The sequence below is a fragment of the Streptomyces sp. NPDC024017 genome, assembly GCF_040638895.1.
Lineage (GTDB): Bacteria > Actinomycetota > Actinomycetes > Streptomycetales > Streptomycetaceae > Streptomyces.
The window spans coordinates 1-55,334 of sequence record NZ_JBEZYZ010000020.1; the positions used below are offsets into that span (position 1 = coordinate 1).

The 55,334-nt window shown below is 72.4% G+C and carries 54 protein-coding genes (2 of these 54 only partly in view); 27 read left to right on the forward strand and 27 right to left on the reverse strand.

Going from position 1 to position 55,334, the window contains the following annotated elements; genetic code table 11:
* Positions 1–120: 120 nt before the first annotated feature.
* A complete protein-coding gene (locus tag AB0G20_RS36545; RefSeq protein ID WP_361310391.1) occupies positions 121–1,125 on the reverse strand; it encodes a DUF3533 domain-containing protein in 1,005 nt (334 codons plus the stop codon).
* A gap of 154 nt (positions 1,126–1,279) precedes the next feature.
* On the opposite strand from AB0G20_RS36545, the gene AB0G20_RS36550 reads away from it, so the two are divergent.
* Positions 1,280–4,789: a DNA polymerase III subunit alpha gene (locus AB0G20_RS36550; RefSeq protein ID WP_361310394.1), complete on the forward strand. Its 3,510-nt coding sequence runs from the start codon at positions 1,280–1,282 to the stop codon at positions 4,787–4,789.
* Positions 4,786–5,784 (forward strand): hypothetical protein, encoded by a 999-nt coding sequence (locus AB0G20_RS36555; protein ID WP_361310397.1) that lies wholly within the window; start codon positions 4,786–4,788, stop codon positions 5,782–5,784. The genes AB0G20_RS36550 and AB0G20_RS36555 overlap by 4 nt, the downstream gene beginning before the upstream one ends.
* Positions 5,785–5,800: 16 nt before the next feature.
* Here the strand turns inward: AB0G20_RS36555 and AB0G20_RS36560 are convergent, their stop codons facing one another.
* Complete coding sequence (locus AB0G20_RS36560) at positions 5,801–6,175, reverse strand: cupin domain-containing protein (RefSeq protein WP_361310399.1); 375 nt, start codon at positions 6,173–6,175, stop codon at positions 5,801–5,803.
* A 79-nt stretch (positions 6,176–6,254) separates the two neighbouring features.
* On the opposite strand from AB0G20_RS36560, the gene AB0G20_RS36565 reads away from it, so the two are divergent.
* Positions 6,255–6,701, forward strand: a complete 447-nt coding sequence (locus tag AB0G20_RS36565; protein ID WP_361310402.1) for a MarR family winged helix-turn-helix transcriptional regulator — start codon at positions 6,255–6,257, stop codon at positions 6,699–6,701.
* 172 nt (positions 6,702–6,873) lie between these two features.
* Positions 6,874–7,734, forward strand: a complete 861-nt coding sequence (locus tag AB0G20_RS36570; RefSeq protein WP_361310404.1) for an alpha/beta fold hydrolase — start codon at positions 6,874–6,876, stop codon at positions 7,732–7,734.
* Between the two features lie 126 nt (positions 7,735–7,860).
* Here AB0G20_RS36570 and AB0G20_RS36575 read toward each other — a convergent pair whose 3' ends face one another.
* On the reverse strand, positions 7,861–8,862 hold the full coding sequence (locus AB0G20_RS36575) for a lytic polysaccharide monooxygenase (protein WP_361310407.1): 1,002 nt from the start codon (positions 8,860–8,862) through the stop codon (positions 7,861–7,863).
* Between the two features lie 180 nt (positions 8,863–9,042).
* Between AB0G20_RS36575 and AB0G20_RS36580 the strand changes: the two genes are divergently transcribed.
* On the forward strand, positions 9,043–9,492 hold the full coding sequence (locus AB0G20_RS36580) for a GNAT family N-acetyltransferase (protein ID WP_361310409.1): 450 nt from the start codon (positions 9,043–9,045) through the stop codon (positions 9,490–9,492).
* Positions 9,493–9,539: 47 nt separating this feature from the next.
* On the opposite strand, the gene AB0G20_RS36585 is transcribed toward AB0G20_RS36580, so the two are convergent.
* Positions 9,540–9,677 carry a hypothetical protein gene (locus AB0G20_RS36585; protein WP_361310411.1) on the reverse strand — a complete coding sequence of 46 codons (138 nt, stop codon included), beginning with the start codon at positions 9,675–9,677 and terminating at the stop codon, positions 9,540–9,542.
* A 138-nt stretch (positions 9,678–9,815) separates the two neighbouring features.
* Here AB0G20_RS36585 and AB0G20_RS36590 point away from each other — a divergent pair, with 138 nt between their 5' ends.
* A complete protein-coding gene (locus AB0G20_RS36590) occupies positions 9,816–10,448 on the forward strand; it encodes a class I SAM-dependent methyltransferase (protein WP_361310414.1) in 633 nt (210 codons plus the stop codon).
* Here the strand turns inward: AB0G20_RS36590 and AB0G20_RS36595 are convergent.
* A complete protein-coding gene (locus AB0G20_RS36595) occupies positions 10,407–10,907 on the reverse strand; it encodes a DUF402 domain-containing protein (RefSeq protein ID WP_248507598.1) in 501 nt (166 codons plus the stop codon). The genes AB0G20_RS36590 and AB0G20_RS36595 overlap by 42 nt on opposite strands.
* On the reverse strand, positions 10,888–11,817 hold the full coding sequence (locus tag AB0G20_RS36600) for a GNAT family N-acetyltransferase (RefSeq protein WP_361310417.1): 930 nt from the start codon (positions 11,815–11,817) through the stop codon (positions 10,888–10,890). Before AB0G20_RS36600 ends, AB0G20_RS36595 begins: the two co-directional genes overlap by 20 nt.
* Before the next feature lie 71 nt (positions 11,818–11,888).
* Here AB0G20_RS36600 and AB0G20_RS36605 point away from each other — a divergent pair, with 71 nt between their 5' ends.
* Positions 11,889–12,257, forward strand: coding sequence for a GntR family transcriptional regulator (locus tag AB0G20_RS36605; protein WP_361310420.1), 369 nt, complete (start codon positions 11,889–11,891; stop codon positions 12,255–12,257).
* Between the two features lie 6 nt (positions 12,258–12,263).
* On the opposite strand, the gene AB0G20_RS36610 is transcribed toward AB0G20_RS36605, so the two are convergent.
* From AB0G20_RS36610 to AB0G20_RS36635, 6 genes are all read right to left on the reverse strand, one after another.
* Positions 12,264–13,040, reverse strand: a complete 777-nt coding sequence (locus AB0G20_RS36610) for a DUF72 domain-containing protein (RefSeq protein WP_361310423.1) — start codon at positions 13,038–13,040, stop codon at positions 12,264–12,266.
* A gap of 33 nt (positions 13,041–13,073) precedes the next feature.
* Positions 13,074–14,168, reverse strand: coding sequence for a DUF5925 domain-containing protein (locus tag AB0G20_RS36615; RefSeq protein WP_361310425.1), 1,095 nt, complete (start codon positions 14,166–14,168; stop codon positions 13,074–13,076).
* A gap of 75 nt (positions 14,169–14,243) precedes the next feature.
* Positions 14,244–15,017, reverse strand: coding sequence for a polysaccharide deacetylase family protein (locus tag AB0G20_RS36620; protein ID WP_361310582.1), 774 nt, complete (start codon positions 15,015–15,017; stop codon positions 14,244–14,246).
* Between the two features lie 23 nt (positions 15,018–15,040).
* Positions 15,041–16,075, reverse strand: a complete 1,035-nt coding sequence (locus AB0G20_RS36625) for a glycosyltransferase family 2 protein (protein WP_361310428.1) — start codon at positions 16,073–16,075, stop codon at positions 15,041–15,043.
* Entirely contained in the window at positions 16,072–16,893 is an 822-nt protein-coding gene (locus AB0G20_RS36630; RefSeq protein WP_361310431.1) for a glycosyltransferase family 2 protein, read from the reverse strand. The genes AB0G20_RS36625 and AB0G20_RS36630 overlap by 4 nt, the downstream gene beginning before the upstream one ends.
* Before the next feature lie 479 nt (positions 16,894–17,372).
* Positions 17,373–18,578, reverse strand: coding sequence for a S8 family peptidase (locus AB0G20_RS36635; protein WP_361310433.1), 1,206 nt, complete (start codon positions 18,576–18,578; stop codon positions 17,373–17,375).
* A gap of 338 nt (positions 18,579–18,916) precedes the next feature.
* On the opposite strand from AB0G20_RS36635, the gene AB0G20_RS36640 reads away from it, so the two are divergent.
* Complete coding sequence (locus AB0G20_RS36640; protein ID WP_361310436.1) at positions 18,917–19,723, forward strand: SGNH/GDSL hydrolase family protein; 807 nt, start codon at positions 18,917–18,919, stop codon at positions 19,721–19,723.
* Positions 19,724–19,727: 4 nt separating this feature from the next.
* Here the strand turns inward: AB0G20_RS36640 and AB0G20_RS36645 are convergent, their stop codons facing one another.
* The 4 genes from AB0G20_RS36645 to AB0G20_RS36660 all read right to left on the reverse strand — a co-directional run bounded on the left by AB0G20_RS36645 (position 19,728) and on the right by AB0G20_RS36660 (position 26,222).
* Positions 19,728–21,377 carry a serine/threonine-protein kinase gene (locus tag AB0G20_RS36645; RefSeq protein WP_361310439.1) on the reverse strand — a complete coding sequence of 550 codons (1,650 nt, stop codon included), beginning with the start codon at positions 21,375–21,377 and terminating at the stop codon, positions 19,728–19,730.
* 114 nt (positions 21,378–21,491) lie between these two features.
* A complete protein-coding gene (locus AB0G20_RS36650; RefSeq protein WP_361310442.1) occupies positions 21,492–23,081 on the reverse strand; it encodes a nickel transporter in 1,590 nt (529 codons plus the stop codon).
* Positions 23,078–24,586, reverse strand: coding sequence for a tetratricopeptide repeat protein (locus AB0G20_RS36655; protein WP_361310446.1), 1,509 nt, complete (start codon positions 24,584–24,586; stop codon positions 23,078–23,080). The genes AB0G20_RS36650 and AB0G20_RS36655 overlap by 4 nt, the downstream gene beginning before the upstream one ends.
* Positions 24,587–24,689: 103 nt before the next feature.
* The gene (locus AB0G20_RS36660) at positions 24,690–26,222 is read right to left on the reverse strand and encodes a DUF4331 domain-containing protein (RefSeq protein ID WP_361310449.1); all 1,533 of its coding nucleotides are present in this window, start codon (positions 26,220–26,222) and stop codon (positions 24,690–24,692) included.
* A 227-nt stretch (positions 26,223–26,449) separates the two neighbouring features.
* Between AB0G20_RS36660 and AB0G20_RS36665 the strand changes: the two genes are divergently transcribed.
* From AB0G20_RS36665 to AB0G20_RS36675, 3 genes are all read left to right on the forward strand, one after another.
* Positions 26,450–26,992: a sigma-70 family RNA polymerase sigma factor gene (locus tag AB0G20_RS36665; protein ID WP_030850800.1), complete on the forward strand. Its 543-nt coding sequence runs from the start codon at positions 26,450–26,452 to the stop codon at positions 26,990–26,992.
* Positions 26,989–27,807 (forward strand): anti-sigma factor, encoded by an 819-nt coding sequence (locus tag AB0G20_RS36670; protein ID WP_361310453.1) that lies wholly within the window; start codon positions 26,989–26,991, stop codon positions 27,805–27,807. Before AB0G20_RS36665 ends, AB0G20_RS36670 begins: the two co-directional genes overlap by 4 nt.
* A gap of 126 nt (positions 27,808–27,933) precedes the next feature.
* A complete protein-coding gene (locus tag AB0G20_RS36675; RefSeq protein ID WP_184844402.1) occupies positions 27,934–28,200 on the forward strand; it encodes a hypothetical protein in 267 nt (88 codons plus the stop codon).
* Between the two features lie 178 nt (positions 28,201–28,378).
* Here AB0G20_RS36675 and AB0G20_RS36680 read toward each other — a convergent pair whose 3' ends face one another.
* Entirely contained in the window at positions 28,379–29,161 is a 783-nt protein-coding gene (locus AB0G20_RS36680) for an ABC transporter permease (protein ID WP_361310456.1), read from the reverse strand.
* The gene (locus AB0G20_RS36685; protein WP_361310458.1) at positions 29,158–30,123 is read right to left on the reverse strand and encodes an ATP-binding cassette domain-containing protein; all 966 of its coding nucleotides are present in this window, start codon (positions 30,121–30,123) and stop codon (positions 29,158–29,160) included. The genes AB0G20_RS36680 and AB0G20_RS36685 overlap by 4 nt, the downstream gene beginning before the upstream one ends.
* A 63-nt stretch (positions 30,124–30,186) precedes the next feature.
* On the opposite strand from AB0G20_RS36685, the gene AB0G20_RS36690 reads away from it, so the two are divergent.
* Positions 30,187–30,903 carry a TetR/AcrR family transcriptional regulator gene (locus AB0G20_RS36690; protein ID WP_361310461.1) on the forward strand — a complete coding sequence of 239 codons (717 nt, stop codon included), beginning with the start codon at positions 30,187–30,189 and terminating at the stop codon, positions 30,901–30,903.
* Here the strand turns inward: AB0G20_RS36690 and AB0G20_RS36695 are convergent.
* From AB0G20_RS36695 to hmgA, 3 genes are read right to left on the reverse strand one after another with little or no spacing between them, the layout of a single operon-like run.
* Positions 30,900–32,057, reverse strand: coding sequence for a type ISP restriction/modification enzyme (locus tag AB0G20_RS36695; RefSeq protein WP_184844390.1), 1,158 nt, complete (start codon positions 32,055–32,057; stop codon positions 30,900–30,902). The genes AB0G20_RS36690 and AB0G20_RS36695 overlap by 4 nt on opposite strands.
* A gap of 26 nt (positions 32,058–32,083) precedes the next feature.
* Entirely contained in the window at positions 32,084–32,833 is a 750-nt protein-coding gene (locus tag AB0G20_RS36700) for a GntR family transcriptional regulator (RefSeq protein ID WP_361310463.1), read from the reverse strand.
* A 26-nt stretch (positions 32,834–32,859) separates the two neighbouring features.
* The gene (gene hmgA, locus AB0G20_RS36705; protein WP_361310466.1) at positions 32,860–34,212 is read right to left on the reverse strand and encodes a homogentisate 1,2-dioxygenase; all 1,353 of its coding nucleotides are present in this window, start codon (positions 34,210–34,212) and stop codon (positions 32,860–32,862) included.
* Between the two features lie 153 nt (positions 34,213–34,365).
* On the opposite strand from hmgA, the gene AB0G20_RS36710 reads away from it, so the two are divergent.
* The 11 genes from AB0G20_RS36710 to AB0G20_RS36760 all read left to right on the forward strand — a co-directional run bounded on the left by AB0G20_RS36710 (position 34,366) and on the right by AB0G20_RS36760 (position 48,783).
* The gene (locus AB0G20_RS36710; RefSeq protein ID WP_361310468.1) at positions 34,366–34,959 is read left to right on the forward strand and encodes a hypothetical protein; all 594 of its coding nucleotides are present in this window, start codon (positions 34,366–34,368) and stop codon (positions 34,957–34,959) included.
* On the forward strand, positions 34,956–35,576 hold the full coding sequence (locus AB0G20_RS36715) for a TetR/AcrR family transcriptional regulator (RefSeq protein WP_361310470.1): 621 nt from the start codon (positions 34,956–34,958) through the stop codon (positions 35,574–35,576). Before AB0G20_RS36710 ends, AB0G20_RS36715 begins: the two co-directional genes overlap by 4 nt.
* A gap of 93 nt (positions 35,577–35,669) precedes the next feature.
* Positions 35,670–37,937 (forward strand): molybdopterin oxidoreductase family protein, encoded by a 2,268-nt coding sequence (locus AB0G20_RS36720; RefSeq protein ID WP_361310472.1) that lies wholly within the window; start codon positions 35,670–35,672, stop codon positions 37,935–37,937.
* A gap of 135 nt (positions 37,938–38,072) precedes the next feature.
* Positions 38,073–39,524 carry a CitMHS family transporter gene (locus AB0G20_RS36725; protein ID WP_361310475.1) on the forward strand — a complete coding sequence of 484 codons (1,452 nt, stop codon included), beginning with the start codon at positions 38,073–38,075 and terminating at the stop codon, positions 39,522–39,524.
* 23 nt (positions 39,525–39,547) lie between these two features.
* Positions 39,548–40,888, forward strand: a complete 1,341-nt coding sequence (locus AB0G20_RS36730) for an MFS transporter (protein ID WP_361310478.1) — start codon at positions 39,548–39,550, stop codon at positions 40,886–40,888.
* Between the two features lie 100 nt (positions 40,889–40,988).
* Positions 40,989–41,576, forward strand: a complete 588-nt coding sequence (locus tag AB0G20_RS36735; protein ID WP_361310481.1) for a hypothetical protein — start codon at positions 40,989–40,991, stop codon at positions 41,574–41,576.
* Between the two features lie 529 nt (positions 41,577–42,105).
* The gene (locus AB0G20_RS36740) at positions 42,106–43,047 is read left to right on the forward strand and encodes a class F sortase (protein WP_361310483.1); all 942 of its coding nucleotides are present in this window, start codon (positions 42,106–42,108) and stop codon (positions 43,045–43,047) included.
* 197 nt (positions 43,048–43,244) lie between these two features.
* Entirely contained in the window at positions 43,245–44,585 is a 1,341-nt protein-coding gene (locus AB0G20_RS36745; RefSeq protein ID WP_361310486.1) for an ABC transporter ATP-binding protein, read from the forward strand.
* A 130-nt stretch (positions 44,586–44,715) separates the two neighbouring features.
* The gene (locus tag AB0G20_RS36750; RefSeq protein WP_361310488.1) at positions 44,716–46,104 is read left to right on the forward strand and encodes an aldehyde dehydrogenase family protein; all 1,389 of its coding nucleotides are present in this window, start codon (positions 44,716–44,718) and stop codon (positions 46,102–46,104) included.
* Between the two features lie 22 nt (positions 46,105–46,126).
* Positions 46,127–47,209 (forward strand): Zn-dependent alcohol dehydrogenase, encoded by a 1,083-nt coding sequence (locus tag AB0G20_RS36755; protein WP_361310490.1) that lies wholly within the window; start codon positions 46,127–46,129, stop codon positions 47,207–47,209.
* A gap of 194 nt (positions 47,210–47,403) precedes the next feature.
* The gene (locus tag AB0G20_RS36760) at positions 47,404–48,783 is read left to right on the forward strand and encodes an MFS transporter (protein ID WP_361310493.1); all 1,380 of its coding nucleotides are present in this window, start codon (positions 47,404–47,406) and stop codon (positions 48,781–48,783) included.
* On the opposite strand, the gene AB0G20_RS36765 is transcribed toward AB0G20_RS36760, so the two are convergent.
* The 3 genes from AB0G20_RS36765 to AB0G20_RS36775 form a co-directional block, all read right to left on the reverse strand.
* Positions 48,772–49,740 (reverse strand): DMT family transporter, encoded by a 969-nt coding sequence (locus tag AB0G20_RS36765; RefSeq protein ID WP_361310496.1) that lies wholly within the window; start codon positions 49,738–49,740, stop codon positions 48,772–48,774. The genes AB0G20_RS36760 and AB0G20_RS36765 overlap by 12 nt on opposite strands.
* Positions 49,741–49,978: 238 nt before the next feature.
* Complete coding sequence (locus tag AB0G20_RS36770) at positions 49,979–50,689, reverse strand: winged helix-turn-helix domain-containing protein (protein ID WP_361310498.1); 711 nt, start codon at positions 50,687–50,689, stop codon at positions 49,979–49,981.
* Positions 50,690–50,761: 72 nt separating this feature from the next.
* Positions 50,762–51,412: a TetR/AcrR family transcriptional regulator gene (locus tag AB0G20_RS36775; RefSeq protein ID WP_361310500.1), complete on the reverse strand. Its 651-nt coding sequence runs from the start codon at positions 51,410–51,412 to the stop codon at positions 50,762–50,764.
* Positions 51,413–51,479: 67 nt separating this feature from the next.
* On the opposite strand from AB0G20_RS36775, the gene AB0G20_RS36780 reads away from it, so the two are divergent.
* Entirely contained in the window at positions 51,480–52,631 is a 1,152-nt protein-coding gene (locus AB0G20_RS36780; RefSeq protein WP_361310503.1) for an acyl-CoA dehydrogenase family protein, read from the forward strand.
* A 58-nt stretch (positions 52,632–52,689) separates the two neighbouring features.
* Here AB0G20_RS36780 and AB0G20_RS36785 read toward each other — a convergent pair whose 3' ends face one another.
* Positions 52,690–53,127 (reverse strand): DUF6234 family protein, encoded by a 438-nt coding sequence (locus tag AB0G20_RS36785; protein ID WP_361310506.1) that lies wholly within the window; start codon positions 53,125–53,127, stop codon positions 52,690–52,692.
* Positions 53,128–53,349: 222 nt separating this feature from the next.
* Here AB0G20_RS36785 and AB0G20_RS36790 point away from each other — a divergent pair, with 222 nt between their 5' ends.
* Together AB0G20_RS36790 and AB0G20_RS36795 are read left to right on the forward strand one after the other, a co-directional pair.
* Positions 53,350–53,595, forward strand: a complete 246-nt coding sequence (locus AB0G20_RS36790; RefSeq protein WP_361310509.1) for a YiaA/YiaB family inner membrane protein — start codon at positions 53,350–53,352, stop codon at positions 53,593–53,595.
* 70 nt (positions 53,596–53,665) lie between these two features.
* Positions 53,666–54,301 carry a TetR/AcrR family transcriptional regulator gene (locus tag AB0G20_RS36795; RefSeq protein WP_361310511.1) on the forward strand — a complete coding sequence of 212 codons (636 nt, stop codon included), beginning with the start codon at positions 53,666–53,668 and terminating at the stop codon, positions 54,299–54,301.
* Between the two features lie 18 nt (positions 54,302–54,319).
* Here the strand turns inward: AB0G20_RS36795 and AB0G20_RS36800 are convergent, their stop codons facing one another.
* Positions 54,320–54,781, reverse strand: a complete 462-nt coding sequence (locus AB0G20_RS36800) for a MaoC family dehydratase (protein WP_184913200.1) — start codon at positions 54,779–54,781, stop codon at positions 54,320–54,322.
* A 109-nt stretch (positions 54,782–54,890) separates the two neighbouring features.
* Between AB0G20_RS36800 and soxR the strand changes: the two genes are divergently transcribed.
* A protein-coding gene (soxR, locus tag AB0G20_RS36805) for a redox-sensitive transcriptional activator SoxR (protein WP_361310513.1) crosses the window boundary here: on the forward strand, positions 54,891–55,334 show its 5' portion. 24 nt of this gene lie beyond the right edge of the window; the window shows 444 of its 468 coding nt (coding positions 1–444); it begins with the start codon at positions 54,891–54,893; its stop codon lies off the right edge, out of view.
* Positions 55,315–55,334: the 3' end of a 3-keto-5-aminohexanoate cleavage protein gene (locus AB0G20_RS36810; protein ID WP_361310585.1), read on the reverse strand. 748 nt of this gene lie beyond the right edge of the window; only the last 20 of its 768 coding nucleotides appear in the window; its start codon lies off the right edge, out of view; it ends in the stop codon at positions 55,315–55,317. The two genes, soxR and AB0G20_RS36810, sit on opposite strands and share 44 nt — an antisense overlap.

Genomic DNA, 55,334 nt, shown 5'->3' on the forward strand with positions numbered 1-55,334 from the left:
GGGGTTGCGTGCCGACTGACTGTTCGTTGACGCGCCAACCGCTGCGGGCGGACACCCCCCGACACGGCCCCTTCTCGCCGTGCGCGGGTGCGGGCCCGTGTGCGGGCCCCGTGTACGGGGTTACGTCGCCTTTCGGCGTGCGGCCGCTGCCAGGGTGATCACTGCTCCCGCCACTGCCCATGCCGCCAGGACCAGGAGGGGGCCGGTCATCGCGTTGTTGTCGAAGTAGGCGATGGAGCGCGTGGACCACGTGCCGGCGCCCGGGGGCAGGGCCGGGCCGATGGCCTTCCAGAAGGGTGGGAGGAGGGGCGGGGGGAGGGCGCCGCCCGCGCTGGGGTTGCCGAGGATGACCACCAGCAGGATGACCAGGCCGATGCCGATCGTGCCGAAGACGCCCTGGAGGGCGAGGGTGGCTGCTCCCACGGCGAAGATGATCAGGGTGCCCAGGCCCCAGAGGGCCACGGTGCTGCCCGGCAGGGCGTCCAGGATCGGGCCGGTGATGAGGGCTCCGCCGAGACCGCCGGTGATCGCGACCAGGACCATGACCGCCAGACGGATCGCTGCGCGGGTGGGGTTGGAGGGTTTCGCCCCGGCGCTGATGGCCAGGGCCGCGGCGCCCAGGTAGCCGCCCACGCACCAGCCGATCACCAGGTAGAAGGACGAGAGTCCGTTGGGGTCGTGGGGCGCGGAGGGGATCACGTCGATCGTCCGGATGGTGCGCCGCTCGGACTTCTCCAGGGTGGTGACGAGGGCCGTCAGCGTGGTGGAGAGGACCCTGCCGCCGCCGGAGGCGACCAGGAGGGTGTCGGTGCTGCCCCTGGGGTCGATGATCAGGGCGGCGTCGATGTCGCGGTGGGTGAGCTGGGTCCGGGCCGTGGCCTCGTCGGGCAGGGCGCGGGGGTCCAGGGGGGAGCCGGGAAGGCGTTCCAGCCGGGTGACCGCCTGCTGGGCCGCGGCCTGTGGGGCGACCAGGCCGAAGGGCACGTCCTTGGGCTTCGGGTCGTGCAGCGCTCCCACATAGGAGGCGATGAACAGCAGCTGGAGCGCGATCACGCCGACGATGAGCAGGGTGGCCCGGGGCGTGACGGCGTCTCTCACCTCGGCGAGGAACGAGCTGTGCGGCATGCCTCCACGGTCGGGGGGTGTGCGGTGTTTCCGCAGGTGGGGCGGGGCCGAACGGATGTCGCACATACATTCGAGGTTGGGGGTATGGTGGGGGTGAGGTTACTGGGAACAGATGTTCGAGAGCTGGTGTGGCTCACGAGTGCGGGAGGTGCGTGTGCCGGGGTTCACGCATCTGCACACCGTCTCCGGATTCTCGTTGCGCTATGGAGCCTCGCACCCGGAGCGGCTGGCCGAGCGTGCCTCCGAGCGGGGCATGGACGCCCTGGCGCTGACCGATCGCGACACGCTCGCCGGCGCGGTCCGGTTCTCGAAGGCCTGCCGGAAGGCGGGGGTCCGGCCGCTGTTCGGAGCCGATCTGGCCGTGGCGGCTGCGGAGCCCGGGGCCGGAACCGAGCGGCAGGGGCGGCGCCGGACCCCGGTACGGGGTGGTGCCTTTGTCGACGAGTCGGCTCCTCGCGTGGTCTTCCTCGCCCGGGACGGTGCCCGGGGGTGGGGAGAGCTGTGCCGGCTCGTCTCGGCCGCCCATGAAGGGGAGGGGGCGCCCCTGCTGCCCTGGGAGAGCAATCACGCCGAGGGGCTGACCGTGCTGCTCGGGCCCGCATCGGACGTGGGGCGCGCCCTGGCCGCGGGGCGGCCCGACCGTGCGGCGCGGCTGCTCGTGCCCTGGCGGGACGTCTACGGCGACGACCTGCGACTGGAGGCCGTCTGGCACGGCCGGAACGGCACGGGGCCAGGGTCGCTGCGGCTGGCCGCCCGTACCGTCGGGTTCGCCGCCGAGCAGCGGATCCGGCCCGTGCTCACCAATGCGGTGCGGTACGCCGACCCGGGGCTGGGGCCGGTCGCCGACGTTCTGGACGCCGCCCGGCGGCTGGTGCCCATCGACCCGGCCAAGGGGCTGGACTCCGGTGAGGCCTGGCTCAAGGGCGCCGGGGACATGCTCGGGGCGGCGGAGCGGATCGTGGAGGCCGCGGGGTTCCGGCGGGAGACCGCTCACCGGCTGGTGGGACAGACGGAGGCCACGGCTGCCGAGTGCATGGTCGACCCCGAGGACGATCTCGGGATCGGCACCGTCCACTTTCCCGAGCCGCATCTGGTCGGCGCCGGGCACCGCACCGCCCAGCGGACCCTGGCCTCGCGGGCGGCGGCCGGGATGGTGCTGCGCGGATACGACCGGCGGCGGGAGTACTGGGAGCGGATGCACCACGAGCTGGACATCATCGCCCACCACGGATTCGCCTCCTACTTCCTGACCGTCTCCCAGGTGGTCGAGGACGTGCGGAAGATGGGCGTCCGGGTCGCCGCCCGGGGCTCCGGAGCCGGGTCGCTCGTCAACCATCTGCTCGGTATCGCGCATGCCGATCCGATCGAGCACCGGCTGCTGATGGAGCGGTTCCTGTCGAAGGAGCGGGTCGTGCTGCCCGACATCGACATCGACGTGGAGTCCGCGCGGCGGCTGGAGGTCTACCGCGCGATCATCGACCGGTTCGGCACCGAGCGGGTCGCGACGGTCGCGATGCCGGAGACGTATCGCGTGCGGCATGCGATCCGGGATGTGGGAGCGGCCCTGTCCATGGACCCCGCCGAGATCGACCGCATCGCCAAGTCCTTTCCCCATATCCGGGCACGGGACGCCCGCGCCGCGCTGGAGGAGCTGCCCGAGCTGCGGGCCCTGGCGGGAGAGAAGGAGAAGTACGGGAGGTTGTGGGAGCTGGTCGAGGCACTGGACGCCCTGCCGCGCGGGATGGCCATGCACCCGTGCGGGGTACTGCTGTCCGACGCCTCCCTGCTGGCGCGCACGCCGGTCATGCCGACCAGCGGCGAGGGCTTTCCGATGTCGCAGTTCGACAAGGACGACGTCGAGGACCTCGGGCTGCTGAAGCTCGATGTGCTGGGCGTGCGAATGCAGTCGGCCATGGCGCACGCGGTGGCGGAAGTGGAGCGGGCGACGGGGGCCGGGATCGATCTGGACGGGCTGCCGCCGGGGGATCCGGAGACGTACCGGCTGATCCAGTCCACCGAGACGCTCGGGTGCTTCCAGATCGAGTCGCCCGGGCAGCGGGATCTGGTCGGGCGGCTCCAGCCGGCCACCTTCCACGATCTCGTCGTCGACATCTCGCTGTTCCGGCCCGGGCCGGTCGCCGCCGACATGGTGCGGCCGTTCATCGAGGCACGGCACGGACGGGCGCCGATCCGGTATCCGCACCCGGATCTGGAGGAGCCGCTGAAGGAGACCTACGGGGTCGTCGTCTTCCACGAGCAGATCATCGACATCGTCGACATCATGACCGGCTGCGGGCGCGGCGAGGCCGACCGGGTGCGGCGCGGACTGTCGGACCCGGAGTCGCAGGAGCGCATCAAGGTGTGGTTCGCGCAGCACGCGGCGGCGAACGGCTATGACGCGGAAACGATTCAGCGGACCTGGGAGATCGTCGAGGCCTTCGGGTCGTACGGCTTCTGCAAGGCGCACGCGGTCGCCTTCGCCGTGCCGACGTACCAGTCGGCGTGGCTGAAAACGCATCACCCGGCCGCCTTCTACGCGGGGCTGCTCACGCACGACCCCGGCATGTACCCGAAGCGGCTGCTGCTGGCGGACGCGCGGCGTCGGGGGGTGCCCGTGCTGCCGTTGGATGTGAACACGTCGGGGATCGCACACCGTATCGAACTGGTGTCCGGTAAATGGGGGCTGCGGTTGGCTCTCTCCGATGTGCACGGCATCAGCGGGGCCGAGGCGGCGCGGATCGCCGAGGGGCAGCCGTACGCCTCGCTGGTCGACTTCTGGGAGCGGGGCCGGCCCAGCCGCCCGCTGGCCCAGCGGCTCGCGCAGGTGGGAGCGCTGGACGCGTTCGGCGCCAACCGCCGTGATCTGCAACTGCATCTGACCGAGCTGCACCGGGGTGCCCGGGGCGGGGGCGGTGGCCAGTTGCCGCTGGCCGGGGGACGGAAGACCGCACCGGCCGGGCTGCCCGACCTCACCTCCTCGGAGCGGCTCAGTGCCGAGCTGGGCGTGCTGTCCATGGACGCCTCGCGCAATCTGATGGACGATCACCGGCAGTTCCTCGACGAACTGGGCGTGGTGTCGGCGCGGCGCCTGCGCGAGGCCAGGCACGGGGAGACGGTGCTGGTCGCGGGCGCCAAGGCGGCCACCCAGACGCCACCGATCCGATCCGGCAAGCGCGTCATCTTCTCCACCCTGGACGACGGCACGGGCCTGGTCGACCTCGCCTTCTTCGACGACTCCCACGACGCCTGCGCCCACACCGTCTTCCACTCCTGGCTGCTGCTGGTGCGCGGGGTGGTGCAGCGCCGCGGCCCGCGCAGCCTCAGCGTGGTGGGCGCCGCCGCCTGGAACCTCGCGGACCTGCTGGAAGTGCGCCGGGAGGAAGGGCTGGAGGGGGTCGCGGCCCGGCTGGCCGGCCCCGGCGAAGGCGGTTCCGGCGATGACGGTTCCGGCGGCGACGGCGAGGGGGCCGCGCGGCGGCGGCTCGCCGGGTCGGACGGAGCGCCCGCGCCGACGGGCTCCGCGGCCAAGGATCCGATGGAGCAGCGGAAGATCCGCATGTCCACGGGGTACGAGATGCACCCCTGGGCCGATCTGCGTCCGGCGGGCGAAGGGCCCGCGAACACGAGGAAGTTGTGGCACCAGAGTCCGGGGAGTGCGGGATGACCATCCTCTGCGTACGTTTCCAGCTGCCTCCGACGAGCGAGGCGGATCTGCCCCAGCTGCTCGGGATGCTCGAGGAGTTCACCCCCGTCGTCCAGGCCCTGCCGCCGGACGGGGCGCTGGCCGATCTGCGCGGCGCCGAGCGGTACTTCCGGCGGGACGCCGTCGAGCTGGCCTCGGTGATCCGGGTGCGGTCGCTCGCGCTCCACGGCGTCGACTGTGCGATCGGGGCCGGGCCCGGGCCGATGCTGGCCCGGATGGCGCTGCGCGACGCCGTGCCCGGGGTGACGTGCACGGTGCCCGACGAGCAGGACGCCATCGCGGAGTTCCTCGCGGAGAAGCCCGTCGCCGCGCTGCCCGGTGTGGGCACCGCGACCGCCCGCACGCTGGGCGACTACGGCCTCGACACCCTCGGCCGGGTCGCCGCCGCACCGCTGTCCACGCTGCAGCGGCTGATCGGTGCGAAGGCCGGCCGCGAGCTGCGCGAGAAGGCGAGCGGCATCGACCGCGGCCGTGTCGTACCGAACGCCGTCTCCCGGTCCCTCGCGACGGAACGCCCCTTCGGGCGCGACGAGCTGGACCCGGACCGGCACCGCCGGGCACTGCTGTCGGCCGCCGAGGAGATCGGCGCCCGGCTGCGCGCCCTGGAGAAGGTCTGCCGCACCCTCACCCTCACCGTGCGCTACGCCGACCGGTCCGCCACGACCCGCAGCCGCACCCTGACCGAACCGACCGCGCACTCCCCGGCGCTGACCAGGGCCGCGTACGGCATGTACGAGGCGCTCGGGCTGCAGCGGGCCCGGGTGCGGGCGATCGCCCTGCGCGCCGAGGGGCTCGACCCCGCCGACCAGGCCTCCCACCAGCTGACCTTCGACCCGGTGGACGAGAAGGTCCGCCGTATCGAGGAGGTCGCGGACCGCGCGCGGGCGAAGTTCGGGCCGCGGGCGGTGATGCCCGGGGGGCTAGGGGGTGTCCGCCCGGGAGGGCGGGCGGCGTAGATCCTTCCGTGTGAGGTCAGTTGGCCCACGGCGGCACGATGCGGGTGCCGTCCGCCAGCCGTGCCTCCAGGCCGATCGAGGTGGTGACCCAGGAGTACGCGGTCCGGTCGGTCGGGTTCTCGACGGCCAGGGTGACGCCGGGGTTGATGATCACCGTGTCGCCCGCAGCGATCCGCTCGGTGCGGCCGTCGAGGGTGATCAGCAGTTCGCCGTCGAGCAGATGGAAGATCTCCTCCCGGCTGACCGTGTGCGCGGGCGCCTTGAGGCCGGCCGGGATCTCGCCGCGCCAGGCGCACAGCTCCTTGCTGCCGCTGCTCGGGGTGGCGTACGAGACGAAACGGGCGCCGTGGATCTCGTGGATGACGGCTTCGGACGAGCGGACGATGGGCATGAGGCCTCCAAGTGGTCAAGCAGCTTGACCATATAGTCAAGTAGCTTGACCACTACGTCAAGGGTGTTTCAATGCAGGGGTGCAGAACTCCGAGGCCATGGCCCTGTCCGCCGCCCTGCTCGCCGTCGCCGGCGGGCTCACGCAACGCATCCACGAGGGTGTGATCGCTCGCGGCTTCGAGGGGGTGCGGCCCGCGCACGGGTTCGCCTTCGCCCGGCTCGCCCCGGACGGCGCGACGGTCACCGACCTCGCCGTCCATCTCGGGGTGACCAAGCAGGCCGCGAGCCAGCTCGTCGACGAGATGGTGCGCAAGGGGTACGCCGAGCGGCGGCCGCATCCCGGGGACGCGCGGGCGCGGCTGGTCGTGCTGACCGGGCGGGGCTGGGACTGCACGCGGGCCGCGGAGGAGGCGGCCGCGGAGGCCGTGCGGGAGTGGGGGGACCTGCTGGGGGAGCGGGACGTGCGGTCGCTGGGGGAGCAGTTGTTGCGGATCGCCCCTCACGGGCCCATCCGGCCTGCCTGGTGAGGGAGCGTCAGCCGGAGCCCAGGGCGCCGGTTACGGCTGCAAGTTTTTACTGACGCGTAACTTCCCAGTTCGACTACTCGCTCGTAACTTGACGAGTGAACAGCATCCTCGTGATCCGGATCACAGGGCCTAGTGCCGTCGCACCTCCCTTGAGCCGCAAGGAGATCACCCGATGCTGCCCTGGAAACGAGTGCTCAGACCCCTGGCCGCGCTGCTGCTGACCGCCGCTGCCGTCACCGTCCCCGCCACCACCGCCCAGGCCGCCGGCGCCCCGAGCTCCGGCTGGAACGACTACTCCTGCAAGCCCTCCGCCGCCCATCCCCGACCCGTAGTCCTCGTCCACGGCACCCTCGGGAACTCCGTCGACAACTGGCTGGGCCTCGCCCCCTACCTGAAGGTCCGCGACTACTGCGTCTTCTCCCTCGACTACGGTCAGCTCGAAGGAGTGCCCTTCTTCCACGGCCTCGGACCCGTCGAGAAGTCCGCCGGGCAGCTGAAGGTCTTCGTGGACAAGGTGCTCGCGGCGACCGGTGCCGCCGAGGCCGACGTCGTCGGACACTCGCAGGGCGGCATGATGCCCCGCTACTACCTGAAGTTCCTCGGTGGAGCCGCCAAGGTGAACGCCCTGGTCGGCATCGCGCCCAGCAACCACGGCACCACCCTGAGCGGTTTCACCCACCTGCTGCCGTACTTCCCCGGCGCGGCCGACCTGTTGGCGAAGAACACCCCCGCCCTCGCCGACCAGGTCGCCGGTTCCGCCTTCCTCGCCAAGCTCAACGCGGGCGGCGACACCGTGCCCGGCGTGCGCTACACCGTCATCGCCACCCGCTACGACGAGGTGGTCACGCCGTGGCGCAGCCAGTATCTGAGCGGGCCGGACGTGCGCAACGTCCTGCTCCAGGACCTGTGCCCCGTCGACCTGTCCGAGCACGTGGCCGTCGGGCTGCTGGACCGGGTCGTCTTCCACGAGGTGGCCAACGCCCTTGATCCGGGACGTGCCAGGCCCACCACCTGTGCTTCGGCGTTCGACTGACACGTGTCAGCGAAACGATTCGGGGCCTGTCCGGCCTGAGCCGCCGGACAGGCCCCGGGTCATGGGGCGGTGGTGGACCGGGTCAACGGCCGTGACGCACCGGGCCGTTCTTCACCGGACCAGGGGTCACCGGCCGTCGCGCCCGCCGCTCACCGTCCGGCGCCGGGCCGACATCAACAGGGCCGACGAGCCGAGCGCCAGGGTGGCCGCGCCGCCGATCGCGAGGTACGTGGTGCTGCTGTCGCCGCCGGTCTCGGCGAGGTTCCCGGTGGCACCGGCCGCCTCGGGCCGGTTGGGAGCGGGTGCGGCGGCCTTCGGCCGGTCCGGCGTGCTTTCCTGCGGGGCCGCGGCCGGCTCCGCCGAGGTGCTGGGGTCGTCGTCGCCGTGCCCGTGGTGCTCGACCGTCGACTTGTCGTTGCCCTCCTCGATCTGCTCCTTGGTGGGAGCGGAGGCGGAGGGGGCCGGGGCGGTGCCGCCCGCCGTGCCGCCCCCGCCGCCGAAGCTGACGTCCGAGCAGGAGTAGAACGCCTCCGGGCTGTCCGACCGCTGCCAGACCGCGTACAGCAGGTGCTTGCCGGACCGCTGGGGCAGGGTGCCGGAGAAGGTGTAGAAACCGCCGGTCGCAGCCGGGTCGGTGGACGTCGCGACCGGGTTCGCGAGATCCAGGTCCTTCCAGGCGAGCGGCTTGACCGGGTCGTAGCCGGGCTTGGTGATGTACACCTTGAAGGTGCCCTTGTGCGGGGCCGTCACGCGGTACTTGAAGGTGTGCGAGCCGCTGCTCACGCCGGTCGCCGGCCAGTCGGCACGGGCCAGGTCGAGGCCCTTGAACTCCTCGCTGCCGGCGCTGCACAGCTTGCCGTCCGGTATGAGCTGCTGGTGCCGGCCGCCCGCGTCGCCGATGCGGATGCCGTTCCAGTCGTACAGGGCCTGGGTGCCTCCCGCCGCGACCGCCGCCTTGCACGCGGCCGACTTCGGGCTCTCGGGGCCTTCGGCGTAGCACTGCGAGACCCGGCTGACCGGGTCGCCCATCGAACCGTGCGCGACGGCCGGGGCGGCGGTCAGCGCGGTCAGGGCGAGCGGAAGGCTGCCGAGGGCGGCGACGGTGGCTGCCTTGCGGCGTGCGGGCATGCGGGAACTCCTCGAAACGGTTCATGGGGCAGGTCCGGGCCGACTGGGCCGGATCCCGTGGGGTGGTCCGAAGCTAGCCCCTGAGAACCGTGAAATCGCCTGCTGAGGGCGGGTGGAGGAGATCCTTATGGCCCGCTTAAGGGAGTGTTCGGACTGGCATCAGGTAGGTACCGTCGCGGCATGGCAGACGAGGAGATCCGGCCGGCCGGTGCCGCCGACGTACCGGTCGTCGCGGACGTGATCGACGCGGCCTTCCGCCCCTACATCGAGCGCATCGGGCAGGTGCCGCAGCCCATGGAGGAGGACCACGCGGCGAACGTGGCCGCGGGCAAGGTGTTCGTGACGGGAGAGCCCGTGACCGGGCTCGTCGTGGTCGAGGCGTTCGAGGACCATCTCTTCCTCGACATCATCGCCGTCCACCCCACCGCGCACGGCAGGGGAGTGGGACGGCGGCTGCTCCGGTTCGTGGACGCACACGCGCGTGCGCTCGGCCTGCCCGAGGTCAGGCTCTACACGAACGCGCTGATGTGGGAGAACCGGAAGATCTATCCGAGATACGGCTACGAACTGGTGGAACGCCGTGTGGACGGGCCCTACGACCGCGTGCACTACCGCAAGCGGCTGCTCTGACACCCGCGGCGGCCGTTCCTGCGCGTCTCATGACCGGCACCAGCCGTTCAGGCGTCCGGCCACCAGATGCGTGCGATGTCCTTGCGCACCTCAGGGCGGCCCGCGGGGCACTCGTCGGCCTCTTCGCGGATCCGGCGGCGGACATCCGTCTTCTTCAGGGGCTTCTGCACGGTCACACGGCGCATGGCTGCCTCCTTAAGGGTCTACCGGGTTCCGCGTTCTCACGGAGGTAGACCTTTCGGGGGAGAGTTACTCATCGCTCCTGGTCTGTCAGTGGCGGCAGTCACGATTCGAGTGTCAGTGGCGGGTGTCACTCTTGGGCCATGACGAACGTGGACTGGGACGCCGAGGCCGCCTCCTTCGACGAGGAGCCGGACCACGGCCTGCGCGATCCCGAGGTGCGCCGCGCCTGGGCCGGGCGCCTGCGCGGCTGGCTGCCCGGACGGGCGGGAGACGTCCTCGACCTCGGGTGCGGCACCGGCAGCCTGTCACTCCTCGCGTCCGAGCAGGGGCACCGGGTGACGGGCGTGGACCTCTCCCCGGCGATGGTGACGCTCGCCAGGGAGAAACTCGCCGGGCGTGACGCGGTGTTCCTCGTCGGTGACGCCGCGGCGCCCCCGGTCGGGGAGCAGCGCTTCGACGCCGTGCTCGTCCGGCATGTCCTGTGGGCCCTGCCCGACCCCGGCCGCGCCCTCAGACACTGGTGCGGGCTGCTGCGGCCGGGCGGGCGGCTCGTGCTCGTCGAGGGCATGTGGGGGAGCGCCGAGCCGGTCGGCATACCCGCCGAGCGGCTCACCGGCCTGCTCGCCCCGATCGCCGGGCGGGTGCGCGTGGAGCGGCTCTCGGACGACCCGCTGCTGTGGGGCAAGGCGGTGACGGACGAGCGGTACGCGGTCCTCGCGCAGGCCGGGGCGTCAGGCCAGGAGCGCGGTGAAGCCGTCGCCGCGGGCCAGTGACTCCAGCTCGTCGAGCGCCGCCAGCGCGGCGGACGCCGCCTCCGGGTCCGACTCGCCGAGGCCGCTCGCGGCGAACTCGTCCTCGTCGAGGCGCCGTACGTCCGTGCCGTCCGCGGAGCGCCACAGGTCCAGGTCGAGATCCTCCACGACCAGCTCCGGACCGGAGCGCCGCGCGGGGCGGGTGACGTCGCAGTACCAGCCCTTCAGCGCGCCCGTGGCGGAGCGGACCTCCTTCACGGCGTACCAGCGGTCGCGCCAGTAGTACTCGGTGAAGACGTCCCCGGGCTCGAAGCGGACGAAGCCGAAGTCGCGGACGCCGGAGCCCGCCCACGGCGCGCGGACCGCGACGCGCGTGCCGTCGTCCGTCAGCAGCTCTCCGGTGTAACGGATCTTCGTACGGCCCGCCTTGACGAGCACGACCTCCAGCTGCGGGGGCAGGTCAGCCGAGTTCGCGGACATGACGCACTTCCTTCGCACAGATCTCGTAGCCGAACCACTTGTTGATGGCGATCATCGGCTCGTTGCCGGTGTCGTTGCCGGTGAACGCCTCCGTGTACCCCGCGGCGCGGGCGCGATGCAGGGAGTCGTTCTTGGCGAGCTTCGCCAGGCCCCGGCCGCGGAACGCGCGGGAGGTGCCGGTCATGGCGGTGCCGTAGCGGGAGTCGCCGTCGGTGTACGCCACGCTGAAGGCGGCGGGGCGGCCGTCGACGACCGCGACCGTGGTCAGGTCGAGGTTCAGGAGGGGGTGCTTCCAGTTCTCCTCGATCCAGGCCTCGTAGTCCGTGAACTCGACGTCGATGTCGCTCGGTTCGTCGGACGAGGTCTCCGCGTCCAGTTCGAACATGGGGCGCGGGTCGTCCGCGAAGTCGGCGGCCGTGCGCAGCTCGACGCCCGCCGGGAGGTCCTGGCGGGGCGGCAGGGTGCCGGTCGCCAGGTCCAGGCGCAGGAACCAGGCGGAACGGCTGGCCCGGAAGCCGTGCCGCTCGGCGAAGGCGAGGTTGTCCGGCTCGTCCAGCACCCAGGTGAACAGCTTGGTGACACCCAGACGTCCCAGGCGCTCCTCGGCGGTGCGCAGCAGGAGCGAACCGGCGCCGCGACCCCGGTGGCCCGGGCGCACGTAGATGTTGGCGGAGCCCTGGCCGGGCTCGGCGCTGTCGTGGGCCACGCTGACCTGGGCCGTGCCGATGATCTCGCCGTCCTCCTCGGCGACGAGCTGCCCGAAGTGGGCGTCCGGGTGGGCGTGCGTCAGGGTGTGCACCACGGACTCGGGTGTGGACAGCATGTAGGGGAGGGCGAGGCGGCGGGTGTCGGAGAACCCCTCGGCGTCGGCTCGGACGTCGGGTCGCAGGTCGCGCACGATCACGGTCATGGTGGCGCACGCTACGCGTGGACCCGTCCGGGGTGCCTCTCATTTTCCGCCCGGTGCGCGACAATCGGCCTGTGACCTTGAAGATCGACATCGACGACAGTGCCGCGCCCTACGAGCAGGTGCGGGCGCGGATCTCCGAGCAGGCGCGGTCGGGTGCGCTTCCGGTGGGGTACCGGCTGCCGACCGTGCGGGGGCTGGCCGAGTCGCTGGGGCTCGCCGCGAACACGGTCGCCAAGGCGTACCGGGCGCTGGAGGCGGACGGGGTGATCGAGACGCGGGGCCGCAACGGCACGTTCGTGGCCGCCGCCGGCTCGGCGGCGGACCGCGAGCTGGCCTCGGCCGCGCAGGCCTATGCGGAGCGGGCCAGGAGGCTCGGGCTGGGCGAGGACGCCGCGCACGCCGCGGTCCGGGACGCCCTGCGGGCGGCCTACGGGGAGTAGGGCCTGCTAGCCGGTCTGCTGCGCCAGTCGCTCAGGTGTCCGTGTGATCTCCAGCCCCGCCGATCTCCCCGCCCGTGCGAACGCCATCGCGTCCTCCACCGCCGCGCCGCCCGGGTCGTTGTTGAAGTACGCGTAGACGTCCTCGCCGTCCGGCCAGGTCGTGGCGATGCGGTCGAGCCAGGTGGCGAGGGAGCGGCGGCCGTAGTGGGGCCAGGGCCGGGCGCGGCCCTGGTGGAAGCGGACGTAGCCCCAGTCGGCGGTGCGCCACAGGGGCGTCGCGGGGCGGGCCAGGATGTCGGCCCAGCACAGGGCGGCGCGCCGGGACTCCAGGACGCGGCGGACCTCGGGCGTCCACCAGGAGTCGTGGCGCGGCTCGACCGCGACCCGGGTCGAGGCCGGGAAGCAGGCCAGACAGGCGTCCAGCAGGCCCGGGTCGGCGCGCAGGGTGGGCGGGAGCTGGAGCAGGACCGGGCCGAGGCGGTCGCCGAGGCCCGCCGCGTGGCTCATCAGGCGGTGCACCGGCTCCTCGGGGTCCTTGAGCCGCTTGATGTGGGTCAGATAGCGGCTCGCCTTGACGGCGACGACGAAGTCCCCGGGCACCCGCCCCCGCCAGCCCTCGAAGGTCTCCTGCGCCGGCAGCCGGTAGAAGGCGTTGTTGATCTCGACGGTGGCGAAGTGCCGCGTGTACTCCTCCAGCCAGAGCCGCATCGGCAGCCCGGACGGGTACAGGACGTCCCGCCAGTCCTTGTACTGCCACCCGGACGTGCCGACGAACAGGGTCATACACCCATCAAAACACCGGTGAGCGTGGAGCTCCTACAGATACAGGCCCGCGTCGACGCCCCCGCGCGGCTCCGGCAGGGCCGTCGGGGAGGTGCCCCGGCGCAGGGCGTACAGCTCCGCCAGCGTCGCGCCCTCGCGGCCGACGCCGTCCTCCTGGCCCAGCCAGTTCACCGCCTCGCGGCGGGTCAGCGGACCGACCTCGATCCGGGCGAGGCAGCGGCCGGGCCGGACCACGGCGGGGTGCAGGCGCTCCAGGTCCTCGTTGGTCGTGACGCCGACCAGGACGTTGCGGCCCTGGCCGAGCAGTCCGTCCGTCAGATTCAGCAGCCTCGACAGCGCCTGGCCCGCCGTGTGCTTCGCCTCGCCGCGGATCAGCTCGTCGCAGTCCTCCAGGAGCAGCAGCCGCCAGCGGCCCTTGCCCGTCGCGTCCTCCTCGCCGATGGCGATGTCCATGAGGTAGCCGACGTCGGAGAAGAGCCGCTCGGGGTCCAGGACGCAGTCCACCTGGCACCAGTCGCGCCAGGAACGGGCCAGCGTCCGCAGCGCCGACGTCTTGCCGGTTCCCGGCGGGCCGTGCAGCAGCAGGAGACGGCCCGCGATGTCCTCGGGGGTCGTCTTCATCAGGCGGTCCATGGCGTCCGCCACCGGCGCGGTGTAGTTGGGCCGGACCTCGTCCCAGGTGCCCGCCGCGATCTGGCGGGTGGTGCGGTGCGGGCCGCGGCGCGGGGAGACGTACCAGAAGCCCATCGTGACGTTCTCCGGCTGCGGTTCGGGTTCGTCCGCCGCGCCGTCCGTGGCCTGGTCGAGGACCTTCTTCGCGAGCTCCTCGCTGGTCGCCGTCACCGTGACGTCGGCGCCCCGGTTCCAGCGGGAGACCAGCAGCGTCCAGCCGTCGCCCTCGGCGAGGGTCGCGCTGCGGTCGTCGTCCCGGGCGACGCGCAGCACCCGGGCACCGGACGGCATCAGCGTCGCCCCGGACCGCACCCGGTCGATGTTCACCGCGTGGGAGTACGGCTGCTCGCCCGTCGCGAAGCGGCCGAGGAACAGCGCGTCGACGACGTCGGACGGGGAGTCGGAGTCGTCGACGTTGAGCCGGATCGGCAGCGCCTCGTGCGGGTTTCCAGACATGCCGCCATGATCCGGCACGGGGACGCCGCGTGCACCCGGTTTCCAGGTGCACGCGGCATGTTGCCCCGGTGCAGGTCAGCCCCCGGAGCGGGAGAGCAGCCTGCGTGCCTGCCGGGCCCTGCGGACCACGGCGTACCCCTTGGTCAGAGCACGGTCCCCGGCGAACGTACGGGCGATCGCGCGGCCTTCGACCACCCGCTCGAACTCCTCGACACCCGTGCTGCGGCGCACCGTCACCCGCCGCAGCGCGTACGGCCCCTGCGCGCGGCGCGCGAGGCCGTTGCCGACGGCGAGGGCCTGGGCGTAGCCCGTCTCGCGCACCGTCTGCCGGACCCGGCGGCTGGAGTAGCCGTAGGGGTAGGCGAACGAGGCCGGGAAGGTGCCCAGTTGGTCCCCGATGATCTCCTTGCAGTGGATCAGCTCGAACCGCAGGGTGGCGTCGGAGATCTGGTCGAGCTGCGGGTGACTGTGACTGTGCCCGCCGATCTCGACGCCGCCCGCCGCGAGTTCGCGGACCTGGTCCCAGTCCAGCATGGTGTCCAGGCCGCCCCCGGTGTCGTACGGCCCCCTGAGCCACCCGGTCGAGACGAACAGGGTGGCCGGGAAGCCGTGCTTGGCGAGCGCGGGGAGGGCGTGCCGGTGCACGCCCTCGTAACCGTCGTCGAAGGTGATGAGGACCGGCCGCTCCGGCAGCGCGCGGCCGGAGCGCCAGCACGACGCCAGTTCTGCCGTGGTGACCGGCCTGAGGCCCCGGTCCGCGAGCACCGCCATCTGCTCGGCGAACGCCTCCGGGGTGACCGACAGGGCGCGGGTCGCCTCGTTCGGGTCGGTCGCGACCGCGTGGTACATGAGGATCGGTACGCGGTCGTCGCTCACGGAGTCGCCCCTTCCCTCGCCGCTCCCTCGGCCGCCACGGGCGGAGCCGCCGCCGGCGCGGGCACCGAGAACGTGGTTCCGCCCCGGCGCGCCCGGACGCTGCCGACGACGTAACCGCCCGCCGCCGTCAGCACCCCCGCCACGATCGCGCCGGCCCGTCCCGCACCTCCGGGCCGGGCCAGCAGGGCGTCCCGCAGACCCCGGGCCACCCCGGCCGGCAGGACCCGGGTGGCGTACCGGCGTTCCGACTCCAGGCCCTTCTCGGCGCCGACGCTCCGGGCCACCAGGGCCTTGGACAGGCCCTCGGCGTAGGTGCGGGTGCGGAAGTAGCGGAAGTGCTCGCGGATCTCGGGCACCCGGTGGTGGATCACCGCCCGGTCGTCGATGAGCAGCACCGCGTCGGGCCGGGCGCGGCTGAGGCGGATGCACAGTTCCGTCTCCTCGCAGCCCAGCGGGCGTTTGTCGCCGTCCCGGCCGATGCCGGTGGCGAAGCCGCCCGCCGCGTCGAAGGCGCTGCGGCGGAACGAGGCGTTGCCGCCGAGCACGTTGCGCACCCGGACCAGGCCGCGCGGCAGGCCCAGATATGTGCAGCCCACCACCCAGTCGAACTCCTCCGGGAACCAGTCGGGCCGCCGCCCCGACGCCCAGACCGGCACCGTACGCCCGCCGACCGCCATCACCCGCGGGTCGGCGTACGCCTCGGCGAAGTGCCGCAGCCAGTCGCGCTCGGCCACGGCGTCGTCGTCGAGGAAGGCCACGACCTCGCCGCGCGCGGCGGCGATGCCGGTGTTGCGGCCGGCGGACAGGCCGCGGGGGCCCGCGTTGGCGAGCACCCGCACCACAGCGCCGTCGGAGGACTCCTTGTACTCCTTGGCCAGACGCTCCCGGAGCGTCTCGTTGTGATCGACGACCAGCAGCGTCTCCAGGGCCGGCCGCGACTGCGCGTGGACCGAGGAGACCGCGGCGAGGATGTCCTCCCAGCGGTCCTCGGTGTACGCGCAGATCACGACGGAGATGCCGGGACCGCTCAAGACACCTCTCCCCGCATCGCGTCCAGCATCGGCGACTGGGGCGAACGGCGGCGCAGGGCGCGGCGGTTGGAGCGCTCCTGGAGGATCACCCTCAGGACGCGCAGCCCGTCCCGCACGGCCCGCAGGTTGCTGGTTCCGTGGATGCGCAGGTATTCGTGGCTCGGGATCTCCTGCACCTTGAGCCCGGCCTTGACGACCCGGATGTTCATCAGCGTCTCGACCTCGAAGCCGGTGCAGTCGAGGTCGATCTTGTCGAGGCAGTGCCGCCAGAACGCGTTGTAGCCGTAGCACAGGTCGGTGTAGCGGGCTCCGAACTTGCGGTTGACGACCGTGCACAGCGCCCAGTTGCCGAGCTTGCGGATGAAGGTCATGTCGTCGGTGCCGCCGCCGTTGGCGAAGCGGGAGCCCTTGGCGAAGTCCGCGCCGGAGACCAGGGCGGAGACGTACGACAGGATCTCCCCGCCGTCCGCCGAGCCGTCCGCGTCGACCATCACGATGATGTCGCCGGTGCAGGCCTGGAACCCGGTGATCAGGGCGTCGCCCTTGCCCTTGCCGCGCTGCTCGACGACCTTCACCTCGGGCCACAGCTCGCGGGCCACCTCGACGGTGTTGTCGGTGGAGTTGCCGTCGACCAGGACCACTTCGTGGATCCAGTCGGGCAGGGACTTGAAGACGTACGGAAGGTTCTCCGCCTCGTTCATGGCCGGGATGACCACGCTCACCGGCGGCGCTATGGCCAGGTGCGAGGAGACGGGCCGGTACTTTCCGGCGGTCGGCGGATACGGGTCCGTCGCGGCCGGCTGCAGAACTGAGCTCATGAGTCTGGTCCCTCTCGTCCGGTGGACCGCCCCCCCAGGGCAGTCCGGATCCAGTCCGGTTCGAAAGGGGGGTTCTCACCCGTGGCACGCCGAGATGGAGCTTCGGGCACGCCGGGTGAGCTGGCAAAGCTGGTCGGCGGCGAAAAACGGCAGCCGACCGCGCGGCACGGCCCGGAGACAGTTGCGATCACCGAGCACGGCACCCCCCTACCGCGCCCCGCGCCGGTACGTCGCGGTCCTTGAGCCCTCCCCTAGAGCCGCGTACTGACGGACCGATGCGGGTGAGATGTATGACGGTATTGACGATTGAACCCGTATGGCAAGACCTGGAACGGCCTCTCACGTTTTTGTTGGTTTGTTCGTTGCGAGAGACATCTTGTGCGACGCAAGTTGCGAGTTCCCTTCGCATAAACATGCGTTCCCCGGAGGCGATCAGGGCCTCCGGGGAACGTGTGTTCAGGTGCCGGTGCGGGCGTCGGTCACTGCACGATCTGCAGCAGCCGGTTCGGCGAGCCCGAACCCGCGCTGGTGACCTTGCCGGTGACGGCGCCGTTCACCAGGGCCGTGGCCACCTGGGCCGGGGTGGAGGAGGTGTGGCCCGCCAGGTAGACCGCCGCCGCGCCCGCGACGTGCGGGGTCGCCATCGAGGTGCCGGAGATGGTGTTGGTGGCGGTGTCGCCGGTGTGCCAGCCGGCCGTGATGGAGGAGCCGGGCGCGAAGATGTCCAGGACGGAGCCGTAGTTGGAGTAGCTCGCCTTGGCGTCGGTGCTGGTGGTGGCCCCGACCGTGATCGCCTCGGCGACCCGGGCCGGCGACGAGGAGGAGGCGGTGGTGCTGCTGTTGCCCGCGGCGACGGCGTAGGTGACGCCGCTGGCTATGGAGTTGCGGACCGCCGTGTCCAGGGTCGCGGAGGCGCCGCCGCCCAGCGACATGTTGGCGACCGAGGGGCCGGAGTGGTTCCGCGTCACCCAGTCGATGCCCGCGATCACGCCGGCCGTGGTGCCGGAGCCGCTGTTGTTCAGCACCCGCACGCCCACGACCTTCGCCTTCTTGGCGACGCCGTAGGTCGAGCCCGCGATCGTGGTGGCCACATGGGTGCCGTGGCCGTTGCCGTCGGAGGCGGTGGTGTCGCCGTCGACGGCGTCGTAGCCGTAGGAAGCACGGCCGCTGATCTGCTGGTGGGTGATGCGGACACCGGTGTCGATCACATAGACCGTCACACCGCTGCCCGCGCTGTCCGGGTAGGTGTAGGTGCCGGAGAGCGGGAGCGAGGCCTGGTCGATGCGGTCCAGGCCCCAGGGGGCGCTGGTCTGGGTGGCGGCGAGCGTGACGCGCTGGTTCTGCTCGACGGAGGCCACCGCCGGGTCGGCGGCGAGCTGCCGGGCCTCGGTCGCGGAGAGGGTGGCGGAGTAGCCGTTCAGCGCCTTGCCGAACGTCTTCTCGACCGAGCCGCCGTACTCCTTCACGAGCTCCTTGCCCGCGGCCGAGGACGCCTTCAGGCCCGCGCTCTTCTTGAGCGTGACGAGGTAGCTGTCCTTGATCGCGGTCGGGGAGTCCGCGGCGAGCACCCGGCCCTCGGCGGGTGCGGCCTGGGCGGGAAGGGCAGTGAGCCCGCCCACGAGGGCGGCGGTCGCCAGCGAGGTGAGTGCGGCGAACCCGAGTCTCTTGCTACGCAGTTGTGCCATTACGAGGGAGTCCTCCTCTAGGCGGCGCACGCCTGGGTGGGGCGCGCGCTCTGTGGGGGATGTGCGCGTGCTCGCGCACACGGGCCAGGGAGCGTCGCGTTCCGCTCTCGGCCGGAGTAAAGCGTCGGCCAACTACCGGCGTAGAACAAGGGAGTTGAGCATCAGTCAACAAATTTGTCATGCACGCGCAACAACAGGAGGTGGGCGTGTAACACAACCCGCTGTGAACAAGCCGGGCGCATTCACGAAAGGCCGAAAAGGCTTGGCATGGACACTTCCTGTCAACACGCGTAGCTGCTACGACGGTTGTGGCAGAGATCCTGCTAAAGGGAGGTTCCATGAGACGTTCCCGATTTGTCGTCCTCGTGAGCTCGCTCCTCCTCGCCGTCGGCACCGCCCTCACCGGGGCAGCGACGGCGCAGGCGTCCTCACTCGCCGCAACCGGCGGCTATGTGGCGCTCGGTGACTCCTACTCCTCCGGAGTCGGAGCCGGCAGCTACATCAGCTCCAGCGGCGACTGCAAGCGCAGCACCAAGGCCTACCCCTACCTCTGGGCCGCCGCCCACTCACCCTCGACCTTCGACTTCACGGCCTGCTCGGGCGCCCGAACGGGTGATGTTCTGGCGAGTCAGCTCGCCCCGCTCAGCGCCTCCACCGCCCTCGTCTCGATCAGCGTCGGCGGCAACGACGCCGGATTCGCCGACGTCATGACGACCTGTGTGACCCAGTCGGACAGCGCCTGCGTCTCCCGCATCAACACCGCCCGGGCGTACGTCGACTCCACGCTGCCCGGCAAGCTCGACAGCGTGTACTCGGCCATCCGCTCCAAGGCCCCCACCGCCCGGGTCGTCGTCCTCGGCTACCCCCGCTTCTACAAGCTCGGCGCCACCTGCCTCGGTCTGTCCGAGACCAAGCGCAAGGCCATCAACGACGCCTCAGACCACCTCAACACCGCCCTCGCCAAGCGCGCCGCGAACCACGGCTTCGCCTTCGGCGACGTACGCACCACCTTCACCGGCCACGAGATCTGCTCCGGCGACTCCTGGCTGCACAGCGTCAGCTGGCTCAACATCGGCGACTCGTACCACCCGAAGGCACCCGGCCAGTCGGGCGGCTATCTGCCCGTGCTCAACGCCAACGACTGACCGCTCAGCCGGAGTCCGAGTCCGAGTCCGAGTCCGAATTCGAGCCCGAGCCCGGGTCCGGGTCCGGGTCCGTACCGGAAGGAGAAGGGGAGACCCCGTCCGTCGGGGTCTCCGTCTCGCACGTCACCGAGAACGGCACCGACTCGGACGTCGTCCGCACCGGCTCCCGCACCTCGACGCCGATCTCGTTCTCGAACGTCCCGGACTCCGCCTCGGTCGTCACCCGCACCGAATCCTGCTTCGCACGGCCGCCGCCGTCGGGGAACGACAGTGTCTTCCAGCCCCCGTCGAGCACCTGGCCGTCCTGCGTCACCCAGCGGTAACTCACCTCGGCCGGCAGCCGCCCCACCGTGAGCGTCGCCGTGAACTCGGGCGCCTGAGCGTTCGGCGGCGGACACGTGCCCGAGTAGTCCGTGCGCCGGCCCTCCAGGGCGACCCGCACCGACTGCGGCGGCGGAGTGCTCTCCTTCGTCCTGCTCGGGGACGGCGACGGGCTGGACTTCTCGGTCCCGGTGTTCCGCGGCGGGCTCTTGGTCGCGGTGGGCGTACTGTCCCCGGCCCCCTGGTCGTTGCCGCCCGAGCCGTCGCCGTTGTTCAGCAGCGCGTACGTCAGCCCGCCCACCGCGAGCGCCAGCGCGATCACGCCCGCGACCAGCACCCGTCCGGCCCTGCGGTCCCCGTCCCGGCCCGTGGCCGTCGTGGTCGCGGTCGGACCGGACGCCGCCGACCGGCCCGGGAACGGCATCGGGGGCGTGGGAGCGGGCGCGGGGTGGCCCGCGACCGTCGGAGGGAACGGAACCGCCCGCGTGGTGTCCGCCCGCGGCGCGCCGCCGGCGGCGACGACCCGCAGATCCTCCTCGGCACGCTCGGGCGGCAGCCGCTGCTCGGGATCCTTGCGCAGCAGCCCCTCGATCACCGGGGCGAGCGGACCGGCCCGGTACGGCGGCGGCAGCTCCTCGTCGACGATCGCCCGCAGCGTGCTCAGCGGGGTGTCGTGACGGAAGGGGGAGTGGCCCTCGACCGCCGCGTAGAGCAGCACCCCGAGCGACCACAGGTCCGACTCCGGGCCCGGCCTACGGCCGAGCGCCCGCTCCGGGGCGAGGAACTCGGGCGAGCCGATGACCTCCCCGGTCATGGTCAGCGCGGAGCTGCCCTCGACCATGGCGATGCCGAAGTCGGTGAGCACGATCCGGCCGTCGTTCGAGATCAGCACGTTGGCCGGCTTCACGTCGCGGTGCAGTACCCCGGCCTCGTGGGCGGACCGCAGCGCGGCCAGCACCTCGGCGCCGATGTGCGCGGCACGCTGCGGTGTCATCGGGCCCTCGGCGTCCAGGACCTCCGCCAGGGAGAGGCCGCGGACGAGTTCCATGACGATCCACGGCCGGCCGTCGTCCGTCGCCACGTCGTACACCGTCACCACGTTGCGGTTGGAGACCCGGGCCGCCGCCCACGCCTCCCGCTCCAGCCGCGCGTACATCCGCTGCACGTCGTCGCCCGCCAGTCCGGCCGGGGCGCGCACCTCCTTGACGGCGACCTCGCGGTGCAGCACCTCGTCGCGGGCGCGCCACACCGTCCCCATGCCGCCCTCGCCGAGCGGTGCCAGGAGCCGGTAGCGGCCCGCGATCACACGCTCATGGCCCGGTTCTTCGAACACGGCGCCCCCATTCGCAGCCGGGCGAAATCTCCATGGGGTGTGTTTTCCCCATGAGGTCGGTTTTCCTCACGACGTCCGCTTTTCTCCTGACGTCCGATGTCTGTCGAACGTAACTCAGCCGAGTGCGGATGCCGCCCCCTTGAACACCAGTCCGGCCCCGAGAACCACCACGGCGAAGGCCGAGCCGAGCGGGGCGGTCCGGCGCACCAGGGCCGCCATCGGGCCCGCCGTCCAGCGGGGGCGCCGGTCCAGGAGCCGGGTCATGCCGCTGCCCGCCTTGACGACGGCGTACCCGGCGGCCGTGAGGGTGAGCGCCAGGCCGACGCCGTAGGCGACGACGAGCAGCAGGCCGAACCAGGCCTGCCCCAGTGCGGCGGCGCCGACCAGCACCACCACGGCGGACGGACTGGGCACGAGCCCGCCCGCGAAGCCCATGAGGATCGTGCCGCGCAGGGTGGGGGCGACGGCGTGGCTGTGGGTGAAACCGCCGTGGGTGTGCTCGATCGCGTGGGGGTGACCGTGATCGTGATCGTGGGTGTGGTCGTGCGGGTGGTCGTGATCGTGATCGTGGGTGTGCGCGTGGTCGTGATCGTGGTCGTGGGTGTGGCCGTCGTGGGTGTGGGTGTGGCTGCCGTGGTCGTGATGAGGGCCGTGCGGGTGGGTGTGCGCGCGGTGGCGCAGGGCGCGTCGGACCAGGCTTGCGCCCGCCAGGGTCACCAGGATGCCGCTGGCGACACCGAGCCAGGCGATCACCGAGGGCGCCGCCGCCGAGCCGGCCGTGACCAGCAGACCCAGGGCGACCACGCCCAAGGTGTGCGTGACGGTCACCGAGGCGGCCATGGGCAGGACGTCCTTCATCCGGGCCTGGCCGCCCCGGGCCGCCGCCGTCGCGGCCATGATGGTCTTGCCGTGGCCCGGGGCGAGCGCGTGCATCGCACCCAGGACGACGGCGATGAGGAGGGCCAGCGCGGCGAAGCCGGCGGTGAGGTCCTGCCGGGCCACCAGGTCGTCCAGGGCACGTGTCCAGCGGTCCGCGCCGCGCGGGAGCACGGAGGCCGCGGGGGCGTCCGAGTCCCCCTCGGCCAGGGCCGCGCCGCCGGGGCGCACCCGCAGGGCGGCCGACGCGGTGTCGGCCGGGGAGGACAGCAACTCCTCGGGATAGCTGGTCAGTTCGGCCGATATCGACTTCTCCGGCACGTCCGAGGCAGCGAGCGTCATACGGTCGCCCCGTGCCGTGATCTCCCGCCAGCCCGGGCCGCTGGAGGCGCCCGCACCGCGGAAGCCGAGGGCCAGGGTCTTCTCGCCCGACGGGAGAGGAGCGGTCAGCTCGCACTCCACACGGAGGGTGTCGAGCCCCGCCTGCCCGGGCCGCACGCGCGCGCGGCTGCGCTCGGCAGTGAGGGCGACCCCGCGTCCGTCGACGGTCGCCTGGCTGTCCTCGGCGGCCGTGGCGCACCGCTCCCGGGCCCACATGGCGATGCCCAGCCGCTCGATGTCCGGCGCCGCCTGGGTCGCTGGGATCTCGGCGAGGTCCTCGACGTGGTGGACCCGCAGTTCGCCGGGGGCGGCGACCAGGCCGTCGTAGCGGTTGACGGTGAAGTTGCCCAGCGGGTGGGCGCTCGCCGTGGCGGCGGGCAGCAGGGTGAGCGCGCAGGCGGCCGTGAGGACGGCGGCGCCGGACGCGAACAGCCGGCGCAGGGTCACCGGTTCCCCTCCAGGTCCTTGAGTGCGGTACGGGCCTCGCGCGCGCCCAGGGGCGAGAAGCCGGGGTTCAGGTCCAGCGCGGCCTTCAGATGCGCGCGGGCCCCGCGCTCGTCGCCGGTGGCGCGCTCGATGACACCGCGGTGGTAGAGGAAGACGGCGTTGCGGTAACCGGTGGCGGTCGCCCGGCGGGCGTACGGCAGGGCTTCCTCGTCACGGCCGTTGACGTGCAGGGCCCAGGCGAGGGCGTCGGCGGTGTGCACGCTGTGGCGGCGGTCCCACTCGGCGCGGGCTGCGCGCAGGGCCTCCTTCTCGTCGCCGTGATCGGCGGCGGCCATGGCCGAGTCGAGGTCGGCGTTGACGCCGCCGGCGCGGGCGAGGGCCGTCCAGGCGTCGACGAGGGCGTACTGGTCGCCGGCCTTCGCCCGGTCGCCGTCGGCACCGCGGTCCTCGTACAGCTCGCCGAGGGCGACGAGCGGGCCGGGCAGCGGGAACCGGGCGACGACCTGCTCCAGCCCCTTCACGGCGGCCGCCCGGTCACCGCTCGCGGCCTGGGCGCGGGCGCGGCCCTCCAGGGCGGGCAGGTACTCGTCGTCGGCGGCGAGGGCACGGGCGTAGTGGCCGAGGGCCGTCTTGTACTCACCCTGGTTCCAGGCGAGTTGCCCGAGGGCGGTGGCGACGTACGCGACGTCCGCGGGCGCGCCGGCCGAGCTCAGGGCGCGCTCCAGCACCTCACGCGCCGTGCGGACGTCGCCGCGCAGCTCGTGCACGTACGCGTACCGCGTGAAGACGGGCACACCGGGGCGCCTGTCGTCGGCGGTCCCGGCGGCCTCGGCCGCGTCGTCGTACCGGCCGAGTTCGACGAGGGCGTCGATACGGGTGCACAGGGCGCGTTCGTTGTAGGGGTTCTGCTTCAGGGCCCGGTCGGCGTGGGCCAGGGCGCCGGGGAAGTCGTGGCGGGCGGCGGCGAGGGCGGCCTGCCCGGCCAGGGCCTGGTCGTTGCCGGGCTCCAGTCCGAGGGACCGCTTCAGGGCGCGCTCGGCCTGCGGGTACCGGGAGGGGTCGCCCTTCGTCCGGGCCTGCTCGACGTAGGCGACCCCGAGGGTGGCCCAACTGCCGAAGTCCCTCGGCTGGGCCCGGAGATGCTTCTGCAGGGACGCGATCCCCGCGTCGAGATCCCCCCGGGCGAGATCGCCGGGCGACAACGCCCCGGGCGCCGACACGGCATCGACACCGGCCCCGCGGTCCTGCACGCCCCCGACCGCGATGGCCCCACCGGTCACCGCGACCGCCAGCAGCACGGCACACCCGGCCAGATGCAGGGTCCGCCACCGACGTCCCCCGTCGGCGGCCCGCCGCACGGCGGCGACCCGTTGGCCGGCGCCGGGCTCAGCCGAACCACCGTCCCGCTCCCCGGCGATCTCGGGCTCCGGGTGCTCCGGGTCCGTCGACGGCGCTCGGTCGTCGTCGCGCCTGGCCGGTGTGCTGTCGGTCGTACGCGGAGGCATGACCTCTCCTCGATCGGGATGTGCTGGTGCGGGAGTCGGCGGCGCGGCCCGCGCCGTGGGGGACGGGGAACGGGCCGCGCCAGTCGGTGGGAGCGGAGCGGGTCTAGTACGCCCGGTTCCGCATGCGGCGCCACCACATCAGCGCCGCGCCGATCAGGACGATGCCGCCCGCCCCGGCCCCGGCGGAGGCGGCCATCAGGCGCATGTTGTCCGAACCCTCCGCGCCGGCCGGCTGGAGCGCGTCGCCCAGCTGGCTGCGGACGTCGTTGCCGCCGTCCACACCCTTGGCGAGCGGGCCGCGCGAACCCTCCGTCGGCAGAGCGACGTACGGGAAGGCCTTCTCGAACTTCTTGTCGTTCTTGTCGACCGCGTCACCGAGGTCGTTCTTCGCGCCCAGCAGCTCGCCCTCGACGACCTGGAGCGAGGCGTCGATCACGTCGTCGGTGAGGCGACGGCCGTTCGGGAAGCCCGCGTTGTCACCGTCCAGCACACCCAGCCGCTTGGGCTTCGCGGCCGGCTTGATCGAGGTGTTGAGCCGCAGCTGCTCCGACGGCGTCACGTGCGGCGGCTGGTTGAGGTCCTTGACGCCCTTGAGGAAGACGTCGACCAGGTCGTTGCGCGGCTCGGCCGGCGCCGGGATCTTGTAGATCGCCTCGATGAGCTTGGGCAGCTCCGGGTTGGTGACGTTCTTCAGGAACTGGGCGTCGTCCCGCGGCGTGGACGCGTTGAACTTGTCCTTGTCCTTCAGCGGGTTGACGACCTCGTTGACCAGCGGGTTGCCGAGGCGCGAGACCTGCGCGAAGTAGCCCTGGGCGTTCTTGCGCTGGGTCGTCGACCAGATGCCGACGACCGGCTGCTCGTGCGACTCGGCGATGAAGCTGTTGGGGACCTGCAGGGCGATCGAGTTGACGTTGTAGCCCTTGAGGGTGTCGTTGCCGACCTCGGAGAGGTTCCCGCCGTACAGCAGGTCGAAGACGCGCAGGTCCAGGAAGAACGGGTCGTCGGCCTGCCCGGCGAACGTCTGGGCGCCGCCGGCGAGTTTGTGGACCGCCTGCTTGCGCAGGGTGTTGTAGTCCGGCATCGACGCCTTGCCGACGTTCGACGGCGCCACCGGCACGTCGTCGGCGACCTTGGTCTTCGACACGGCCTTCAGGTTCCGCAGCTTGATCAGTTCGAGGTCGTACGTCTGCGTGATGTTCAGGTCGGGGTCGTCGAGGCTCTCGACCGGGCCCGTGTTGTACAGGAACGTCTTGTCGTTCTTCGTATGAGTCTTGAACGTGTACCGGAAGACCAGGTCTTCCTTCGCGTCACCGTTGCTGTCGATGCGCAGGTCGTACTGGGCGTCCTCGGCGAACGTGAAGAAGTTGGGCCCGCCGGCCGGTTCCTCGAAGGGGATCCAGTTCGCGACGATGGTCGTCGTGTCCGGCTTGTCCGGGCTGACGAACGCGTACACGTCGGTGTTGTCGTACTGGGGGGTTCCCGAGATCAGCGGGGCCTCGCGGTGGCTGGAGGCGGAGGCCTCCTCAGGTGCCAGCGCGGTCACACCGGCGGCGGCGAGCCCGCCGGTGGCCAGCGCACCACAGATCACAGTCGCGATGCTCCGGCGCCCCGCGCCGGTCCTGAAGGTAGGTGTCATGCCGTCCGTCCTCGGTGCCAACTTGCCTGACACACGCCATTCGGAGTGGTCGGCGAAGCGGATTGGTCGAATCTCAAACGTTCTTACGGCGAGCCGGGGAAGTTGTTTCATCGCCGGGCGACCCGCGTTTTCGGCGCGCTGATCCGTAACACCGTCCGGAGGTGTGTGCGTTGCGAATGCCTCGTGTGAGGGGACAGGCCCGGTGCGGCCTCGGAGAGGGGGACCGAGTGGAGGCGGACGAGCTGCTGCTGCTCGTGGCAGGTGGGGACCAGAAGGCCTTCGAGGAGCTGTACGGAGTGGTGTCCGGTCCCGTGTTCGGTCTCGTACGGCGTGTGGTGCGCGACCCCGCCCAGTCGGAGGAGGTGGCTCAGGAGGTGCTGCTCGAACTGTGGCGGTCCGCGGCGAAGTTCGACCCGGGCCGGGGCAGCGCGATGTCCTGGATCCTCACCCTCGCCCACCGCCGCGCCGTCGACCGGGTCCGCAGCGCCCGGGCGGCCGGGGAACGCGAGCAGCGCGAGGCGCTCCGCGCGAACCAGCCCGCCTTCGACCAGGTCACCGAGGAGGTCGAGGCCGGCCTCGAACGCGAGTGGGTACGCCGCTGCCTCGACCGGCTCACCGTCCTGCAGCGCCAGTCGGTCACCCTCGCCTACTACGAGGGCTACACGTACCGTGAGGTGGCCGAGCAGCTCTCCCTGCCGCTGGGCACCGTCAAGACCCGGATGCGGGACGGACTGACCCGTATGCGCGAGTGCCTGGGAGGTGTGGCATGAGCCTCTTCCGCCGCGAGGACCTGCACTCGCTCGCCGCGCCCTACGCGCTGGACGCCCTGGAGCCCCCGGAGCGGGTCCGCTTCGAGAAGCACCAGAGGGACTGCGACCGCTGCGCCGCCGAGGTGCGCGCCCTGACCGAGGACGCCGTCCGGCTGGCCTGGTCCACGACCGCACCGCCCCCGGCCGCGATGCGCGACCGGGTCATGCTCGCCGTACGGACGACTCCGCAGGACCCGGCACCGCAGGGTGCGGGGCGCGAGCCGGCACGGGCGCGTGCGACGCAGCTGCCGCCGCACGTGTGGGGCGCCCAGCCGCCGCCGCGGCAGCGGCAACGGCGCCGGATCCCGCTGTTCGTGCCCTTCGCGACGGCCACCGCCACCGCGGCCCTCGTCGTCGCCTCGCTGTTCGCCGTGCAGGCGAACCGGACCCAGGACCGTCTGACAGCCGAGCAAGATCGGTCACGTGAGATCGCCCACGTTCTGGCGGCTCCGGACGCCCGTGCGAGCAGTGGCCGGGACGGGCGGGGGCGCACGATCGGAGTGATCGCTTCCGCCACGGAGGGGAGTGCGGTGGTCACCCTCGGCGGATACGGAGCCCCGTCGGGCGGCCGCGTGCACCAGTTGTGGCTCATGCGCCCGGGCGCGCAACCACGCTCCCTCGGGCTCTTCGAGCGCGACACGCCCCTGGTCGCAACGGGTCTGGGCACCTCCGCGACGTCACTGGCCGTGACCGTCGAGCCCGACGGGGGATCGCCGCGGCCCACTACCCAGCCGATCGTCCAACTCGCCCTGAAATCTGTTGGATTCGGAGAGTAATCGGAGATACATCGTCAACCCCCTTATGGGGAAGGTGAATCCTGTGACCGAGATACACGCGTGCCCGGACGGGGCGATAGGGTTAACCTGCCCGGGCCGGGTGGACTCGTACGGGTGGGGAGTGACATGGATCAGATAACAGTGCGCAGCAGGGCCAGGGTCCCTGCGATCACCTGCGGGAGCAGCGCGACCAGTTCGCGCCTCGACCGCCACCTCTCGGTGCTGGGCGGCCCTGCCGTCCCCCAGCGGGAGACGGTCGAGGCGACCTCGTTGATGCGGGAACTGACCGCGCGTCAGCCGCACGACCGCAGTGGCAGGGGTGCGCGCGTGCGTCGCGTCTCGCTCTTCGCGCCGCTGCGCCGGCTGCGCCGCACGCTGTTCGGCAGCAGGTAGGGGACCGCGCTCGGGCGGTCACACCGCCCCCGGCGCCGGCGCTGCGACACCCGTCGTCCGTCATCCCCGCGGCACGCAGCGGCGCCAGGTGTGTTCCCGAGCGCGGCACGCCCCCTGTCGGTGCCACATCCCCGCCCGGCAGTGACCGGGGGCGACGTCCGCGGTTCCGGCCGCCCGTTCACCGCTCCCCGTGCGCGTACTGACGCACGGCGAGCGGCACGAACACCCCGAGCAGTACGGCGCACCACAGGAGCGACCCCGCGACGGGGTGGGCCACCGGCCAGGCCGCCCCGTCGGGCACCGGCGAGTTGCCGAACAGGTCCCGCAGGGCCGTCGCCACCGCGCTGATCGGATTCCACTCGGCGATCGTCCGCAGCCAGTCCGGCAGTCCCCGCGTCGGGATGTAGGCGCTGGACAGCAGCGGCAGCAGGAACGTCGCACCGCCCAACTGGCCGGACGCCTCCTCGTTGCGGGTGAGCAGGCCGAGGTAGATCCCGGCCCACGTGCACGCGAAGCGGAACAGCATCAGCAGCGCGAACGCCCCCACCGCTTCGAGCGGGCTCCCCTCGACCCGCCAGCCCACGGCGAGGCCCACCAGCAGGAACGGCACGGCCCCGGCGGCCGCGGCCACCACATCCGCCGCCGCCTGCCCCAGGGGCACGGCCGCCCGGCTCATCGGCAGCGTACGGAAGCGGTCCGTCACGCCCCGGTGGGTGTCATGGGCCGCCTGGAACATGCCGGTCATGATCCCGCCCGAGGCGGTCGCCACCAGCAGGCCCGGCACGAGGAAGGACCGGTACGCCTCACCCGGCACCGCCAGCGCGCTGCCGAAGACATAGCCGAAGAACAGCAGCATGCTGATCGGCATCGTCTGGGTGAGGATCAGCAGCCCCGGGTTGTTCCGCATCCGCAGCAGCTGGCGGCCCAGCATCGCGGTCCCGTCGTACGCCAGCACGCTCATGCGACACGCTCCTTCTCGTCGGTGGTCCCGGTCGTGGTCTCCGTCAGGCGCAGGAACACGTCGTCGAGGGTCGGCGGGCGCAGGCTCACGTCGAGCAGCGGCACCCCCGCCGTGTCCAGGGCGCGCACCAGCAGCGGGATCGTCAGGGTCGGGTCCTTGCTGACCGCGCCCACGGCGTTGCGCTCGTGGTCGAACGAGGGCTGTGCGCCCGTCAGCCGGTCGAGCACGCCCGCGGCCTTCGCGAGGACGTCCGCGTCCGGCACGACGACCTCGGCGTGCGCCCCGACCAGCGACTTGAGCTGCTCCGGAGACCCGGTGTGCGTGACCCGGCCCCGGTCCACCAGGGCGATGTCGTCGGCCAGTTGGTCGGCCTCCTCCAGGTACTGCGTGGTGAGCAGCACGGTCGTGCCCTCGGCGGTCAGGCCGCGCACCACGTCCCGGATGAGGGTGCGGCTGACCGGGTCGAGGCCGGTCGTCGGCTCGTCCAGGAACAGCACGTCGGGGCGGCGGACCAGGCTCGCCGCGAGGTCCAGGCGGCGGCGCATGCCGCCGGAGTAGGTGGACGCGGGGCGGTCGGCGGCCTCGGTCAGACCGAAGCGGTCGAGGAGTTCCGCGGTCCGGGAGGCCGGACCGCGCACCCGGTGCAGCCGGCCGAACAGCTGGAGGTTCTGGCGTCCGGTGAGGTCACCGTCGATCGAGGTGTCCTGCCCGGTGACGGCGATCCGGCGGCGTACGGCGGCGGCCTCGCGGACGAGGTCGTGCCCCGCGACACGGGCGGAGCCCGCGTCCGGCCGCAGCAGCGTGGTCAACAGCCGTACGGCCGTCGTCTTCCCCGCCCCGTTCGGCCCGAGGACCCCGCAGACCGTCCCCTCGGCGACCGCCAGGTCCAGCCCCCGCAGGGCACGGACCTCCCCGAACCGCTTCTCCAGACCTTCACTAAGTACAGCGTACGTAGAAGTCATGGCATGACCATAGCGCACTACGTACGCTGTACGTAACTAGGATGGTGGCCGAGGTGATGACCGATGGCGGGCCGAGCGGCCGTACCCGAAGTGATCTGGGCGCGCCCCGAGCGCACCGGACGTGGGCCGAAACCGGCGTTCACGCGCGCCGAAATCGCGGCGGCGGCGGTGCGGATCGCCGATGCGCAGGGGCTCGACGGGGTCACCATGCGGAATGTCGCCGCGGAGCTGGGCTGCGGGACGATGTCGCTGTACAACTACGTCCCCCGCAAGGAGGACCTGTACGAGCTGATGATCGACGCCATCGGTGCCGAGCACGAGATGTTCGAGCCCACGGGCGACTGGCGCGCCGACATGCTCCGCAACGCGCAGGAGACGCGCGCCATCATGCACCGCCACACCTGGGTGCCGCGCCTGATGCCGGGGGTGTTCGGCTTCAGCCCGAACACCCTGCGCTACCTGGAGCACTGCCTGGCCTGCCTCGAACCGCTCGACGTGCCGGCCGGCACGAAGACGGAGCTGGTCGCGCTGCTCAACGGCGTCGTGACGACGTACACCGGGAACGACATCGCGACCGCCGAACGCACCCGCTCCATGCCGTGGTCCGCGGACGAGGAGAACGCGGTCCGCATGGCCTACCTGGGCAGCCAGATCGCCACCGGCGCATACCCGCGGCTCACCGCGGCCTTCACGGAGCAGAGCGGGCCGGTCGATCTGGAGGCGGTGTTCAGGCGGGCACTCGAACGCGTCCTGGACGCCTTCGACCCCGAGCTGCGTTAGAGCAGCGCCAGTTGCCCCTCCGGGCCCTCCTCGGGCCCCTCCAGCACGGTGGCCGGCCGGCGGGCCGCGTTCGGCACCGGGAGGACGCCGGCCTCGCGCAGGTCCGTCGCCGTGACCGGGTCGGGGAGTTCCGGCTCTTCCAGGGGGCGCAGCTCGGCCAGGAGCGCGAGGACGGTGATCAGCTCCAGCAGCTCCGACGTCCAGGTCTGGGGCCAGGTGGCGGGACGGATCGCCGCCAGCGTGCCCGGCTCGGGGACGGCGACACGGGTCTCGAACCACTGCTGGAGGACACGGACTCCGCCCACCTCGAAGTCCCAGGCCTCCGGCGGCACGGGCGAGATGCGGCCCTCGTCCAGGAACAGGGCTTCCTCGTCCCGGTCGTAGCGCAGCGTCACGGGCCGGGAGGGCAGCGGGGCGCGGACGTAGGGGCGGCGGCCGCCGGGAAGCTTCGGGCGTTCGCCGTCGCGGCGCATCAGCCACAGCAACCGGTGGCCCAGCTCAAGGCCGCGTTCCCACTCGTCGGCGTCCCCGGTGAGCGGGACGGTGAGGTCCGGTCGGGCCGTGGCCGTGATCCAGGCCAGGACGTCCAGCGGCGGCGGGGCACTGCCCAGGCGGGTGCCGAGATGCTCCAGCAGGCCCGGGGCCAGGTTCGGCTCGCGGCCCCCCGGGCGGCGGAACAGCGGGCGGATCCGGCCGGGGCGGTGCAGCGGGAGCAGCGAGGTGACGAGCAGGGGAGGGGTGGCCTCGGGCGTCTCCACCACGAAGACCTGCCGTTCGTCGGCCACCCGCCACAGCTCCGGGCGGGCCGCGTCGATCAGCCGCTGGTCGGGGATCAGCCACTGCTCGTCGTAGGGCGCGAGCAGGACGCGCACCGGCTCCGGGCAGGGCCCCGAGGCGCGCACCAGCTTCTCCGTGCCGCCGCTGCCGGTCCGGCCGGGCAGCCGGCCGACCGCCGAGCGCAGCGTGCGCGAGCGGGTCGGCTCGAACAGGGTCTCGCGGTCGGGACCCTCGGCCTTCACCAGAGCGTCCCAGCGGGCCTTCAGGGACGCCGCGTCGGGCGCCGCCGGCCAGCCCCGGCCGAGCCGCGGCGGTGCGACGGACCACGGCATGAGGTCCGCCAGCGGCGGAGCGTCGTCGTGCGTCACGCTGGGCATCGTACGACCTGCCGTCGACACGCGGGTCAGGTGGCGTCCAGGGTCACCGAGAAGGAGAACCGGTCCCCGCGGTAGTGAATGACGGCCACATCCAGAGGCTGTCCCTCGGCGTCGTACGTCACGCCCGTGTAGTGCAGGATCGGGCTCAGCAAGGGCACTTGGAGCAGCTTCGAGGTCTCCGGGTCGGCCAGCCGCGCCTCCACCGTGTCCGTGATGCGGCTGATGTCCGCCCCCACCACGTCCCGCAGCACCTTGGTCATGGGCCACCGGACGAGGTCGTCCAGGGCGATCCGCGCGGCCAGTTCGGGCCGCACGTAGTTGCGGGCGTGGTTCGTCGGCTCACCGGTCTTCTCGTCGCTCCGCAGCCGGTGGTACGTCGAGACCTCCCGCACGTCCGGGAAGAACTCGGCGAGTTCGCCCGGCACGGGCGCGCTGCCGTGGTCCAGCAGTTCGGTCGTCATGCCGGACTGCTGGGCCACGATCGCGTCCACCGAGCCGAGCAGGCGCACCGGGGAACCCCGGCGCGCGTGCGGCTCGATGAACGTGCCGCGCCGGCGGTGGCGCGAGATCAGTCCCTCGTCCTCCAGCTCCTTCAGCGCCTGCCGCATCGTCAGCACGCTCACGCCGTAGTGCCCTGCCAGCTGCTCCTCGGTGGGCAGCCGCAGCGGGTCCTGGGGCGAGCGGCCGAGGATCGAGGCGCGCAGCGACTGCGACACCTGGTACCAGAGCGGCAGCTTGCGGTTCAGGACGATGGAGTCCGGGGCGAAGGAGGTCACGGGCCATCCGTACCGGTAGGAAATGATCAGTGCAAGGGGCGGAAGTGCCGCTCGAGGCCCTGCCAGACGTCGTCGTAGCGCTGCTGGAGGTGTTCCGCGCGGGCGGCGTGCGGGGTGAGGGTGAGCGGCCAGCGCGTCTCGAACATGAACGCCAGACCGTCGTCGATCTTCTGCGGCTTCAGCTCGGCGGCGCTCGCGCGGTCGAACGTCTCCCGGTCCGGGCCGTGCGCCGACATCATGTTGTGCAGCGAGCCGCCGCCCGGCACGAAGCCCTCCGCCTTCGCGTCGTACGCCCCCTCGATCAGGCCCATGTACTCGCTCATCACGTTCCGGTGGAAGTACGGGGGGCGGAAGGTGTCCTCGCCCACCAGCCAGCGCGGCGCGAACACCACGAAGTCGACACCGGCCAGGCCCGGGGTGTCCGTCGGGGACGTCAGCACGGTGAAGATCGACGGGTCCGGGTGGTCGTAGGTGATGGTGCCGAGCACATTGAAGCGGCGCAGGTCGTAGACGTAGGGCACGTGGTTGCCGTGCCAGGCCACCACGTCGAGGGGGGAGTGGTCGTAGGTGGCCGTCCACAGGTTGCCGCAGAACTTGTTCACCACCTCCACCGGTCCCTCGACGTCCTCGTACGCGGCTACGGGGGCGCGGAAGTCCCGGGGATTGGCGAGCCCGTTGGCGCCGATCGGGCCCAGGTCGGGGAGGCGGAAGGGCGCCCCGTAGTTCTCGCACACATACCCGCGGGCGGACTCGTCGAGCAGCTCCACACGGAAGCGGACCCCGCGCGGGATCAGCGCCACATGTCCCGGCTCCACATGCAGCAGACCGAACTCGGTGCGCAGCAGCAGCCCGCCGCGCTCCGGGACGATCAGCAGCTCACCGTCGGCGTCGCTGAACACCCGGTCCATCGAGGCGTTGGCCGCGTAGAGGTGGACGGCGATGCCGGTGCGCTGGGTGGCGTCGCCGTTGCCGCCCAGGGTCCACAGGCCCGCCAGGAAGTCGGTCTCGGGCGCCGGGTCGGGCAGCGGGTTCCAGCGCAGGCGGTTGGGGTCGGGCACGGTCTGGGTGAAGGGGGCGGTGCGAACCGAGCCGTTGTGGGTCCGGGTGAACGCCGGGTGTGCGGCCGACGGGCGGATCCGGTACAGCCAGGAGCGGCGGTTGTGCGCCCGTGGCTCGGTGAACGCCGAACCGCTCAGCTGCTCCGCGTACAGCCCCAGCGGGGCACGCTGGGGTGAGTTGCGGCCCTCGGGCAGTGCGCCCGGGACGGCCTCCGAGCTGTGCTCGTTGCCGAAGCCGGAGAGGTAGGTCAGCCCTTCGGCGGTCTTCCGCGCTCCCCCACGCTCGAACTCGCTCGCGCGGGTGGTGCCCCCATCGCCCATGATCGCTGCTCCCTTGCGGTTGATTCCTATGCAGTACCGTAGGATTGCGATTTCCCCGACGCAAGAGGGGCGCGCGGCATCCTCTTCGCGGATGACCGGAACCCGACTTGAGAACGATCCGCCGGGCCGGACGTGTGTTCTACGCTCCCGAACATGTCGTGGACACGGAGACCTTTCGCCGCCGCGGTCTGTGTCCTCCTCCTGGCCGGATCCGCGGGTTGCGGCTCGGGTGATGCCCCGGAAGGCGGCGCCTCACCCGCACCGGTGGGCAAGATCCTGGAGGACCGGGACCCGGAGGGCCGGCCCTACCGTGAGGTCGGGCAGGAGGGCGCCCCCGGCATCGGGATCGAGGTGCAGCCCGACGCGGCCGGCGGCTGGGGCGTACGCCTGAGCGTGCGGAATTTCCGCTTCTCGCCGGCCGGTGCGGCAGCCCGCCCGGTGGCCGGACGGGGCCTCGCGCGCCTCTTCGTCGACGGTCGTCCCGTCGCCCGGCTCCGCGCCCCCGCCTACCGGCTGGACACCCGCCTCGTGCCGCGCGGCACGCACCGCGTCACGGCCCGCCTCTACGCCGACGACGGCACCGTGTGGGTGGTGGACGGCGAGCCCGTGGAGAGCACGGCCGACATCACCGCGTCGGAGCCCGGCCCGGGGACGACGCCGGACCCGGCCTCCCGGCGCAAGGCCCGGACGCAGGGCACGGACATCGGGGGGCGAGGTTCACCGGGTGGCGCCGGAGGGGCATCATGAAGTCCGTGCCCCACGCGACATCGCTGCGTCGTGCGCCCGTGCAGAGGCGCAGCGCGGAACGCCTGACCAGGATCCTCGACGCCTGCGCCGATCTCCTCGACGAGGTCGGCTACGACGCCCTGAGCACCCGTGCCGTCGCCCAGCGGGCCGCGGTCCCGATCGGCTCGGTCTACCGCTTCTTCGGCAACAAGCGGCAGATGGTCGACGCGCTGGCGCAGCGCAACCTCGAACGGTACTCCGAGCGCGTCACCGAGCGCCTGCGGCAGGCCGGCGAAGCCGGGGGCTGGAGCACGGCCATGGACGCCGTGCTCGACGAGTACCTGGAGATGAAGCGCACCGCACCCGGCTTCTCCCTCGTCGACTTCGGCAACCAGATCCCGGTCGGTGCCCGCCACGCCGAACCCAACCACCGCGTCGCCGACCGCCTCACCGAACTCCTCTCCGGCTACCTCGACCGCGAACCCGACGAGGATCTGCGCCGCGTCTTCCTCATAGCCGTCGAGACCGCCGACACCCTCGTCCACCTGGCGTTCCGGGTCGCACCGGAGGGGGACGAGCGGATCATCGACGAGGCCCGGGAGATGCTGCGCGCCTATCTGGCCCGCGCCCTCGACTGACCTCGGTTCCGCCAGGCCCTCCCCGAGATGCATACCGGTCGGTATGCTCGGGCGCGTCAGCGCGTCACCGTAGCCGCCGCCCCGGGAGGACCCGTGTCCCGCACCGCCCTGCGTATCTGCCCCTTGTGCGAGGCCACCTGCGGCCTGACCCTCACCATCGAGGGGACGCGCGTCACCCACGCCCGCGGTGACCGCGACGACGTGTTCAGTAAGGGGTTCATCTGCCCCAAGGGCGCCTCCTTCGGGGCCGTCGACTCCGACCCCGACCGGCTGCGCACCCCGCTCGTCCGCCGAGACGGCGAGCTGCGCGAGGCCACCTGGGAGGAGGCCTTCGACGCGGTCGCCGCCGGTATCCGGCCCGTCGTCGAGCGGCACGGCCCGAACTCCGTAGGGGTCGTCCTCGGCAACCCCAACGTGCACACCATGGCCGGCGCCCTCTACCCGCCCGTCCTGCTCGCCGGGCTCGGCACCCGCAGCGTCTTCACCGCCTCCACGGTCGACCAGATGCCCAAGCACGTCTCCAGCGGCCTCCTCTTCGGCGACGCGAACGCCATCCCCGTGCCCGACCTGGACCGCACCGACCATCTGCTCCTGATCGGCGCCAACCCGCTGGAGTCCAACGGCAGTCTGTGCACCGCCGCCGACTTCCCGGGCAAGCTCAAGGCGCTCAAGGCCCGTGGCGGCACCCTCGTCGTGATCGACCCGCGGCGCACCCGCACCGCGAAGCTCGCCGACCGGCACATCGCCGTGCGGCCCGGCACCGACGCGCTGCTGCTCGCGGCGATGGCGCAGGTGCTCTTCGACGAGGGCCTCGTAGAGGAGACCCCGCACGCCCAGGGGGTCGAGGAACTGGCGGAGGCGCTGCGGGAGTTCACCCCCGAGGCGGTCGCCGAGGCCTGCGACGTCGAGGCCGGCGTCATCCGCACCCTCGCCCGCGACCTGGCCGCCGCCCCGACCGCCGCCGTCTACGGCCGTATCGGCAGCTGCACCGTCCCGCACGGCACGCTGGCCAGCTGGCTCGTCGACGTCCTGAACATCCTCACCGGCAACCTCGACCGGCCCGGTGGCGCGCTCTTCCCGCAGGCCGCCACCGACAAGACCCCGCGGCCCGCCGGACCCGGCCGCGGCTTCGCCCTCGGGCGCTGGCACTCCCGGGTGAGCCGGCACCCCGAGGCGAAGGGCGAGCTGCCCCTCTCGGCCCTCGCGGAGGAGATCGACACGGCCACCGAGGAGGGCGAGCCGGTGCGCGCGCTGATCGCGGTCGCCGCCAACCCCGTGCTGTCCGCGCCCGACGGCGACCGGCTCGACAAGGCACTGGACTCGCTCGACTTCATGGTCAGCGTCGACCCGTACCTCAACGAGACCTCGCGCCACGCCGACGTGGTCCTGCCCCCGCCCCCGCCCTCCCAGAGCCCCCACCACGACTTCGCCTTCAACACCCTCGCCGTACGCAACCAGGTCCGCTACACCCGCCCGGCCGTCCCGCTGGAGCCGGGCCGCCTGGCGGAGACGGAGATCCTGGCGCGGCTGATCCTCGCCGTCACCGGCATGCACGGGGCCGATCCGGCGGCCGTCGACCAGATGGTCATCGACCAGACCCTCGGCAAGGCGGTCACCGAGCCGCACTCGCCGGTCCACGGCGGTGATCCGCGCGAGCTCGCCGCCCGGCTCACCGGCGACACCGGCCCCGAGCGACGGCTCGACATGATGCTGCGCCTCGGCCCCTACGGCGACGGCTTCGGCGTACGCCCGGACGGGCTCAGCCTGGAGAAGCTGCTCGCGCACCCGCACGGCATCGACCTCGGCCCGCTCCAGCCCCGCCTGCCGCAGCCGCTGAAGACCCGCAGCGGCACCGTGGAGCTGCTGCCCGGCCCGATCGCGGACGACCTGCCCCGGCTGCGCGCGGCCCTGGCCGAACGCCCCGAGGGGCTCGTTCTGGTCGGCCGCCGCCACCTGCGCTCCAACAACAGCTGGATGCACAACGTGCCCGCCCTCACCGGCGGCTCGAACCGCTGCACCCTGCACATCCACCCCGAGGACGCCGAGCGGCTGGGCGTCGAGGACGGGGCCGCCGTGCGCGTCAAGGGTGCCGGGGGAGAGGTGACCGCACCCGCCGAGGTCACGGACACGGTCCGCCGAGGTGTGGTGAGCCTGCCGCACGGCTGGGGCCACGACCGTCCCGGCACCCGCCTCAGCCACGCCGCCACAGACCCCGGCGTCAACGTCAACCAGCTCCTCGACGGGCGCCTGCTCGACCCGCTGTCGGGCAACGCGGTCCTCAACGGAGTGCCGGTCGAGGTGGCCCCCGAGACGGGCCCGGAAGCGTCCTCCGTGACCGAAAAGCTCACCGCTCTGACCTGAGCAAAGCTGTGACCAGCAGTTTTGCGCTTATTGCTCGCACGTCAACGTCTTGTTAACGCTGCTTGAACGCACCTAACGTCTCGGACACCGCCGGCCCTGGTGGGATGTTCAAGGGCGAACGTTAGGTATCCACTCATGCTGACCATCCTCGGCTTCGCCATGATCGCGACCTTCCTGGTCCTGATCATGATGAAGAAGATGTCGCCGATCGCGGCGCTCGTGCTGATTCCCGCGCTGTTCTGCGTGTTCGTCGGCAAGGGCGCCAAACTCGGCGACTACGTCCTCGACGGCGTGACCGACCTCGCCCCCACCGCGGCGATGCTCATGTTCGCGATCGTCTACTTCGGTGTGATGATCGACGTCGGTCTTTTCGACCCGATCGTCCGAGGCATCCTCAAATTCTGTAAAGCCGACCCGATGCGGATCGTGGTGGGCACCGCCCTGCTCGCGGCGATCGTCTCGCTGGACGGCGACGGCTCCACCACCTTCATGATCACCGTCTCGGCGATGTACCCGCTGTACAAGCGCCTGAAGATGAGCCTGGTCGTGATGACCGGTGTCGCCGCCATGGCCAACGGCGTGATGAACACCCTCCCCTGGGGTGGCCCGACCGCCCGCGCCGCGACCGCGCTGAAGCTCGACGCCAGCGACATCTTCGTGCCGATGATCCCGGCCCTCCTGGTCGGTCTGCTCTTCGTCTTCGTCCTCTCGTACGTGCTCGGTGTGCGCGAGCGCCGGCGGCTGGGCGTGCTGACGCTGGACGAGGTGCTGGAGGAGGAGAAGGAGACCGCGACGGTTCTCGTCGGCTCCGGCGGCTCCGGCGACGGCAAGGTCTCGATGCGCAAGGGCGGCACGGCCGGTGCGGGCGTCGCGGGTGGCGCGGGCTCCGGCACGGACGCTCCCGAGGACGCCACGGGCTCCGCCGCCTCCGAGGACGACGACGGCTTCCAGGGCCTCGACCCCAACCGGTCCACCCTGCGCCCCAAGCTCTACTGGTTCAACGCGCTGCTCACGGTCGGCCTGCTCACCGCCATGATCATGGAGCTGCTGCCGATCCCGGTGCTGTTCCTGCTCGGCGCCGCACTCGTGCTCACCGTCAACTTCCCGCACATCCCGGACCAGAAGGCCCGCATCGCCGCCCACGCCGAGAACGTCCTGAACGTCTCCGGCATGGTCTTCGCAGCCGCCGTCTTCACCGGCGTCCTCCAGGGCACCGGCATGGTCGACAACATGGCCAAGTGGATGGTGGACGTCATCCCCGCCAGCATGGGCCCGCACATGGCCCTCGTCACCGGCATCCTGAGCCTGCCGCTCACCTACTTCATGTCGAACGACGGCTTCTACTTCGGTGTCCTGCCCGTCCTCGCCGAGGCCGGTGCCGCGCACGGTGTCTCCCCGCTGGAGATGGCCCGCGCCTCCCTCGTCGGCCAGCCGCTGCACATGTCGAGCCCGCTCGTCCCGGCCGTCTACGTCCTGGTCGGCATGGCCAAGGTGGAGTTCGGCGACCACACCAAGTTCGTCGTGAAGTGGGCCGCCCTCACCTGTCTGGTCATCCTCGGCGCGGGCATGTTGTTCGGGATCATCTGAGCCACTTCATGGAGGACGTCATCATGAGGCCCGGTGGGAACCGCGGCTGGCTGCTCCGCCTCGTCATCGCCTTCAGCTTCGCGCAGGGGGCGGTGTCGATGGCCCGGCCCGCCGTCTCCTACCGGGCCCTCGCGCTGGGTGCGGACGAGCGCGCGATCGGTGTCATCGCCGGTGTGTACGCGCTGCTGCCCCTCTTCGCCGCCGTGCCCCTGGGCCGCCGCACCGACCACGGCCGCTGCGCGCCCCTGCTGCCGGTCGGCGTGGTCCTCATATCCGGCGGCTGCGCCCTCAGCGGCGTCGCCGGCTCCCTGTGGACGATGGCCCTGTGGAGCGGGGTGATGGGCCTCGGGCACCTCTGCTTCGTCATCGGCTCCCAGTCCCTCGTCGCCCGCCAGTCCGCGCCGCACGAACAGGACCGCAACTTCGGCCACTTCACCATCGGCGCCGCTCTCGGCCAGCTGGTCGGCCCGGTCGCCGCGGGCGCGCTGATCGGCGGCGAGGACATGGCCGGCAGCAGCGCGCTCGCCCTGATCGTGGCGGGCGTGACGGCGGCGGTCGCGTTCACCTCGCTGTGGCGCATCGAGGATCGCCGTACGACCTCCACGTCCCGCCCGGACAAGGGCGACCGGGTCCCGGTCCGGGGCATCCTGCGCACCCGGGGGGTGCCGGCGGGCATCTTCATCAGCCTCGCCGTGCTGTCCGCGACGGACATCCTGACCGCGTACCTGCCGGTGGTCGGCGAGCACCGGGGCATCGCGCCGTCCGTGATCGGCATCCTGCTCAGTCTGCGCGCGGCGGCGACGATCGCCTGCCGTCTGGTGCTCACGCCCCTGCTGCGGCTGCTGGGCCGGACCCTGCTGCTGACGCTCACCTGTCTGCTGGCGGCCCTGCTGTGCGCGGGCATCGCCCTGCCGGTTCCGGTGTGGGCGCTCGGACTGCTGCTGGCCGCGCTGGGCTTCTGCCTCGGGGTCGGTCAGCCGCTGTCCATGACGACCGTCGTCCAGGCCGCTCCCGACGACGCCCGTTCCACGGCCCTGGCGCTGCGTCTGACCGGCAACCGGCTCGGCCAGGTCGTCGCACCCGCCGCGGCCGGGCTGATCGCCGGAGTGGCGGGCGTGGCGGCGCCGTTCGTGATGCTGGGCGTGCTCCTGCTGCTGTCCTCCGGGGTCGCCGTGCGGTCGCCGCGGGAGCCGGACGAGCCGAAGGGACCGGACGGGCCGGAGGAGGCGGCCGGCCCGGACGAGCCGGAGGACGCGGGTGGGTCAAAGGACGCGGGTGGTTCGGAGGAGGCGGGCGGTGAGGTCCGCAGGGGACGAAGGGGCCTCGGACGCCGGGTGCCGCTGCGCCGGAAGAGCGATATCTGACGCGTCGTAGGGCGATGCTTCACCCTTTTCGACGGTGAGGTGACAGAGAGTCAGGTGACGAGGTGTTTGTATGTAAATCATCTGACTTGGAGGCATGTTCATGCCCGTCGTACCCCTCGCGCGTCGTGCCGGCACCCGCACCGCCGTCCTCGCCGCCCTCACCCTCGCAGGGACCACCCTGAGCGGGGCGTCCGCCGTCGCCGCCCCCATCCCCGGGGACAACGGAGACGTCAAGATCCACGCCAGCACGACGGCCGCGGTCAATCAGCGCAACGACCCGAAGGTCTGCGACTTCTACCTCGCCGCGTTCAACTTCGACCCGGGCGAGAAGGTCAACTGGACGATCCAGACCCAGCCCGAGGTTCCGGGCGGGGCCACGCGCACCGGCACCTTCACGGCCGACCCGGCCGGCCAGGGCCGTACCGCGGCCGTCGATCTGCCCAACGGGCAGTACAAGCTGACGTGGCTCACCGACCAGGCCCACGGCGCCGGCAAGTTCAAGGTGTTCAAGGTCGACTGCCCGACCTCCAAGCCGACGACGCCGGTCGGCGGCCCGCCCGCGGGCGGTGGCGGCATCGCCCGCGGTGAGGCCTTCACGCCGGTCACCGGCGCGGCCGCGGTCGGCCTGGCCGCCGTCGCCGGGACGGTCTGGTTCCGGCTCCGTCGCCGCCCTGATGGCGCCGCGTAGGCCACGTTCCGCGGATCGCTCCGCCCGGCCGGGGCAGGGCGGGGGCGCGTCCGGGTCCGACGCCGGACCGGAGAGGCGGCGTGACGGCGGTGCCGGGTACGGCGCCGCCTCGGCGGTTCGGCGTGCGGCTGGTTCCGGTTCCGCCGACGCGCCGTCGGGGCGGCGCGGGGGCGGTGCCGGGGCCGCCGCTGTTCCGGTGGGCCGGCGGGACGCCCCCGCCGGCCTCGGGGCCCGGCGGCGGACCGGCTCCGGATCCGCTGCCCCGCCGGTGGTCCGGCGCGGGGGCGGCACCGCCGACGACCGGGGGGCCCGGCGCGGGGCCGGCCCTGCCGACGACCGGGGGTTCCGGCGCGGGACCGGTTCTGCCGGGGCCCCGGTGGCCCGGCGCGGCTCCGGTCCCGGATCCGGTTCCGGGGCCGTCCCGGCGGGGCGGTGCGCAGCGGTCGGCGGTGTCCCCGGGGCGTGGCCCCGGCGGTCCCGCAGACCCTGGTACCGGACGCGTGCCTACCGGCTGACGCGGACGCTCGTGGTGGCCGTCTCGCTGCTGGTCGTGGTCGGCGTGTGCTGGGACCGGGGCGAAGAGCCCGGCACGACGGTCACGGCCCTCCCGCCGGACTTCACCACGGCCGCCCACCCGGCCGGCTCCGGCACCGGAACGGCTGCCCTGCGAGGAGCCTCCGGCACCGGCACCGGCACCGCCGCCGCTCCGGCCGGCCCCACCGCGTCCGCCCCCGGCCCCCGCACCGGCCCACCCCGGACACCCGCATCCCCCACGGCCGCGGCCCGCACCCCCGGTCCCGCCGCCCACGGCCCCCGCACCCAGGGGCCCGCCACGCACGGCCGGCGCACTCCAGGCCCCCGCGCCCCCGAGCCCGCCACCCCCGGGCCCCGCACGGACAAGCCCGCCACGCCACACAGCCGGCCCACAGCCGCCACCCCGCACCCCGCTCCCAAGCCCGCCGCCCCTGCCCCCGCCGTCCGGAAGCCCCACCCCCCGGCAGGCCCCCGCACCCTGCCCCGCTCCCGGGCCACCCGCCTCCTCATCCCCTATCTCCGCCTCGACGCCCCGGTGATGGACCTCGGCCTCGACCGCGACCGCCGCCTCACCGCACCGCCGGACGACGACCCCAATCTCGTCGGCTGGTACCGGCACGGCGCCTCGCCCGGCGAGCAGGGCACCGCCGTGGCCGTCGGGCATCTGGACACGGACAGGGGGCCCGCCGTCTTCGCGGGGCTGACCGAACTGGAGCGGGGCCGGATCGTCAAGGCCCGCCGCGCCGACGGGCGGATCGCCGTCTACACCGTCGACAAGATCAGGTCGTACGAGAAGGCGCACTTCCCGAGCCAGGAGGTGTACGGCGCCCGGGGCCGCCCCGAGCTGCGTCTGATCACCTGCGGCGGCAGCTACGACCGCAGGAAGGGCTACTCCGGGAACGTGGTCGTCTTCGCCCACCTCACCGGCATCCGCTGACCCGGACCGGTCCCGTTCGTCGGCTGAATCAGGCCGTCCGCCTTCTCACCAGATGGACCGGAGCCCCCGATCCTGCCCGGTGTCTTCCCCAGGCCGCACACATTCCGTTAACTTCCGTGACTCACAGCCCCGTACGACCCGTACGGGGCTTCCGACCGCGGAGCACCAGCGCCCTGATGACCCCTCGGGGGCCCCTCATGACACGCGCCATCTCCCTGCACGACGTGAGCAAGGCCTATACGCGGGGCGCCCGCGTGGTGGACCGGCTGTCGCTGGACATCACGCCCGGCGAGTTCCTCGTGCTGCTCGGCCCGTCCGGCTGCGGCAAGTCGACCGTGCTCAGAATGATCGCCGGGCTGGAGGAGATCGACGAGGGCCGGCTGCTGCTCGACGGCGAGTACGCCAACGACCTGCCGCCGTCCGGGCGGGACATGGCGATGGTCTTCCAGAACTTCGCCCTCTACCCGAACATGACCAGCCGCGCCAACATCGGCTTCCCGCTGCGCATCGAGGCCCCGGGCACGGACCCCCGCCCCCGCGTCGACGCCACCGCCCGCATGCTCGGCATCGAGGACCTCCTCGACCGCCTGCCCGGCCAGCTCTCCGGCGGCGAACGCCAGCGGGTCGCCATGGGCCGGGCCATCGCCCGTCACCCCTCGGCCTTCCTGATGGACGAGCCGCTGTCCAACCTCGACGCCAAGCTCCGCACCCATCTGCGGGCCGAGATATCCCGGCTCACCGCGGAGCTGGGCGTCACCACGATCTACGTCACCCACGACCAGGCCGAGGCCATGTCGCTCGGCGACCGGGTCGCCGTACTGCGCGGCGGTGTGCTGCAACAGGTCGACAGCCCCCGCGTGGTCTACGCGCTGCCCAGCAACGTCTTCGTCGCCGCCTTCATCGGCACCCCGCGCATCAACCTGCTGCGCGGCCTGGTGCGCGCTCCGCTCGACGGGGCGATGACCATCAGCCTGGGCAAGCAGTTCCTCCGCCTGCCCGAGCCGCTCTCCCTGGACCACCAGCTGCTGCGCGTCCAGCAGGGCCGCGAGGTCATCGTCGGCCTGCGTTCGGAGGCCGTCCGGATCGCCAAGCACAGCGCGGCCCGCCCCGGCGAGGTGCCGATCACCGGCCTGGTCGAGCACGTGGAGTTCCAGGGGCACGAGATCCTCGTCCACTTCAACACCGGCTCCAGCCCCGCCGTCGTCCCCGAACTGGAGGCCCCGCGCCCCCGCCCCGGCCGCCCCGCCCGGCGGCGCAGCCGCGACGGCTCGGTCCTGACCCGGCTGCGGGAACGGGCCACAGCCGGGCGGGCCGGACCCGTCGTCGCCCTGGACCGCCCGGAGGACACCCGGAGCAGCGCGGTGACCGCCGATTCCCGCCTGCCCGGCGACCTCATCGTCCGCACCACCCCGGACCTGGCCCTGCGCCACGGCATGCAGGTGCCGCTCCTGGTCGACCTCGCCCACCTCTTCGTCTTCGACCAGCAGGGCGACCGCATCTGCCCGCACCCGGCGCGCCTGCCCGACCTGGGGGAGTGAGGAGCCGCACACCCGAACGGGGCCCGCGCCGTGCTGTGATGACCGTGGTGACCGGGACGTCTGGCGCCGGAAAACTATCGTCGCTAGTTTATGTCTCGGACGACGACGCCCCGCCCCCGGAGGAAGCGCGATGAAGGCATACGACGGCATGTACATCGGGGGCGCCTGGCGTCCCGCCGCCGGCCAGGACGTGATCGAGGTCGTGAACCCGGTCGACGAGCAGGTCATCGGCACGGTCCCGGCGGGTACCGCCGAGGACGTCGACAGCGCCGTACGGGCCGCCCACGCCGCCCTGCCGGACTGGGCCGCGACCCCGCCCGCGGAGCGCGCCGCCCGCCTGGCCGCCCTGCGGGACGTGCTCGTGACCCGCGCGGACGAGATCGCCGAGACCGTGACGGCCGAGCTCGGCTCGCCGCTGAAGTTCTCGCAGGCCGTCCACGCGGGCGTGCCGATCGCGGTGGCCGGCTCGTACGCCGAGCTGGCGGCGACGTACGCCTTCGAGGAGAAGACCGGCAACTCGGTCGTGCACCAGGAGCCGGTCGGTGTCGTGGCCGCGATCACGCCCTGGAACTACCCGCTGCACCAGATCGTCGCCAAGGTCGCCCCGGCCCTCGCGGCCGGCTGCACGGTCGTCGTGAAGCCCGCCGAGGACACCCCGCTGGTCGCCCGCCTCTTCGCCGACGCCGTGCACGAGGCCGGGCTCCCGGCGGGCGTCTTCAACCTGGTCACCGGTCTCGGCCCGGTCGCCGGCCAGGCCCTCGCCGAGCACCCCGGTGTCGACCTGGTCTCCTTCACCGGCTCCACCGCCGTCGGCCGGGGGATCGCGGCGATCGCCGCCGGGCAGGTCAAGAAGGTCGCCCTCGAACTGGGCGGCAAGTCCGCCAACGTCATCCTCCCGAGCGCCGACCTGGCCAAGGCGGTCAACGTCGGTGTCGCCAACGTCATGTCCAACTCCGGGCAGACGTGCAGCGCCTGGACCCGCATGCTCGTCCACCGGGACCAGTACGACGAGGCCGTCGGGCTCGCCGCGGCCGCCGCCGCCAAGTACGGCGACCGCATCGGCCCCGTCGTCAACGCCAAGCAGCAGACCCGGGTGCGCGGCTACATCGAGAAGGGTGTCGCGGAAGGCGCCCGCCTGGTCGCCGGCGGACCCGAAGCCCCGCGCGAGCAGGGCTACTTCGTCAGCCCGACCGTCTTCGCCGATGTCACACCGGAGATGACCATCGCGCAGGAGGAGATCTTCGGCCCGGTCCTGTCGATCCTGAAGTACGAGGACGAGGAGGACGCGCTGCGCATCGCCAACGGCACGGTGTACGGCCTGGCCGGTGCCGTCTGGGCCGGGGACGAGGCCGAGGCGGTGGCCTTCGCGCGCCGGATGGAGACCGGCCAGGTCGACATCAACGGCGGCCGTTTCAACCCTCTCGCGCCCTTCGGCGGCTACAAGCAGTCCGGCATCGGCCGAGAACTCGGCGTGCACGGCCTGGCCGAGTACCTCCAGACCAAGTCCCTCCAGTTCTAGGCCCAGGGGAGTCCCTTCCGTCATGGCTGTCCGCGCCGCCGTCCTGCCCGCCATCGGCTCCCCGCTGGAGATCACCGGCATCGACCTGCCCGACCCCGGACCCGGTCAGGTCCGCGTCCGGCTCGCCGCCGCCGGGGTCTGCCACTCCGACCTGTCCCTGTCCGACGGCACCATGCGCGTGCCCGTCCCCGCCGTCCTCGGCCACGAGGGCGCCGGCACGGTCGTCGCCGTTGGCGAGGGCGTCGGCCACGTCGCACCCGGCGACGGGGTCGTCCTCAACTGGGCCCCGTCCTGCGGCGCCTGCCACGCTTGCTCGCTCGGCGAGGTGTGGCTGTGCGCCAACGCCCTCAACGGCGCCGCCGACGTCTACGCCCGCACCACCGAGGGCACCGACCTCCATCCCGGCCTGAACGTCGCCGCGTTCGCCGAGGAGACGGTCGTCTCCGCCTCCTGCGTGCTACCCGTCCCGGACGGCGTCCCACTCACCGACGCGGCCCTCCTCGGCTGCGCCGTCCTCACCGGCTACGGCGCCGTCCACCACTCGGCCCGCGTCAGGCAGGGCGAGACGGTCGCGGTGTTCGGCGTCGGGGGAGTGGGTCTCTCCGCCCTGCAGGCCGCCCGGATCGCGGGCGCCTCGAAGATCATCGCGGTGGACGTGTCCGCCGAGAAGGAGGAGCTGGCCAGGGCGGCCGGCGCCACCGACTACGTCGTCGCCTCCGACACCACCGCCCGCGAGATCCGCGGCCTCACCGGCAAGCAGGGCGTCGACGTCGCCGTGGAGTGCGCCGGCCGCGCGGTGACCATCCGCACGGCCTGGGACTCCACCCGCCGCGGCGGCCGCACCACGGTCGTCGGCATCGGCGGCAAGGACCAGCAGGTCACCTTCAACGCCCTGGAGATCTTCCACTGGGGCCGCACCCTCGCCGGCTGCGTCTACGGCAACTCCAACCCGGCTCAGGACCTCCCGGTCCTGGCCGAACACATCCGGGCCGGCCGCCTCGACCTGAGCGCGCTGGTGACGGAACGCATCTCCCTGGACGGCATTCCGGCTGCCTTCGAGAACATGCTGGCGGGCAAGGGCGGCCGGGCTCTGGTCGTCTTCTAACCCGAAGACTCCGGTACCCCGGCCTCCTCGCGAGGCCGGGGCTACCGGCATGCCCCGGCCCCGCGATCGATGCCAAGTACAGGCAAAAGTCCTGGTGCGCGACCCGTTGACGTACATACCGTCCGGTCAGTACGTTCCCCGGAACTCGAGCCACCCCCCGTTCCGCCCCCGCACCCCCCGGAGCGTGCACCGCAATGGACACGGCACCTTCCGCTCAGCCCGTCACGACCACGCCCGGCGCCGGCAACCGCCGCCGGGTGGCCACCGCGGCGGCGCTCGCCTCGGCCGTCGAGTGGTACGACTACTTCGTCTTCGGCATCGCCGCCGCCCTCGTGCTCGGCGACCTCTACTTCCCCTCCGGCAGCGCCACGGCAGGCGTCCTCGCCTCGTTCGCGACGTTCGCCGTCGGCTTCCTCGCCCGCCCCATCGGCGGCATCGTCGCCGGACACCTCGGCGACAAGCGCGGCCGCAAGCCGATGCTCGTCCTCGCGCTCACGCTGATGGGCGTGGCCACCACCGGCATCGGCCTGCTGCCGACGTACGACACGATCGGTGTGGCCGCCCCGATCCTGCTCGTCCTGCTCCGGGTCGCCCAGGGCGTCGCCGTCGGCGCCCAGTGGGGCGGCGCGATGCTCCTGGCCACCGAGTACGCCCCGGAGGGCAAGCGCGGCGTCTACGGCAGCGTCGTCCAGCTCGGCGTCCCCATCGGCGTGGTCACCGCCAACACCGTCTTCCTGGTGGCCGGCGCCCTCACCAGCGACTCGGCGTTCGCGGCCTGGGGCTGGCGCGTGCCGTTCCTGGTCGGCCTGCTGGTCCTCGCCCTCGCCTGGTACATCCACACGCGCGTCGAGGAGACCCCGGCGTTCCGGGAGGCCGAACGGGCGCTCGCCGAGAAGGAGAAGTCCGAGCAGAACTCGCCGCTGCGCACGATCCTGCGCGGCCACCTGGGCACGGTGTTCCTGGCCGGCGGCTCCTTCGCCGTCAACACCGCGACCTTCTACATCCTCATCACCGGCGTCCTCGACTACACGACCCGCGAGCTGGACATGAACAAGGGCGCGGTGCTCACCGTCTCGCTCTGCGTCAGCCTCACCCAGCTCGTCCTGATCCCGGCCGCCGCCGCGCTCTCCGACCGGGTCGGCCGCATCCGGATCTACGCCTTCGGCGCGGCCGGCATCGCCCTGTGGGCCGTGCCGCTCTTCCTGCTGATCGACACCGGCTCGCTGCTGTGGCTCGCGGTCGGCACGTTCGTCGCGAGCTGCTTCCTGAGCATCATGTACGGCCCCCAGGCCGCCCTGTTCGCCGAGCTGTTCACGCCCGAGATGCGCTACACCGGCGCCTCGCTCGGCTACCAGATCGCGGCTGTGGCGGGCGGCGGGCTCGCACCCTTCATGATGGTGCTGCTGCTGGAGGCGACGGGCACGTCGATGGCGGTGTCCGGGTACATCATCGTGCTCTCGGTGATCGCCCTGGCGTCGATCAAGGTCCTCGCGGACCGGGCGCGAGCGGCGGAAGCGCGGACCGAGCCGGAGGCCAAGGCCGAGCCGGAGACCAAGGCCGAGTCAGCGGGCTGAGTCGGTGGTCTCCTCGGGCCGTGGTTCCGGAACCGCTCCCGGAGCCGCGGCCCGGGCCGCCTCACGCGCCCGCGACCGGGACACCGCCACACCCGCCAGGCACAGCGCACCGCCCACCAGCGTGAGCAGCCCCGGCACCTCGCCGAGGAACAGCCACGACATCAAGACGACCAGCGCGGGAGCCGCGTACGTCGTCGCGCCCATCCGGCTCGCGGTCGTACGGGACAGTGCGTACGCCCACGTCGTGAAGGCGAGGGCGGTCGGGAAGACGCCCAGATAGACCATGTTGAGCGTCGCCGAGGCGGGCGCCGTGGCGGCCTCCTGGACGAGCTGCCCCGCGAACGGCAGGCACACCACGGCGCCGACCAGACAGCCGAACGTCGTCACCTGCAACGGACTCGCCGTACCCAGCGCCGGCTTCTGCGCCACGACACCACCGGCGTACGCGATCGCCGCCAGCAGGCACAGCACCACCCCGAGCACCGAGGAACCGCCCTCGCCCGACATCGAAAGGCCCACCGTCACGGCACCGGCGAACGACACGGCCATCCCCGCCAGCAGCCGCGGCGGCATCGGGTCACCGAGCAGCCGGGCACCGAGCAGCGCGATGAGGATCGGCCCGGTGTTCACGACCAGGGCGGCCGTGCCCGCGTCGACCTGCTGCTCGCCCCAGTTGAGGGCGACCATGTAGAAGCCGAACCACAGCAGCCCCGATATCGCGATCCCGCGCCAGGCCGAGCGCGGCGGCAGCCCCTCCCGCCGCAGCAGGCAGATCACCCCCAGCGTCAGCGCCCCGGCCAGCAGCCGCCCGAGCGCCAGCGTGCCCGGCGAGTACGCGTCACCCGCGCTGCGGATCGAGACGAAGGCGGACGCCCACAGCACGACGGTGACCGCGGCCGCACCGGCGGCCAGCAGCTCCGCCCGGCGGGCGGGACGGGACGGGGAGTTGTGCATCATGCTCCTGAGGCTAGGAGAGGAAGGGGGACGCAGGCGCGCGGATTTCGGACGGGGCGCTGAGGAGCGGGTCGGGCCGACCGGGGGAGCGGGTCGGGCGCTGGGGGATCCGGGCAGGGCGCTGGGCTCACGGGATGCGCGGCCCGGGCGCGCGCCGGGTTCGCGAGCGGTGCCTCGGGGGCCGGGCGCTGTCCGCTGGACTCGCAGGCGTCCCCTCGGGACGAGGCCCTGTGCGGCGGGCTCAGCGCAACGCCACCGCCTCCACGCCCAGCAGGTCGAAGAGGGCGCTTTCACCGGCGGCCGTCACCTTCACGGCCCGCTCCGAGCCGATGCGCACGCACCACCCCGCGTCCAGGGCGTGCCGGCACAGGGCCGCGCCGGCGACGCCCGCGAGGTGAGGACGGCGTTCGGTCCAGTCGAGACAGGCCCGGGCCAGGGGACGCCGGCCCCGCCGTTCGAGGGCGATACCGGCCGACGCGAACCACGCCAGTCCCGCGTCGGTGAGCGCGAACCCCGTCTCCTGCTGGAGCAGCCCGCGCGCCGTCAGCGCGTCGGTGACCGCGATGCCGAGCCGCCCGGCGAGATGGTCGTAGCAGGTGCGGCCCCGGGCCATCGCCGAGCCGGCGCTCGACTCCCGCAGGTTCCTCGGCAGCAGGGCCGTGCCGGGCGAGACCTGGGCGGCCAGGTCCTCCACCAGCTGGGCGACGCGGGCGTCGGCCAGCCGGACGTACCGGTGCCGGCCCTGCCGCTCCTCGGCGAGCAGCCCGCCCGCGACGAGCCGGCTCAGGTGCTCGCTCAGTGTCGACGCGGCCACCCCCGCGTGCCGTGCCAGTTCGCTCGCGGTCCAGGCCCGTCCGTCCAGCAGCGCCAGCAGGCAGGCGGCCCGGGTCTCGTCCGCGAACAGGGCCGCGAGCCGTGCCAGGGTCGCTGCCTGCGGGTCCCTCGTCGTCATGCCCTCAGCATGGGACACGGACGATTCGGCCGTCGCCGAAGTGTCGCGCCGAAGGGTCCGCCAGGCGTGTCCCTACTCGGTCCGGCGCACCTGCTCGTACTGCCGCGTCAGCCCGTCCAGCAGAGCCGTCAGCCCGGTCTCGAAGGCGCGCTCGTCGATCTTCTCCTGCTGCTCGGCGAGGAGGTGGGCCTGCTGGAGGTGGGGGTAGTCGGCGGGGTCGTAGGCGCTCGCGTCGTCCACGAAGCCGCCCGCGAAGGAGCCGAGCGCGGAGCCCATCACGAAGTACCGCATCAGCGCGCCGATGGACGTGGCCTGCGCCGGCGGCCAGCCCGCGGCGACCATCGCGCCGTAGGCGGCGTCCGCGAGGCGCAGTCCGGCCGGGCGGCGGCCGGGGCCGCGGGCCAGCACCGGGACGATGTTCGGGTGGTCGCGCAGCGCGGCCCGGTAGGAGACGGCCCAGTCGTGCAGCGCGGTCCGCCAGTCCCGGCCGTCCTGGAACATCGACAGGTCCACCTGGCCGCTCACGGAGTCGGCGACCGCCTCCAGGATCTCGTCCTTGGTGCGGAAGTGGTTGTACAGCGAGGGCCCGCTGACCCCCAGTTCGGCGGCGAGCCGCCGCGTGGAGACGGCGGCCAGACCCTCCGCGTCCACGAGCGCGCGGGCCGTCTCGACGATCCGGTCGGTGCTGAGCAGGGGCTTGCGCGGTCGGGCCATGGCGCACATAGTAGGGCTGGGCGCAAAACTAGCAGTGCTAATTTAAATGTACGGTTTTCAAGTGGGGTGACTCGTGGTGAATCTGGAGCTCAGCGAGGAGCAGAGCGCGGTCCGGCAGCTCGCGCGGGACTTCGTGGAGCGCGAGATCACCCCGCACGTCGTCGCCTGGGACCGCGCCGAGGAGGTCGACCGTGCGATCGTCAAGAAGCTCGGCGAGGTCGGCTTCCTGGGCCTGACGATCGACGAGGAGTACGGCGGCTCCGGCGGCGACCACCTCGCGTACTGCCTGGTCACGGAGGAACTGGGCCGGGGGGACTCGTCCGTGCGCGGCATCGTCTCGGTCTCCCTCGGCCTGGTCGCCAAGACCGTCGCCGCCTGGGGGAGCGAGGAGCAGAGGCGGCGCTGGCTGCCCGGGCTGACCTCCGGCGCGTCGGTGGGCTGCTTCGGCCTGACCGAGCCGGGCACGGGCTCGGACGCCGGCAGTCTCGCGACCCGGGCGGTGCGGGACGGCGGCGACTACGTCCTCAACGGCACCAAGATGTTCATCACCAACGGCACCTGGGCCGACGTCGTCCTGCTCTTCGCCCGCTCCACGGACGCCCCGGGCCACAAGGGCGTCTCCGCCTTCCTCGTCCCCACCGACACCCCCGGCCTGACCCGCCGCACCATCCACGGCAAGCTCGGGCTGCGCGGCCAGGCCACCGCCGAACTCGTCCTGGAGGACGTGCGCGTACCCGCCTCCGCGCTGCTCGGGGAGGAGGGCAAGGGCTTCTCGATCGCCATGTCGGCTCTCGCCAAGGGCCGGATGTCGGTCGCCGCGGGCTGTGTCGGCATAGCCCAGGCCGCCCTCGACGCGGCCGTGCGTTACGCGGGGGAGCGCGAGCAGTTCGGCAGGACGATCGCCCACCACCAGCTCGTCCAGGAGCTGCTCAGCGACATCGCCCTGGACGTCGACGCCGCCCGGCTGCTGACCTGGCGGGTCGCCGATCTGATCGACCGGGGGAAGCCGTTCGCCGTCGAGTCGTCCAAGGCCAAACTGTTCGCCTCGGAGGCCGCCGTCCGCGCCGCGAACAACGCGCTCCAGGTCTTCGGCGGCTACGGCTACATCGACGAGTACCCGGTGGGCAAGCTGCTGCGGGACGCCCGCGTGATGACCCTCTACGAGGGCACGAGCCAGATCCAGAAACTGGTCATCGGACGGGCGCTGACAGGGGTTTCGGCGTTCTGAGCCGCCGTGGCTGTCCGCCTCGTGCTGCCGTGCCCCAGCCGCCGGCTCTACCGGTCGGTTATGGGTCCGGTGGGACGCAGGGCGTCCCGGCCCTCGTCGGGCAGGTCGGCAGCGGTGCCGGGTGGGCGCGTTCGTACTCCTCGTGCCAGGCCGTGATCGCGAAGAGCAGCGCCATCGCTGCGATGAGCAGTTGGACCGCTCCCGCGTAGGGGTGTGCCGAGCGCAGGAAGACCACGGCGACCACGAGGACACCCAGTGTGAACCCGCCGAGCCAGAGGACAGGTACCCAGTCCATCGCGGGTGCCCCGGATTGCTCATCGGCGCGGCCCCATCCACGGACGCTCAACAACAGCCCCAGCAGGATGGCGACCGGGATCTCGATGAGCAGCACGATCAGACTGATGCAGCCCCCCGCGAACCCGTCGCCCCGCGAAACCGAAGGCTCGCCGGGGCGGCACCGGGGCGTCGGTAAGTGCGGTCTCGGCTCGATGCTCATGGCCACAGGGTCGAAGGCCAAGCCGTGCGCTGCACCGCGGTTCGCCAGGCCGCAATCAAGTCGTGTCCGACCTGAACACCTACGGCCGACGCGGGTGTGACGGCCAGGCGCTCCGGGATCATCGCCGAACGCGACCGGAGCGGACCGTGAAGGACAAGCTGAGTACCCGTCTGAGTACCACGGCGGATGTGGCGCGGGCCACGTCCGCCGATGCTTTCCCTCATGAGTGACACACCGGGCAAGCAGCAGAACACGGCCGCCTTCTACGGCCAGGCCGTCGCCTCCTTCGCCGTCGCCATGGCGGCCACCGCCATCGGCATCTACCAGCTGAGCGCCGACGCCTGGGTGCGGGCCTTCCTCGCCATCGCCGTCCTGTACCTGGTCACCTCCTCCTTCACCCTGGCCAAGGTGATCCGGGACCGGCAGGAGGGGGCGGCCCCCGCGTACACCCCCTTCGAGAAGCGCTGAGCGGCCGCACTAAGCGCTCGCTCACCTTCGGCGGTATGGTGTTGCTCCTGCCAGTGGAGAGGGGCGCGTGATGGGTACGGCGGAGGAGACGGCCGGCGGCGAGACGCAGGCGTGGGGCGAGGTCACGCCCGACGCGGCGCGGCGGCTGCTGGTCGCGGCGGTGGAGGCCTTCGCCGAGCGCGGCTACCACGCCACGACGACCCGCGACATCGCGGGCCGCGCCGGGATGAGTCCGGCCGCGCTCTACATCCACTACAAGACCAAGGAAGAGCTGCTGCACCGCATCAGCAGGATCGGGCACGAGAAGGCCCTGGAGATCCTGCGGACGGCCTCCCGGCGCGAGGGCAGCCCCACGCAGCGGCTCGCCGACGCGGTGAGCTCCTTCGTGCGCTGGCACGCGGGCGGGCGCACCACCGCGCGGGTCGTGCAGTACGAACTCGAGTCGCTCGGGTCCGACGCCCGCGCCGAGATCCTCGCGCTGCGGCGCCAGGTCGACGGGGAAGTGCGCGGGATCATCGAGGAGGGCGCGCGGTCGGGCGAGTTCGAGGTCATCGACGTGCACGGCACCACGCTGGCCGTGCTGTCGCTCTGCATCGACGTGGCGCGGTGGTTCAACGTCGACGGGCCCCGGACGCCGGAGGAGGTCGGCGAGCTGTACGCCGACCTCGTGCTGCGGATGGTCGGGGCCCAGGGCCCGGCGGCCTGAGGTTCGTCAGCCCCTGCCTCAGAGGTAGTAGCGCGCCACGGACTCGGCGACGCAGACCGGCTTGTCGCCGCCCTCGCGCTCGACGCTGAAGGCGACGGCCACCTGGACGCCGCCCGGCACCTCGTCGACGGCGCTGATCGTCGCGGTGGCGCGCAGACGGGAGTTCACGGGGACCGGGGCGGGGAAACGCACCTTGTTCGTGCCGTAGTTGACGCCCATCTTCACGCCCTCGACGGCGATCAGCTGCGGTCCGAAGAGGGGCAGCAGCGACAGGGTCAGGTAGCCGTGGGCGATGGTGGTGCCGAAGGGGCCCGCGGCGGCCTTCTCCGGGTCGACGTGGATCCACTGGTGGTCACCGGTGGCCTCCGCGAAGAGGTCGATCCGCTTCTGGTCGATGTCGAGCCAGTCGGTGTACCCCAGTTGTTCGCCCACCGCCGACTTCAGGTCGTCGACGGACGTGAAGATCCTCGGCTCTGCCATGTCTTCCAGGCCTCTCGTGTGCAGGGGGTCTGCGCGCTCAATCTCTAAGCGACTGCTTAGCATGGTCGGCCGTAGGGGCTGTGTCAACGGACTCGGTAGGGTTCGAGGGGTGCCCCAGATTCCAGAGAAGATCCATGAGCTCACGGTCGGCCAGCTCGCGGCGCGAAGCGGCGCCGCCGTCTCCGCCCTGCACTTCTACGAGTCCAAGGGCCTGATCAGCAGTCGCCGGACCTCGGGCAACCAGCGCCGCTACCCGCGTGACGCGCTCCGCCGGGTGGCCTTCATCCGGGCCGCGCAACGGGTCGGCATCCCCCTGGCGACGATTCGCGACGCGCTCGCGGAACTCCCCGAGGAGCGCACGCCGACCCGGGAGGACTGGGCGCACCTCTCCGAGGTCTGGCGCACCGAACTGGAAGAGCGCATCAAGCAGCTGAACCGCCTCAGGGATCACCTCACCGACTGCATCGGCTGCGGCTGCCTCTCCCTCGACACCTGCGTCCTGTCCAACCCGGACGACGTGTTCGGCGAACGCCTCACGGGTTCCCGCCTGATG

Bases quoted from the DNA above. Each gene is read 5' to 3' on its own strand.
- AB0G20_RS36545 (WP_361310391.1), bottom strand. From the start codon at position 1,125: ATGCCGCACAGCTCGTTCCTCGCCGAGGTGAGAGACGCCGTCACGCCC.
- AB0G20_RS36555 (WP_361310397.1), top strand. From the start codon at position 4,786: ATGACCATCCTCTGCGTACGTTTCCAGCTGCCTCCGACGAGCGAGGCG.
- AB0G20_RS36560 (WP_361310399.1), bottom strand. From the start codon at position 6,175: ATGCCCATCGTCCGCTCGTCCGAAGCCGTCATCCACGAGATCCACGGC.
- AB0G20_RS36570 (WP_361310404.1), top strand. From the start codon at position 6,874: ATGCTGCCCTGGAAACGAGTGCTCAGACCCCTGGCCGCGCTGCTGCTG.
- AB0G20_RS36575 (WP_361310407.1), bottom strand. From the start codon at position 8,862: ATGCCCGCACGCCGCAAGGCAGCCACCGTCGCCGCCCTCGGCAGCCTT.
- AB0G20_RS36580 (WP_361310409.1), top strand. From the start codon at position 9,043: ATGGCAGACGAGGAGATCCGGCCGGCCGGTGCCGCCGACGTACCGGTC.
- AB0G20_RS36585 (WP_361310411.1), bottom strand. From the start codon at position 9,677: ATGCGCCGTGTGACCGTGCAGAAGCCCCTGAAGAAGACGGATGTCCGC.
- AB0G20_RS36590 (WP_361310414.1), top strand. From the start codon at position 9,816: ATGACGAACGTGGACTGGGACGCCGAGGCCGCCTCCTTCGACGAGGAG.
- AB0G20_RS36595 (WP_248507598.1), bottom strand. From the start codon at position 10,907: ATGTCCGCGAACTCGGCTGACCTGCCCCCGCAGCTGGAGGTCGTGCTC.
- AB0G20_RS36600 (WP_361310417.1), bottom strand. From the start codon at position 11,817: ATGACCGTGATCGTGCGCGACCTGCGACCCGACGTCCGAGCCGACGCC.
- AB0G20_RS36610 (WP_361310423.1), bottom strand. From the start codon at position 13,040: ATGACCCTGTTCGTCGGCACGTCCGGGTGGCAGTACAAGGACTGGCGG.
- AB0G20_RS36615 (WP_361310425.1), bottom strand. From the start codon at position 14,168: ATGTCTGGAAACCCGCACGAGGCGCTGCCGATCCGGCTCAACGTCGAC.
- AB0G20_RS36620 (WP_361310582.1), bottom strand. From the start codon at position 15,017: ATGTACCACGCGGTCGCGACCGACCCGAACGAGGCGACCCGCGCCCTG.
- AB0G20_RS36630 (WP_361310431.1), bottom strand. From the start codon at position 16,893: ATGAGCTCAGTTCTGCAGCCGGCCGCGACGGACCCGTATCCGCCGACC.
- AB0G20_RS36635 (WP_361310433.1), bottom strand. From the start codon at position 18,578: ATGGCACAACTGCGTAGCAAGAGACTCGGGTTCGCCGCACTCACCTCG.
- AB0G20_RS36640 (WP_361310436.1), top strand. From the start codon at position 18,917: ATGAGACGTTCCCGATTTGTCGTCCTCGTGAGCTCGCTCCTCCTCGCC.
- AB0G20_RS36655 (WP_361310446.1), bottom strand. From the start codon at position 24,586: ATGCCTCCGCGTACGACCGACAGCACACCGGCCAGGCGCGACGACGAC.
- AB0G20_RS36660 (WP_361310449.1), bottom strand. From the start codon at position 26,222: ATGACACCTACCTTCAGGACCGGCGCGGGGCGCCGGAGCATCGCGACT.
- AB0G20_RS36670 (WP_361310453.1), top strand. From the start codon at position 26,989: ATGAGCCTCTTCCGCCGCGAGGACCTGCACTCGCTCGCCGCGCCCTAC.
- AB0G20_RS36675 (WP_184844402.1), top strand. From the start codon at position 27,934: ATGGATCAGATAACAGTGCGCAGCAGGGCCAGGGTCCCTGCGATCACC.
- AB0G20_RS36680 (WP_361310456.1), bottom strand. From the start codon at position 29,161: ATGAGCGTGCTGGCGTACGACGGGACCGCGATGCTGGGCCGCCAGCTG.
- AB0G20_RS36685 (WP_361310458.1), bottom strand. From the start codon at position 30,123: ATGACTTCTACGTACGCTGTACTTAGTGAAGGTCTGGAGAAGCGGTTC.
- AB0G20_RS36690 (WP_361310461.1), top strand. From the start codon at position 30,187: ATGGCGGGCCGAGCGGCCGTACCCGAAGTGATCTGGGCGCGCCCCGAG.
- AB0G20_RS36695 (WP_184844390.1), bottom strand. From the start codon at position 32,057: ATGCCCAGCGTGACGCACGACGACGCTCCGCCGCTGGCGGACCTCATG.
- hmgA (WP_361310466.1), bottom strand. From the start codon at position 34,212: ATGGGCGATGGGGGCACCACCCGCGCGAGCGAGTTCGAGCGTGGGGGA.
- AB0G20_RS36710 (WP_361310468.1), top strand. From the start codon at position 34,366: ATGTCGTGGACACGGAGACCTTTCGCCGCCGCGGTCTGTGTCCTCCTC.
- AB0G20_RS36715 (WP_361310470.1), top strand. From the start codon at position 34,956: ATGAAGTCCGTGCCCCACGCGACATCGCTGCGTCGTGCGCCCGTGCAG.
- AB0G20_RS36725 (WP_361310475.1), top strand. From the start codon at position 38,073: ATGCTGACCATCCTCGGCTTCGCCATGATCGCGACCTTCCTGGTCCTG.
- AB0G20_RS36730 (WP_361310478.1), top strand. From the start codon at position 39,548: ATGAGGCCCGGTGGGAACCGCGGCTGGCTGCTCCGCCTCGTCATCGCC.
- AB0G20_RS36735 (WP_361310481.1), top strand. From the start codon at position 40,989: ATGCCCGTCGTACCCCTCGCGCGTCGTGCCGGCACCCGCACCGCCGTC.
- AB0G20_RS36745 (WP_361310486.1), top strand. From the start codon at position 43,245: ATGACACGCGCCATCTCCCTGCACGACGTGAGCAAGGCCTATACGCGG.
- AB0G20_RS36750 (WP_361310488.1), top strand. From the start codon at position 44,716: ATGAAGGCATACGACGGCATGTACATCGGGGGCGCCTGGCGTCCCGCC.
- AB0G20_RS36755 (WP_361310490.1), top strand. From the start codon at position 46,127: ATGGCTGTCCGCGCCGCCGTCCTGCCCGCCATCGGCTCCCCGCTGGAG.
- AB0G20_RS36760 (WP_361310493.1), top strand. From the start codon at position 47,404: ATGGACACGGCACCTTCCGCTCAGCCCGTCACGACCACGCCCGGCGCC.
- AB0G20_RS36765 (WP_361310496.1), bottom strand. From the start codon at position 49,740: ATGATGCACAACTCCCCGTCCCGTCCCGCCCGCCGGGCGGAGCTGCTG.
- AB0G20_RS36770 (WP_361310498.1), bottom strand. From the start codon at position 50,689: ATGACGACGAGGGACCCGCAGGCAGCGACCCTGGCACGGCTCGCGGCC.
- AB0G20_RS36775 (WP_361310500.1), bottom strand. From the start codon at position 51,412: ATGTGCGCCATGGCCCGACCGCGCAAGCCCCTGCTCAGCACCGACCGG.
- AB0G20_RS36785 (WP_361310506.1), bottom strand. From the start codon at position 53,127: ATGAGCATCGAGCCGAGACCGCACTTACCGACGCCCCGGTGCCGCCCC.
- AB0G20_RS36790 (WP_361310509.1), top strand. From the start codon at position 53,350: ATGAGTGACACACCGGGCAAGCAGCAGAACACGGCCGCCTTCTACGGC.
- AB0G20_RS36795 (WP_361310511.1), top strand. From the start codon at position 53,666: ATGGGTACGGCGGAGGAGACGGCCGGCGGCGAGACGCAGGCGTGGGGC.
- AB0G20_RS36800 (WP_184913200.1), bottom strand. From the start codon at position 54,781: ATGGCAGAGCCGAGGATCTTCACGTCCGTCGACGACCTGAAGTCGGCG.